The 57,468-nt window shown below is 62.7% G+C and carries 50 protein-coding genes, 1 tRNA gene and 4 pseudogenes (2 of these 55 only partly in view); 35 read left to right on the forward strand and 20 right to left on the reverse strand.

The features are described from left to right. The 5 genes in view from tssE to tssA are tightly spaced (at most 26 nt apart) and all read right to left on the reverse strand, a layout consistent with a single transcriptional unit that may run on beyond the window. Nucleotides 1–290: the beginning of a type VI secretion system baseplate subunit TssE gene (gene tssE, locus ACHMW7_RS17575; protein ID WP_395446879.1), read on the reverse strand. The gene continues 472 nt to the left of window position 1, outside the view; 290 of the gene's 762 nt are visible here — the first part of the coding sequence; its start codon is at nt 288–290; its stop codon lies off the left edge, out of view. Beyond that, on the reverse strand, nt 277–741 hold the full coding sequence (locus ACHMW7_RS17580) for a type VI secretion system tube protein Hcp (protein WP_395446880.1): 465 nt from the start codon (nt 739–741) through the stop codon (nt 277–279). The genes tssE and ACHMW7_RS17580 overlap by 14 nt, the downstream gene beginning before the upstream one ends. Before the next feature lie 26 nt (nt 742–767). Then, on the reverse strand, nt 768–2,270 hold the full coding sequence (gene tssC / locus ACHMW7_RS17585) for a type VI secretion system contractile sheath large subunit (RefSeq protein ID WP_395446881.1): 1,503 nt from the start codon (nt 2,268–2,270) through the stop codon (nt 768–770). A 4-nt stretch (nt 2,271–2,274) separates the two neighbouring features. Continuing rightward, the gene (gene tssB / locus ACHMW7_RS17590; protein WP_395446882.1) at nt 2,275–2,814 is read right to left on the reverse strand and encodes a type VI secretion system contractile sheath small subunit; all 540 of its coding nucleotides are present in this window, start codon (nt 2,812–2,814) and stop codon (nt 2,275–2,277) included. A 6-nt stretch (nt 2,815–2,820) separates the two neighbouring features. After that, on the reverse strand, nt 2,821–3,987 hold the full coding sequence (tssA, locus tag ACHMW7_RS17595) for a type VI secretion system protein TssA (RefSeq protein ID WP_395446883.1): 1,167 nt from the start codon (nt 3,985–3,987) through the stop codon (nt 2,821–2,823). Nucleotides 3,988–4,242: 255 nt separating this feature from the next. Between tssA and tssH the strand changes: the two genes are divergently transcribed. Beyond that, on the forward strand, nt 4,243–7,035 hold the full coding sequence (gene tssH, locus ACHMW7_RS17600) for a type VI secretion system ATPase TssH (RefSeq protein WP_395451351.1): 2,793 nt from the start codon (nt 4,243–4,245) through the stop codon (nt 7,033–7,035). A gap of 7 nt (nt 7,036–7,042) precedes the next feature. On the opposite strand, the gene ACHMW7_RS17605 is transcribed toward tssH, so the two are convergent. Both ACHMW7_RS17605 and ACHMW7_RS17610 read right to left on the reverse strand, forming a co-directional pair. Continuing rightward, a complete protein-coding gene (locus ACHMW7_RS17605) occupies nt 7,043–7,330 on the reverse strand; it encodes a hypothetical protein (protein WP_395446884.1) in 288 nt (95 codons plus the stop codon). Between the two features lie 14 nt (nt 7,331–7,344). Continuing rightward, on the reverse strand, nt 7,345–10,128 hold the full coding sequence (locus tag ACHMW7_RS17610; RefSeq protein WP_395446885.1) for a caspase family protein: 2,784 nt from the start codon (nt 10,126–10,128) through the stop codon (nt 7,345–7,347). A 266-nt stretch (nt 10,129–10,394) separates the two neighbouring features. Here ACHMW7_RS17610 and ACHMW7_RS17615 point away from each other — a divergent pair, with 266 nt between their 5' ends. Next, nucleotides 10,395–12,419, forward strand: coding sequence for a protein kinase (locus tag ACHMW7_RS17615; protein WP_395446886.1), 2,025 nt, complete (start codon nt 10,395–10,397; stop codon nt 12,417–12,419). A 16-nt stretch (nt 12,420–12,435) separates the two neighbouring features. Here ACHMW7_RS17615 and ACHMW7_RS17620 read toward each other — a convergent pair whose 3' ends face one another. Next, the gene (locus tag ACHMW7_RS17620) at nt 12,436–13,098 is read right to left on the reverse strand and encodes a DUF2161 domain-containing phosphodiesterase (protein WP_395446887.1); all 663 of its coding nucleotides are present in this window, start codon (nt 13,096–13,098) and stop codon (nt 12,436–12,438) included. Nucleotides 13,099–13,264: 166 nt separating this feature from the next. Between ACHMW7_RS17620 and ACHMW7_RS17625 the strand changes: the two genes are divergently transcribed. From ACHMW7_RS17625 to ACHMW7_RS17650, 6 genes and pseudogenes are all read left to right on the forward strand, one after another. Continuing rightward, nucleotides 13,265–13,501, forward strand: coding sequence for a hypothetical protein (locus ACHMW7_RS17625; protein WP_395446888.1), 237 nt, complete (start codon nt 13,265–13,267; stop codon nt 13,499–13,501). A gap of 6 nt (nt 13,502–13,507) precedes the next feature. Beyond that, nucleotides 13,508–15,961, forward strand: a complete 2,454-nt coding sequence (gene ligD, locus ACHMW7_RS17630) for a DNA ligase D (RefSeq protein ID WP_395446889.1) — start codon at nt 13,508–13,510, stop codon at nt 15,959–15,961. 30 nt (nt 15,962–15,991) lie between these two features. After that, nucleotides 15,992–16,865: pseudogene (locus ACHMW7_RS17635) on the forward strand (Ku protein). Further along, a complete protein-coding gene (locus ACHMW7_RS17640; RefSeq protein ID WP_395446890.1) occupies nt 16,862–17,944 on the forward strand; it encodes a tetratricopeptide repeat protein in 1,083 nt (360 codons plus the stop codon). Before ACHMW7_RS17635 ends, ACHMW7_RS17640 begins: the two are co-directional and overlap by 4 nt. 1 nt (nt 17,945) lies before the next feature. Next, nucleotides 17,946–18,581 carry an alpha/beta family hydrolase gene (locus ACHMW7_RS17645; protein WP_395446891.1) on the forward strand — a complete coding sequence of 212 codons (636 nt, stop codon included), beginning with the start codon at nt 17,946–17,948 and terminating at the stop codon, nt 18,579–18,581. A gap of 15 nt (nt 18,582–18,596) precedes the next feature. Next, entirely contained in the window at nt 18,597–19,367 is a 771-nt protein-coding gene (locus ACHMW7_RS17650) for an exodeoxyribonuclease III (RefSeq protein ID WP_395446892.1), read from the forward strand. Between the two features lie 76 nt (nt 19,368–19,443). Here ACHMW7_RS17650 and ACHMW7_RS17655 read toward each other — a convergent pair whose 3' ends face one another. From ACHMW7_RS17655 to ACHMW7_RS17680, 6 genes are all read right to left on the reverse strand, one after another. Next, nucleotides 19,444–19,722: a DUF2218 domain-containing protein gene (locus tag ACHMW7_RS17655; protein ID WP_395446893.1), complete on the reverse strand. Its 279-nt coding sequence runs from the start codon at nt 19,720–19,722 to the stop codon at nt 19,444–19,446. 238 nt (nt 19,723–19,960) lie between these two features. After that, on the reverse strand, nt 19,961–20,848 hold the full coding sequence (locus tag ACHMW7_RS17660) for a GGDEF domain-containing protein (RefSeq protein ID WP_395446894.1): 888 nt from the start codon (nt 20,846–20,848) through the stop codon (nt 19,961–19,963). Nucleotides 20,849–21,288: 440 nt separating this feature from the next. Further along, complete coding sequence (locus tag ACHMW7_RS17665; RefSeq protein WP_395446895.1) at nt 21,289–21,495, reverse strand: hypothetical protein; 207 nt, start codon at nt 21,493–21,495, stop codon at nt 21,289–21,291. Nucleotides 21,496–21,562: 67 nt separating this feature from the next. Then, entirely contained in the window at nt 21,563–22,858 is a 1,296-nt protein-coding gene (locus ACHMW7_RS17670) for an O-antigen ligase family protein (protein ID WP_395446896.1), read from the reverse strand. A gap of 14 nt (nt 22,859–22,872) precedes the next feature. Next, nucleotides 22,873–24,126: a polysaccharide biosynthesis/export family protein gene (locus ACHMW7_RS17675; RefSeq protein WP_395446897.1), complete on the reverse strand. Its 1,254-nt coding sequence runs from the start codon at nt 24,124–24,126 to the stop codon at nt 22,873–22,875. 92 nt (nt 24,127–24,218) lie between these two features. Next, a complete protein-coding gene (locus ACHMW7_RS17680; RefSeq protein ID WP_395446898.1) occupies nt 24,219–24,893 on the reverse strand; it encodes a sugar transferase in 675 nt (224 codons plus the stop codon). A 613-nt stretch (nt 24,894–25,506) separates the two neighbouring features. Here ACHMW7_RS17680 and ACHMW7_RS17685 point away from each other — a divergent pair. The 8 genes from ACHMW7_RS17685 to ACHMW7_RS17720 all read left to right on the forward strand — a co-directional run bounded on the left by ACHMW7_RS17685 (nt 25,507) and on the right by ACHMW7_RS17720 (nt 33,625). Beyond that, nucleotides 25,507–25,776 carry an exopolysaccharide production repressor exox gene (locus ACHMW7_RS17685; RefSeq protein WP_395446899.1) on the forward strand — a complete coding sequence of 90 codons (270 nt, stop codon included), beginning with the start codon at nt 25,507–25,509 and terminating at the stop codon, nt 25,774–25,776. 302 nt (nt 25,777–26,078) lie between these two features. Next, the gene (locus ACHMW7_RS17690) at nt 26,079–27,089 is read left to right on the forward strand and encodes a glycosyltransferase family 2 protein (RefSeq protein WP_395446900.1); all 1,011 of its coding nucleotides are present in this window, start codon (nt 26,079–26,081) and stop codon (nt 27,087–27,089) included. Nucleotides 27,090–27,094: 5 nt separating this feature from the next. Continuing rightward, on the forward strand, nt 27,095–27,496 hold the full coding sequence (locus ACHMW7_RS17695; RefSeq protein WP_395446901.1) for a hypothetical protein: 402 nt from the start codon (nt 27,095–27,097) through the stop codon (nt 27,494–27,496). A gap of 121 nt (nt 27,497–27,617) precedes the next feature. After that, nucleotides 27,618–28,439, forward strand: a complete 822-nt coding sequence (locus tag ACHMW7_RS17700) for a glycoside hydrolase family 16 protein (RefSeq protein WP_395446902.1) — start codon at nt 27,618–27,620, stop codon at nt 28,437–28,439. Nucleotides 28,440–28,503: 64 nt separating this feature from the next. Beyond that, nucleotides 28,504–29,871 carry a UDP-glucose dehydrogenase family protein gene (locus ACHMW7_RS17705; protein ID WP_395446903.1) on the forward strand — a complete coding sequence of 456 codons (1,368 nt, stop codon included), beginning with the start codon at nt 28,504–28,506 and terminating at the stop codon, nt 29,869–29,871. Beyond that, complete coding sequence (locus ACHMW7_RS17710; protein WP_395446904.1) at nt 29,868–30,947, forward strand: glycosyltransferase; 1,080 nt, start codon at nt 29,868–29,870, stop codon at nt 30,945–30,947. The genes ACHMW7_RS17705 and ACHMW7_RS17710 overlap by 4 nt, the downstream gene beginning before the upstream one ends. Before the next feature lie 39 nt (nt 30,948–30,986). After that, nucleotides 30,987–32,168: a glycosyltransferase gene (locus ACHMW7_RS17715; RefSeq protein WP_395446905.1), complete on the forward strand. Its 1,182-nt coding sequence runs from the start codon at nt 30,987–30,989 to the stop codon at nt 32,166–32,168. After that, the gene (locus ACHMW7_RS17720) at nt 32,165–33,625 is read left to right on the forward strand and encodes a lipopolysaccharide biosynthesis protein (RefSeq protein ID WP_395446906.1); all 1,461 of its coding nucleotides are present in this window, start codon (nt 32,165–32,167) and stop codon (nt 33,623–33,625) included. The genes ACHMW7_RS17715 and ACHMW7_RS17720 overlap by 4 nt, the downstream gene beginning before the upstream one ends. Here the strand turns inward: ACHMW7_RS17720 and ACHMW7_RS17725 are convergent. Continuing rightward, entirely contained in the window at nt 33,527–34,927 is a 1,401-nt protein-coding gene (locus ACHMW7_RS17725; RefSeq protein ID WP_395446907.1) for a polysaccharide pyruvyl transferase family protein, read from the reverse strand. The two genes, ACHMW7_RS17720 and ACHMW7_RS17725, sit on opposite strands and share 99 nt — an antisense overlap. A 166-nt stretch (nt 34,928–35,093) precedes the next feature. Here ACHMW7_RS17725 and ACHMW7_RS17730 point away from each other — a divergent pair, with 166 nt between their 5' ends. From ACHMW7_RS17730 to ACHMW7_RS17760, 7 genes and pseudogenes are all read left to right on the forward strand, one after another. Continuing rightward, nucleotides 35,094–36,251, forward strand: a complete 1,158-nt coding sequence (locus ACHMW7_RS17730; RefSeq protein ID WP_395446908.1) for a glycosyl transferase family 1 — start codon at nt 35,094–35,096, stop codon at nt 36,249–36,251. A 26-nt stretch (nt 36,252–36,277) separates the two neighbouring features. Continuing rightward, nucleotides 36,278–37,264, forward strand: a complete 987-nt coding sequence (locus ACHMW7_RS17735; RefSeq protein ID WP_395446909.1) for a glycosyltransferase family 2 protein — start codon at nt 36,278–36,280, stop codon at nt 37,262–37,264. Beyond that, nucleotides 37,261–38,190, forward strand: a complete 930-nt coding sequence (locus ACHMW7_RS17740) for a glycosyltransferase (protein WP_395446910.1) — start codon at nt 37,261–37,263, stop codon at nt 38,188–38,190. Before ACHMW7_RS17735 ends, ACHMW7_RS17740 begins: the two co-directional genes overlap by 4 nt. Then, nucleotides 38,180–39,130 carry a glycosyltransferase family 2 protein gene (locus ACHMW7_RS17745; protein WP_395446911.1) on the forward strand — a complete coding sequence of 317 codons (951 nt, stop codon included), beginning with the start codon at nt 38,180–38,182 and terminating at the stop codon, nt 39,128–39,130. Before ACHMW7_RS17740 ends, ACHMW7_RS17745 begins: the two co-directional genes overlap by 11 nt. A 64-nt stretch (nt 39,131–39,194) precedes the next feature. After that, nucleotides 39,195–40,088, forward strand: coding sequence for a UTP--glucose-1-phosphate uridylyltransferase (locus ACHMW7_RS17750; protein ID WP_395451352.1), 894 nt, complete (start codon nt 39,195–39,197; stop codon nt 40,086–40,088). A 262-nt stretch (nt 40,089–40,350) separates the two neighbouring features. After that, a pseudogene (locus ACHMW7_RS17755) lies at nt 40,351–41,646 on the forward strand (chain-length determining protein); the annotation flags it as partial. A gap of 268 nt (nt 41,647–41,914) precedes the next feature. Further along, nucleotides 41,915–42,646, forward strand: a complete 732-nt coding sequence (locus tag ACHMW7_RS17760; RefSeq protein WP_395446912.1) for a polysaccharide biosynthesis tyrosine autokinase — start codon at nt 41,915–41,917, stop codon at nt 42,644–42,646. A gap of 3 nt (nt 42,647–42,649) precedes the next feature. Here the strand turns inward: ACHMW7_RS17760 and ACHMW7_RS17765 are convergent, their stop codons facing one another. The 4 genes and pseudogenes from ACHMW7_RS17765 to ACHMW7_RS17780 form a co-directional block, all read right to left on the reverse strand. Further along, nucleotides 42,650–42,850, reverse strand: a complete 201-nt coding sequence (locus ACHMW7_RS17765) for a hypothetical protein (protein ID WP_395446913.1) — start codon at nt 42,848–42,850, stop codon at nt 42,650–42,652. A gap of 25 nt (nt 42,851–42,875) precedes the next feature. After that, nucleotides 42,876–43,418 (reverse strand): annotated as a pseudogene (locus ACHMW7_RS17770) (metallophosphoesterase); the annotation flags it as partial. A 129-nt stretch (nt 43,419–43,547) separates the two neighbouring features. Beyond that, entirely contained in the window at nt 43,548–44,276 is a 729-nt protein-coding gene (locus tag ACHMW7_RS17775) for a hypothetical protein (protein WP_395446914.1), read from the reverse strand. A gap of 104 nt (nt 44,277–44,380) precedes the next feature. After that, nucleotides 44,381–44,470 (reverse strand) — tRNA-Ser (locus ACHMW7_RS17780). A gap of 374 nt (nt 44,471–44,844) precedes the next feature. On the opposite strand from ACHMW7_RS17780, the gene ACHMW7_RS17785 reads away from it, so the two are divergent. From ACHMW7_RS17785 to ACHMW7_RS17840, 12 genes and pseudogenes are all read left to right on the forward strand, one after another. After that, nucleotides 44,845–45,108, forward strand: a complete 264-nt coding sequence (locus ACHMW7_RS17785; protein WP_395446915.1) for a hypothetical protein — start codon at nt 44,845–44,847, stop codon at nt 45,106–45,108. Between the two features lie 48 nt (nt 45,109–45,156). Continuing rightward, nucleotides 45,157–45,954 carry a hypothetical protein gene (locus ACHMW7_RS17790; RefSeq protein WP_395446916.1) on the forward strand — a complete coding sequence of 266 codons (798 nt, stop codon included), beginning with the start codon at nt 45,157–45,159 and terminating at the stop codon, nt 45,952–45,954. A 153-nt stretch (nt 45,955–46,107) separates the two neighbouring features. After that, a complete protein-coding gene (locus ACHMW7_RS17795; RefSeq protein ID WP_395446917.1) occupies nt 46,108–46,785 on the forward strand; it encodes a winged helix-turn-helix domain-containing protein in 678 nt (225 codons plus the stop codon). Then, entirely contained in the window at nt 46,772–48,148 is a 1,377-nt protein-coding gene (locus ACHMW7_RS17800; RefSeq protein ID WP_395446918.1) for a sensor histidine kinase, read from the forward strand. The genes ACHMW7_RS17795 and ACHMW7_RS17800 overlap by 14 nt, the downstream gene beginning before the upstream one ends. Before the next feature lie 320 nt (nt 48,149–48,468). Continuing rightward, nucleotides 48,469–49,768: pseudogene (locus ACHMW7_RS17805) on the forward strand (septal ring lytic transglycosylase RlpA family protein). 151 nt (nt 49,769–49,919) lie between these two features. After that, complete coding sequence (locus ACHMW7_RS17810) at nt 49,920–51,053, forward strand: D-alanyl-D-alanine carboxypeptidase family protein (protein ID WP_395451353.1); 1,134 nt, start codon at nt 49,920–49,922, stop codon at nt 51,051–51,053. A 115-nt stretch (nt 51,054–51,168) separates the two neighbouring features. Next, nucleotides 51,169–51,840 carry a dTMP kinase gene (tmk, locus tag ACHMW7_RS17815; RefSeq protein WP_395451354.1) on the forward strand — a complete coding sequence of 224 codons (672 nt, stop codon included), beginning with the start codon at nt 51,169–51,171 and terminating at the stop codon, nt 51,838–51,840. Then, on the forward strand, nt 51,837–52,892 hold the full coding sequence (locus ACHMW7_RS17820) for a DNA polymerase III subunit delta' (RefSeq protein ID WP_395451355.1): 1,056 nt from the start codon (nt 51,837–51,839) through the stop codon (nt 52,890–52,892). The genes tmk and ACHMW7_RS17820 overlap by 4 nt, the downstream gene beginning before the upstream one ends. A gap of 86 nt (nt 52,893–52,978) precedes the next feature. Then, nucleotides 52,979–54,520, forward strand: a complete 1,542-nt coding sequence (metG, locus tag ACHMW7_RS17825; RefSeq protein WP_395446919.1) for a methionine--tRNA ligase — start codon at nt 52,979–52,981, stop codon at nt 54,518–54,520. A gap of 11 nt (nt 54,521–54,531) precedes the next feature. Continuing rightward, nucleotides 54,532–55,314 (forward strand): TatD family hydrolase, encoded by a 783-nt coding sequence (locus ACHMW7_RS17830; protein WP_395446920.1) that lies wholly within the window; start codon nt 54,532–54,534, stop codon nt 55,312–55,314. A gap of 4 nt (nt 55,315–55,318) precedes the next feature. Continuing rightward, a complete protein-coding gene (locus ACHMW7_RS17835) occupies nt 55,319–56,134 on the forward strand; it encodes an MBL fold metallo-hydrolase (RefSeq protein WP_395446921.1) in 816 nt (271 codons plus the stop codon). Between the two features lie 252 nt (nt 56,135–56,386). Next, nucleotides 56,387–57,007 (forward strand): class I SAM-dependent methyltransferase, encoded by a 621-nt coding sequence (locus ACHMW7_RS17840; RefSeq protein WP_395446922.1) that lies wholly within the window; start codon nt 56,387–56,389, stop codon nt 57,005–57,007. A gap of 54 nt (nt 57,008–57,061) precedes the next feature. Here ACHMW7_RS17840 and ACHMW7_RS17845 read toward each other — a convergent pair whose 3' ends face one another. Then, nucleotides 57,062–57,468, reverse strand: partial view of a DUF6691 family protein gene (locus ACHMW7_RS17845; RefSeq protein WP_395446923.1) — the 3' portion only. The gene runs 22 nt beyond the window's last position; the window shows 407 of its 429 coding nt (coding positions 23–429); its start codon lies off the right edge, out of view; its stop codon occupies nt 57,062–57,064.

The raw sequence follows: 57,468 nt of genomic DNA on the forward strand, positions 1-57,468 counted from the left end.
CTGTTTTGAAAGCTCAGCCTGTGCAGGCGCCGCTTTTGTTCCGGCGTCAGATCGAGGTCGGAATCGATAATTCTGGCGGCACCATTGAGAAAGCCGTCGAGACGCTCTGTCCCCAGTTCCTCCTCCAAGAGGTGCCGAAGCCCGTCGATCTCGGAATTCAATCCCGGCAAGTCGTTGACGAGGCGGTCCCATAGGGAAGGCTGAACCGCCTCGCGTTTCGCCCGCGGACTACCGGTGGCCGCTGCGATTTCGGCGCCGTGACGCCGGACATGCCCGTCACTTGCCGACATGGACATCCATTTCAACTTCGTGCTTGTCGTCGTAGTTGAACTTGATGGTCTTGTAGGCAAACGAGACCTTGTCTTCGATGACGTCGGGCTCGTCCGGACTCGGATGCATATGGTAGGACACAACCGATGCATCGGTGAGGGTCACGACGAGATAGTCGCTGGTCTCGCCCTCGATCGTGCGCCGACAGGAGAACTTCACCTCGCCCATCAGCGTGTTGTCGAACAACGCCTTTTGCAGATAGGGCGAAGCCATGTCGTAGTGCTTGGTGAACTCAATCATGCCCAGCGAGACGCGACCACGCCGCGACAGCGAGTTGGGATCGTGCGGCGCGATCATGCTGTAATCGACGCCATATATCTCAATCTCCTCGTCGTGGCCGTCGCGGACGCTCGGTCCGGGAATGTCGGGGACTTTCAGAAAACCGTCGATCTTGGTTCTGGTCTCAGGCATTTCGCTCTCCGTTGCTCATGGGCAAATCAGGACTTGACCGAAGGCAGCTCCGACACGAGCCGAAGCGAGGCGTTTATTCCCTCCAGTTGGTAGTGCGGACGCAGATAAAAGCGCGCGTTGTAGTAGCCGGGACGGCCCTCGACGCTGTCGACCTGGACTTCCGCCGCCGCGAGCGGACGCTTGGCGCGGGCCTTGTCGTCGGCGAAGGCCGGGTTGGCGAGCACGTAGCGGTTGATCCACTCGGTCAGCCAGACCTGCATGTCGGAGCGTTCCTTGAACGAGCCGACCTTGTCGCGGGCGATCGCCTTGAGATAATGGGCAAAGCGCGAGACCGGGAACAGGTAAGGCAGATTGGCGCTGAGGCGTTCGTTGGACTGCGCGTCGGGATCGACCAGCCTGCCGGCCCGGGTCTCGTCGTCCTGCAGTGAATGAGCGCCGATGAAGGCCGCGAGATCGGTGTTCTTGCGGTGCAGGATCGGCATCAGGCCGAGTTTGGCCAGTTCCGCCTCGCGCCGGTCGTCGATGGCGACTTCAGTCGGGCATTTCATCGCCACCGAGCCGTCATCGGTGGGGAAGCTGTGCACCGGAAGGTTGATCACCGTGCCGCCATTCTCGACGCCGCGGATCTGTGTGCCCCAGCCGAACAGCTTGTGGCTGCGGTTGATGTTGACGCCCATCGGGAAGGCGGCATTCATCCAGATGTATTTGTGGTGGTCGCCCTGGACCTCCTCCTCAAAGGCGAAGCCCTTCACCGGAACGGTATCAGCGCCATAGGGCAGCCGTGCCAGCACGCGCGGCATGGCGAGGCCGATATAGCGCGCGTCCTCACTCTCACGCAGCGACTGCCACGAGGCGTAGGCAGGGTTGGAGACGATCTGCTGCAGGTCCTGCGGGTTGGGCAATTCCTGCCAGCTGTCCATGCGGAACAGGCGTGGTGAAGCGGCAGCGATGAACGGCGTATGCGCCGAGGCGCAGACGCCCGATATGTTGCGCAAGAGGCCGACGTCGCGGGGGTGGTTGGAGAACTCGTAGGCGCCGATCAGGCAACCGAACGGCTCACCGCCGAACATCGAATATTCGTCCGTATAGACCTTCTTGAAGACCGGGCTCTGGTCCCACATCTGGCCTTCATAGTCCTCAAGCGTGTCGGCCAGTTGCTCCTTGGAGATGTTCATCACCCGGATCTTCAGCTTCTGGTCGGTCTCGGTGTTGTTGACGAGGTACCAGAGGCCACGCCAGGTACCTTCCATCTCACGCACTTCCGGCGCGTGCAGGATCTCGTTGAGCTGAACCGTCAGCATCTTGTCGATGCCCGAGATCAGCGACTTGATCGACTTGATCGCATTCGACGAGATGGTGGTGGTGTCGGAGCGGGATTGAGCGGCAAGCGCGAGATTGCGAACGAGCTGCTGCAGTTTCTCGCTGTCGTCCTTCTTGACCTTGAAATCCTTCTCCAGAAGATCGCTGAACTCGCCGAGATCGATGGCTTCCGCCTCGGCGACGGTTGGGCTTTTTTGCTGTTCAGCCATGGCGCTATTCCTCGACCTTGTCGCTGTCGGAGAGCGCCTGGCTGGCGATCTGGCCGAGCAGTGGCTCGTTGTTCAGCAATTGTGCGATGCGCTTTTCCGCGTCGGCCCGCCCGTCCATGAAACCGAGCAACTCCTCGAGCTGGCGGCGCATCTTGAGGATTTCGGCCAGCTGTGGCACCTGCTCGGCGATCTTGTCGGGAGCGAAATCGCCCATCTTGGAGAAGGTGAGATCGATAGGTAGCTCTTCCTCACGTTCCGCACCCTCGGCCTGGGGCAAGGTGTTTTTCACCCGTGCCTTCACGCGTGGCCCAAGCGCTTCCATGAAACGCGGGAACCTGTTGGCGTCGGTCTCGACGAAGGTGCGGTCGAGCACCGTCTTTTGCGCTTCCTTGGTCTGCGATGCGCCGGCGAGATCCGCCATCACGCCCATCACGAAAGGCAGTTCGATCGTCGTCGGGCTGCCGTAGGTCTCGACGTCATAGGCGATCTGCACGCGCGGGGCGCGATTTCGCTCGATGACCTTTGCTTTGCTTTCCGCTGGCATGCTTGGCTACCTTTCATCCTTCTGAGGCGTCTTCTTGCTGTCTGGAACGCCGGCCAGCAGCCGGAATTCCTTCAGCCCGGAGGGTGCGAGATCTTCCATCAGTTCAACGAAATCCATGTGCACCATGCGGCGCACACGGCGGGCGAGATGCGGGATCGGGCTCGACGGCTCGGTCCGGTCGTAGAAGGCGACGACGAGGTCGAGGCATTTGACGACGTCGTCGCGCGAAGACAGGCGGTCGGGGAGGGCCATGGTCGGTCCCGCATGGTTGGCCACCGGTTCGGGCGCGTGGCCGTTGGGCTGTGCCGCTGCCGGTGTAGCCTGGGTCAGCTCGGGCGTTGCCGGGTCCTTGACAGCAGTGCGCGCGGTCGATCCGCGTTCAAGTGTCGTCAGCATGCGGTCGAGAAACTTCTTCAGGTCCGGCACTGCCGGCCCGGCACTTTCGAGGCGTTTGTTGAGCGCCGTGTCGACGGCGCTGAGGGCCTTGTTCGCGGCGCGGGCGTCGGCAACCAGCTGCTCCATGGCAGGGCCAGCCTGATCGGCGTGCGCGGCACAAGCGCTGCGCAGCTTGGCCAGAAGCTGCTCGTGGGCGGACGAAAGGGCCGCCCGCTCGGCGGTGTTCAGCCCCTGGGCCGCTTCCTGCAGCATGACACGATCATCGAGTGCGCCCTGTTCGAGCTCGCGGCCGGTGATCGGGCCAAAGCCGCGCGGTGCGAAGAACGCCATCTGGCGGAGATTGGCGAGCAGTCCGTCCTGGCCGTTCTGCAAATCGAGCAACGCATTGATTCGGCGCAGAGCTGCCTCGCGCGGCGCGGCATTGGGCCGAAGTGCCGGGTGCATGGTTTCCCAGTGCTCATCGAAAGTCCGCGCAATCAGCGTCAGGCCCTCGGCCAGTCCGGCGAGCCCTTGCGCGTTGGCCTGGGCGCGGGTGACAAGCGTGATCAGGCGAAGATCGCGGCCATGGGCGCGCAGTTCTTCGGCCTTATCGATGACGGTCGCCCAATCGACGGGAATGCTGACTTGCGATGAGGGTCTGTTGCGCTCGTCGTGGACGACATCGACTTGCGGCTCGATGAGGCGCTCAAGCTCGTGAAAGCGCGGATCGTTGCGCAAATCTTCCCCCGACGGGTTTTCACCGTTCAAAGGGTTAAGCCAAAGAGCAAGATCAACCACGCACCCCCCCACGCCATACTCAGGTCGGAAGTAGCCGGTATTCCACTCGACTTTGGTTTTAGCACAATTCATGCGGCGCTCAAAGTTGCACGAGGGCTGTCATAAGCGTTGGTGACCGAGCCGGCGCGAATTGTTCCGGTCGCGGTTCTTCGGCGAAGGCAAAGTCGACGCCCGGCTTTGTAAAGTCGCGGTTTGTGTGGCAAGTTAAGGGGAACGCAGTCCGGCCATTGGAGACACTCCGTGGAACAAAAGGGCATGCAGCCGCGCAGGTCGTCTCAGGGCTTCAAGCGCAAGGAACTGGTCGGCAAGCTCAACCCTACCTGCTTGCGCGCCTTCAAGGCGGCGGCCGACGCGGCAAAGCTGCGTGGTAACCCTTACGTCGAACTCGTTCATTTCATTGAACAACTTGTGCTTTCCGATCGCTCGGACGTGCAGATGATCCTGGCCGATGCCGGGGCCGATGCCGCCCGTGTCGCCGGCGACATGACACGCGCTGTCGACAAGCTGCCTTATGGCGCAACGTCGATCGAGGAGTTCTCCGACCACATCTTCCATGCCATCCAGGAAGCCTGGAACCTGGCGACGCTGGAATTTGGCAGCGAAGAGGTGCACAGCGCCCACGTCATTCTCGCCTGCCTGAAGACGCCGGTGCTGGAAGGGCTGGTGTCGAAGATCAGCACCGAATTCGACAAGATCGACGCCGATGGAGTGATTTCGCGTTTCGCCGATGTGGTCGAGGGGTCGCTGGAAGGGTCTGTGACCGGGGTGACGGCACCCTCTGCCGACGCCCCGCGACGTCCGTCGCCGGGCGGAGAGTCGGCGCTGGCGAAATATGCCACCGACCTGACCCAGCGGGCGCGCGACGGCAAGATCGACGCCGTCGTTGGCCGCGACCCGGAGATACGCCAGATCGTCGACATATTGATGCGGCGGCGGCAGAACAATCCGATCCTGACCGGCGAGGCCGGCGTCGGCAAGACGGCGGTCGTCGAGGGTTTTGCGCTGCGCATCGCCGAGGGCGACGTGCCGCCGATGCTGCAAGGGGTCAGCCTGCGCATGCTCGATGTCGGGCTGATGCAGGCCGGCGCCAGCGTCAAGGGCGAGTTCGAGAAGCGGCTGAAAGCCGTCATCGACGAGGTGCAATCTTCCGAAACGCCGGTGATCCTGTTCATCGACGAGGCGCACACGCTGATCGGCGCCGGCGGTGCGGCAGGCACGGGAGATGCTGCCAACCTGCTCAAACCGGCGCTGGCGCGTGGTGAGCTACGCACCATCGCCGCCACCACCTGGGCGGAATACAAGCAGCATATCGAAAAGGACCCGGCGCTGACCCGGCGCTTCCAGGTGGTGAAGATCGACGAGCCCGACGAGGCCGCCGCCATCCTGATGCTGCGCGGCGTCGCCGGCGTACTGGAAAAGCACCATGAGGTGCAGATCCTCGACGAGGCCATCGAAACAGCCGTCAAGCTGTCGCATCGCTACATTCCCGCACGGCAGCTGCCGGACAAGGCTGTCAGCCTGCTCGACACGGCCTGCGCGCGCGTCGCGATCTCGCAACATTCCCGACCGGGCGAGGTCGAAGACCTGATGCGGCGCAGACAGGCGCTGGAGGTCGAGCAAGGCATCATCGGCCGCGAGGCGGCGATCGGCATCGATGTCGAGGAGCGCAAGGCGCGCGTCGAGGCTGGCCTGGTCGACACTGACGCGGCTTTGGCCGCCGCGCAGACGCGCTGGGACCGGGAAAAAGAAGTCGTCGCCGAGATCCTCGAACTGCGCGCCAAACTTCGCGGGCAGGGTGTGGCGCTCGATCCTGATGTCGCGGAGGCGCAGGCAGTGGGCGAGGCAACCGAGGAGCCGATAGCTGCCAATGACGACGCCGCCAAAGAAGACGTTGCCAATGACGGCGCGGCACAAGTTGAACCAGCCGAAGCTGCCGAACAGCCGGAGCTGGCCGCCGATCCAGCTGCCGACCTGAGCCGGCTCAAGGAATTGATGGCTGTGCTGGCCGAAGCGCAGGGCGAAACGCCGCTGATCCTGCTATCGGTCGACCGCAACGCGGTGGCGGCGGTGGTGCAGGACTGGACCGGCATCCCGACCGGGCGGATGCTGACCAGCCAGACCGAAAAGGCCTTGCGGCTGGCGCAAACGCTGGCCGAACGCGTCGTCGGTCAGGACCACGCCATGGAGATGATCGCCAAGCGGGTGCAGACCAGCCGTGCCGGGCTCGGCGCACCGGAGAAGCCGGTCGGCGTGTTCCTGCTCTGTGGCCCGTCGGGCGTCGGCAAGACCGAAACCGCGCTGGCGCTCGCCGAAACGCTGTATGGCGGCGAGCAGAACCTGATTTCGATCAACATGTCGGAGTTCCAGGAGGCGCACACGGTTTCGACTTTGAAGGGCGCACCTCCAGGCTATGTCGGCTACGGCAAGGGCGGCATCCTGACCGAGGCGGTCAGGCGCAGGCCCTATTCGGTGATCCTGCTCGACGAGGTCGAGAAGGCGCATCCCGACGTGCACGAGATTTTCTTCCAGGTCTTCGACAAGGGCATGATGGACGACAGCGAGGGCCGGCGGATCGACTTCAAGAACACGCTGATCCTGCTGACCTCGAATGTCGGCTCCGAAGTCATCATGACCAAGACCAAGGGCGGTGAACTGCGCGAGAAGATCGAAAACCTGGACGCGGCGTTGCGCGCGCCGCTGCTCAAGGTGTTCCCGGCCGCCTTCATCGGCCGCGTCGTGACGATCCCGTATTATCCGCTGTCGGGCGAGATGATCGAGGCGATCACCCGGCATCAGTTCGGCAAGATCGCGCGCCGGCTGCAGATCAGCCACGGCGCGGAACTGGTGATCGGTGATGGCGTGATGGAAATGATCAAGGCGCGCTGCACCGAGATCGAGTCGGGCGGGCGGATGATCGACGCGATCCTGACCAACACGCTGCTGCCGGAATTGAGCCGCGGCGTGCTCAATCGTTCGCTCGACGGGGAAAAGCTGACGCGCGTGACAGTCGGCGCGTCAGGCGAGGGGTTCATCTACGAGTTTGGGTAGTTACCTCTTATCCACCCCAGTCGCCGGGATCACTGCCGCCACCACCGCCGCCGCCGCTTTCGCTGCGCTCATTGCTGGTCGGAGTCGCCGGAACGATCGGCTTCTTGACGACCTTTGGCTGGACCGGAGCCGCGACCGCGACCTTTTTCACTGGCGCCGCTTTCTTCACCTGCACTGGTTGCACTGGTTGCACGGGTTGCACCGCAGCCTGTTCCTCGACCTTCATCATCGAGCCGCAACCGCCGAGCGGCAGCAGCACGGTCGCCATAAGAAGACTGATGGTATGCGATCGCATGTAACGTCTCCCCTTCATGAGCCCAGCATGTCCAGACGTGGTCGTGACTCGATCCATTCCTTGCGCAGGAGGGCCATCAGCAACTCCCGGGAGTCGCGAGGCGCCTTCGTTCCCAACACCGTCGCTGCCGCTTCATGCGTGCGAGCACCTAGTTTGCCGTCAATTTCGCCGACATTCTGGCCTGCCCGCTGGAGCGCCAACTGGACCTCCTTGCCGACATCCGCATTGGCCATCTTGGCCAATTCGGATCCAGCTTTGTCGGAAACTTCTTTTGAATTGTGCGATGCAGAGAGGGCAAGCAGGCGTATTGCCTCGCCACTGTCTCGCTGGAATGTCGGGTTGTCCTTGAGCACGTTGGCGGCAAAGTAGCCACCCCAAGCGTCGCCGCGTTCGGCGCTTTCCCGATACCAGCTCAACAATGTGTTGGCATCAGCCGTTCCATTTTGCTCTGCCATTTGACCAAGCAACCGGCCGGCGTAAGGATGTCCTTTGATTCTTGCCGCTTCGAAAAGTTTGGCCGCACGAGCTTGATCTTTTTCTACCCCAGCACCGTCACGATACAGCACTGCGAGGTTCACCATTCCGTAGACATCCTGGCGGTCTGCCGAATTCTGGAAATGGCGTAGCGCTCTTGAATAGTCCTTCTTAACGTGCCGACCAAGAAAGTACTCGGTGCCGAGAAAGTTCATTGCATAGGTATGTCCAGATTCCGCTGACTGCTCTACCAGTGACATTCCGCGCACAACATCGGCCTTAATCTCCGTTCCGTTGATGAGTGCCTTGCCCATGGAAAGTTGCGAATAGGGATCGCCACGCTTGGCGCCGGCTTCAAAGAGCGGGATGGCCTTGGCCGGGTCGCGCTCTACCGCCGCGCCGAACTGATAAAGCCGGCCAAGCAGGTAGCTGGCGCGGACATGGCCGGCGTCGCTGGCAGCGTTGAGTTCGCTCAGTGCTTCCTTGAAATTGCCCTCGGCATAGAGCGCGCGGGCATATTGATACTTGAACCGGGCGACGTCTGGATGCTGGTCGACCGCTGCCTTGCAGGCGGTCAGCGCCTTGGGCACGTCGATGTCGTTGGGCAGCTTGCCATTGGCCACGGCCTGGACATCGAGCGGCTCGGCGGCAAGCGTGTCGCATTCATTGACCGACACGGCGACGTTGATGGTGATCGGCGCCGGCGCGGCTGTCTTGGCGGCCGGGACCAGCACGACAGTGCGCACCGGCTCCCTGGCAGGCTGCTTGTCGGCGGGCAGCGGGATCGGCTTGACCTCCATGCTGTCGGTGCTGGTGTCGACCTTGCCGGCGCTGCCGCTGGTGTTCATCGCCACCGTCTCGGCCACCGGTTGTTCATCGTCTTCGGCACTCACCACCTTGAGCGACGGGCGGATGCGCAGCTTGGTGATGTCCTCGGCCTTGATCAGGTCGCCTTCGGAAACGATCTGGCCGTCGACAGCGACCTGGGTTGCGGGATCGCGCTTTTCCAGGCGGAGCCAGCCGGTCGGCGCACTGGTCGAGCGCACGACCTCTTCGGGCATGGCAGCGAAGCCGGTGCCGATGTCGGAGGCCATGGCGACAAGGATCGGCTTTGCCTGTTCGGGTTGCGCCGGCTTCGGCTCGTCGCCTTGCTGAATGTTCAGCGCCGGCTTGACCTGTGCCTCGGCGACGGCCTGGGCATCGACGACGACGCGGACGATGCCGCTGGCGCTGCGGCCGCTGTCGGTGGTGACAGTGTAGCGCACCTCATCCCTGGCCATGTCGCCGGAAGCCGGCTTGAACATGACGTCCTCGATCTTGTCGGCCGAAATCTTGCTGTCCAGGGACAATTGCTGATCGCCGAGCCAGAGCGAACCCTGGTCGGGCAGCTTGGTGAAACTGACCGTCAGTTCCGCATTGCCGCTGGTGATCGGCGGCGAGATGTGCAGGGCCACCTGCTTGGTCGCAGGCGGAACACGGACCTCTCGCATATCCTCAATAATCAATAGGTTCTGCCGGGTTACGAAGAAGAAGGATGAGGTAAGGCTCGAGGCGTCCCAAGGTGTCTGGCGGCCTTCGGTGCGCTTGATGACCTCGGCGCGGATGTCGCTGAGCAGCTTCCTGACCTCGACATTGGGTCTGAGCGCGTATTCGGCGAAGGTACCGGTGAAAGGGCTGAGGCCGTTGTTGCCGTCGAGCGCCACGCGGTCGGGTGCGGTGGAGTAGACGATCAGCGTGCCATCTTCGGGAGCGACCGAGGCGAGGCCCTTCTTGCCTTCGACCGCGACCTTGGCCTGGCCGACATAATAGGCGTTGTTGGCGAAGGGATTGTCGCGGCAGGCATCCAGTATGGCGATCTGCAGCGACGATGTTTCGCGCATGTATTCGAGCAGGCTCGACATGTTGTAGGCCTGAACCTCGAGATCGTAGGATGTCGCCAAGGTGGCATCGACAGGCAGCATGAAATTGTGGCCGCCGACCTGCACGGCATGGCCGCTGTAATAGAACAGCGCGACGTCGCCATCGTTGAGCGTCCTGAGGAAGCCAAGGATGGTTTCCTCGAGGCCCTGCTTGGTCAGGTCCTTGCCGAGCGTGACCTCGAAATTGGCCCGCTCCAGCACCTCGCGGATGCGGTCGGCGTCATTGGTGGCATTGGGAAGCTTGGCCAGATGCTCGTAGGCCGAATTGCCGATGACCAGGGCGGCGCGGCGACCGGAAACGCCATCGGCCGCCAAAGCGGCACTCATAGCGAGCAACAGGATGAGGCCGCAAGCGACCAAAGCGCCGGTCAGACGCGCGATAATGCCAGCATTGCGAGCAGGCAAGCAGCCTTCACATACCATGAACTGCCCCTTTCAGGATCGCAGTCTTTACAGGCTTGGCACGGCTTGCAGTCTTAAACCGCAAGCATCCTCCTTGAGTGGATTGGTGTCAACGCCGATCAAACAGCCTATACGCCCGGCAGTGGGCACGACATGGCTCGAGCAAAAGAGCCCATCGCGAAAATCCGTGTTATTGTCGGGCCGAGTGATCAATACCTGAGGTGTGAAGCAATGGCCGGACGGCGCTCACCCATGGATGGAACCAGGTCATGACGCCGGAGGACAAGACACGCATCGCGCCCGATACCGGTGTCCGCCAGGGCGTGCAGCTCAATGGCATCTACGAAATCGACGAGCACATCGCCACCGGCGGCATGGGCGAAGTTTATCGTGGCCACAACATCCAGACCGGCGATCCAGTGGCGATCAAGGTGGTGTTGCGCGAGTTCGCGCGCGACCAGGGCATTCTGGCGCTGTTCCGCAAGGAGGCCTCGATCCTCAATCACCTCTCCAACGACGCCATCGTGCGTTATCACGTCTTCACCATCGACCCGACGATCGGCCGGCCCTATCTCGCCATGGAGTTCGTCGACGGCCAGTCGCTGGGCGAACGCATCCGCAGCGGCCCGCTCGACACACGCGAAGCGCGCAAGATGCTGGCCCGGGTGGCCTCCGGCCTGTCGGTGGCGCATGAGGCCGGTGTCATCCACCGCGACCTGTCGCCTGACAATATCGTCTTGCCGGGCGGCAAGGTTGAAAAGACCAAGATCATCGATTTCGGCATCGCGCGGTCGGCCAATGTCGGTGGCGGCACGCTGCTCGGCGGCAGCTTCGCCGGCAAATACAGCTTTGTTTCGCCCGAGCAACTCGGCCTGTTTGGCGGCGATGTCACCGAGCAATCCGACATCTACAGCCTCGGCCTGGTGCTCGCGGCGGCGTTGCGCGGCAAGCAGCTCGACATGGGCGGATCGCCGGTCGAGGTGATCGAAAAGCGCCGGACCGTGCCCGACCTTTCGGGCATCGACCCGGACCTTTTGCCGCTGCTGCAATCGATGCTCCAGCCCGATCCCAGGGACCGCCCGGAAAGTGCCGCGGCGATCGTCGAATGGCTGCGCGAGACGAGCGGCGCCACCGCACCGCCTGTCACGTTGCCCGGTGTGCCCCAGCACGACCAGGAGCAACGCAGGCCGTCCGAGCTTGCCTGGCGGCCGCCAGGATCTGCCGGGCAAAAACCGCCGCCACCGGAGGCGGTGCTGCCGCGCGACGCGCCATGGCGCAATGCCGGTGCGCCAGGCAAGCCGGTTGCCGACACGCGGCAGAAGACGGCACCCAAGGCAGCGCCTGTTGCCAACACGCCAAAATCCCGGCGTGGCGCAGTGGCCGGCACCTTGTTGCTGGTTGCGATGGCTGCCGCCGGTGGCGGGGCCTATTATTCGGGGCTGCTGGGCGGTGTGCTGCCGGGGGACATGCCGGTTGCTCCAGGCGAAGAAACCGGCGGCGGCAAGCTGACCCCGGCAAAGCCGGACATTGCCAAGCCGCTCCAGCTGCCGGAGCCAAAGGTGCCGCCTGCGACCGAAGCCAAGGCGCCGGCACCGACCGAGATCGTCAAGCCGAAACCACCCGCGCCGATCGAGGAAGTGGCCGTCCCACCTGCGCCGAAGGCTGCGGTCAGCGCGGCGGAGTGGTTCAAGACCTTCGACGGCGGGCCTTGCTTTTACGCATCGGTGGCCGACGCATCCGCCGCCAGCCCTGAGGTGGAGGGGCTGGCGACCTCGAAAGCGCCGTTCGACAAGCTTGCCCGCGACTTTGCCTCGGCCTTCGGCAGTGGACCGACAGTCAATCCCAGGATGATCGAGAGGGAGCAATGCCCGGTGGCCGACTTCCTTGAAGCGGTGCACCCGGACAAAGCCAAGGGCCCGGTGCTGGCATTGAGCAAGGACAATCTCAAGGTCGGGGATTCGCTCCAGGGCACGTTGAGCAAGACCGGCAGCCGCGACGTCAACCTGCTGCTGATTGGCAAGGACGGCGTGGTCTACAATTTCGCCAGCCTGCTGAAGAAATCCGGACCCGACCAGGCCAGCTTCAGCATGAAGCTTTTCCCGCTCAACGATCAGGAGGCCACGGCACCGGAACCGCATCTGATCGTCGCACTGGCGAGCGACAACGGCATCAAGTCAGCCGACATCAAGGATCCCGAACTGGCATCGGACCTGTTTCCGAAAATCCGAACGGAAATCGAGGCACAGCAGAACGCCGCCGGCGTCGCCTTCGGCTACTTCCTGTTCGACCGCTGATGCCGGGACAGACGCTTCAGCCCGCCGCTATTTGCGGCCAGCGTTGCAGTGCCTCGCGGCCCGTATCCGTCAGATCGTAGATGCCGCGATCGACGCGCATGAACCAGCCATAGACATTGTCGAGCAGGATTTTTGGCGCACGCGAAACCGCCTGGCTCAGGTCGCGTGGTCGTTTGGGGCCATCGGCCAATGCAACGGCACATTTCAGTGCGTCCTGGCGATAGGCGGTCATGATCGGCGCGCGCGAACCACCGCCAGCAACCGGATCGCCCTGCCTGCGGCGATGCTCGGCGACAAGCCGCGAGCGCCGCTTGGCATCGCGCCGGGGCGCGGGCGCCACCGGGCTGAGCAGCACCTCGACCCGTTCATCGTCGAAGACACCCAACAGGCCGAAGCCGAGCCGCCGGCACAAATTGCGAAACCGCTTGTCGCTCTCGCGGCCTTTGCCGCGCGGCGACATGCGGGCGGCGAGCCAGATCTCGTCGGCCGCCGCTGCACGGTCGACGCCTTGCAGGATCAGTTCGAGGTTGAACTGCAGCTTCAGCTCACAAACCACGACGATGGGTGGAGCATCAGCGCTCAGCGCCAGCAGGTCGCAGCCGCCGATCTCGCCCTTGACCTCGAAGCCAAGGCCTTCGAGGAAGCGCTTCACCGGGCTGTAGAGTGCCGTCTCGAGCAACAGGGTTTTTCCTTCAGGTGCCCGCGGGAGGCCGACGAATCATCTGCTTCATTGTGCCGATGCGCTCGCCATAGTCGAGCAATGGCAGGAGCCCAAGCAGGCCCGCATTGATCAACTGATGACTTTGAGAGATAGTTGGCATCAGTGGTTCAGGAGCCTTGGGCGTATGCGTACACCGGTTGCCAGCCAGATCAGGAAGCGCAGGGCCGTCTCCGACGCGCTCGGCCGGCACAAGGTTTTCGTCAGTTCCAGGCTGTTTCGCGGCGACGGGCAGACGGTTTCGCGGGTGCTGGTTTCGGGCCAGTATTACGACGTCAACGACACCTTGCTTGACCGGCTGATGGCTGGTGCCAGCCCGAAGGAGCTGGAACTGGAGCCCGCGCCGGAAGACGCGGCGCGTTAGGCCGGGATGGCAGCGGAAAAGCTTCGCACCTACCGGCAAAAGCGCGATTTCTCCAAGACGCGCGAGCCGCGCGGTAACGCACAGATCGGCGAGGGCAACCGCTTCGTCGTACACAAGCACCATGCCACCGCCGACCACTACGATCTCCGTCTCGAACTCGACGGCGTGCTGAAGAGCTGGGCGGTGCTGCGCGGGCCCTCGCTCAACCCGGCCGACAAGCGCCTTGCCGTCGAGACCGAGGATCACCCGCTCGACTATATCGACTTCGAGGGGCTGATCCCGGAAGGCGAGTATGGCGGCGGTCCGATGATCGTGTGGGACACGGGCGTGTGGGCACCGATGGACGATGCCGCGACGGCGCTGGAGAAGGGCGCCTTCAAGTTCCGGTTGTGGGGCGAAAAGCTCAAGGGCGGCTGGATGCTGGCGCGATTGAAGCCGAAGCCTGGCGAAGCCAAGCGCAACTGGCTGCTGTTCAAGGAACATGATCCGGCGGCCGACGAGACGACGGACGTTCTCCAAACACGCCCCGAAAGCGTGAAGAGCGGCCGGCTGATCGAGGAGCTGGTTGCCGTCTCGAAAATGCCGCCATCGAAGCCCGGCGACCTCAAGCCCGGTAAGCTTGCCGGCGCTACGCGGGCGCCGATGCCGGCACGGATCGAACCGCAGCTGGCCACCGCTGCTCCGAAGCCGCCAACCGGAGAGGGATGGCTGCACGAGATCAAGTTCGACGGCTACCGCACGATGGTCCATCTCGAAGCCGGGACGGCAAAGCTGATCACCCGCAGCGGCATCGACTGGACAAAACGCTACGGCAAGCTGGCGTCGGCCTTTCGTGACCTGCCATGCAGCGATGCCGTCATCGATGGCGAGATCGTCGTGCTCGACGACAACGGCCTTAGCCGGTTTGCCGCGCTGCAGGAAGCGCTCGCCAGCGGGCATGTCGAGCTTTTGGTGTTCTACGCCTTCGACCTCGTCCATCTCAACGGCTGGGACTTGACGAAGGTCGCGCTCGACAAGCGCAAGGGCCTGCTGGAGCAACTGCTTGCCGGTCATGTCCACGCCCAGTCGGCACTACAGCTCAGCGGACACGTCGAGGGCGACGGCCAGGCACTGTACGACCAGGCAACCGAGATGGGGCTCGAAGGCGTGGTGTCGAAACGGGCCTCGGCGCATTACACCTCCGGGCGCTCGCACAGCTGGACCAAGACCAAGGCGCTGAAGAAGGACGATTTCTACATCGCCGGCTACACAACTTCGGAAGCAGCCGAGGGGCTGGCCGCCCTTGCACTCGGCGAATGGGTCGATGGCGAATTGCACTATCGCGGCAAGGTTGGAACCGGCTTCGACGCTGAGACGTTGGTGACGCTGCTGCACCGGCTGGAAGGTCTGCGCGAGGGTGCGGCAAAGCTCGATGGCGCGCCAAAGGAGGTCATCCCTGTGCGACCGGTGCTTAATGCCCGCATCCACTACGCCAATCGCACCAGCGACAATGCGCTGCGCCATGCGGTGTTCAAGGGTCTGCGCGAGGCCGAGCTGTCTGAAGCGCCGCAGGCTCCGCGCAAGCGGCTGATCACCGATACCGACCTCGCCAGCATTTCGATCACCAATCCGACACGCCGGGTGCTCGGCAAATCGGGGCCGACCAAGCTCGACGTTGCCGTCTATTATGCGGCCGTCGGCGATTTCATGCTGCCGCATATCATGGGGCGGCCGGTGTCGCTGTTTCGCTGCCCGAGCGGAAGGCCGCAGGACTGCTTCTTCCAGCGCCACGCCTTTTCGGGCATGCCGGCGACGATCGCGTCCTTCGCGACCAAGAACTCGGACGACGAGACCAAGACCTATATTTCGGTGGAGGACGCCAAGGGTTACCTGGCGCTGGCGCAGTTCGGTGTCGTCGAGTTCCATGTCTGGGGAGCCCAGCGCAAGCGTCTCGACAAGCCTGACCGTATGGTCTTCGACCTCGACCCGGGAGAGGGCATCGGCTGGCGCGAGGTCGTCGAAGCGGCTGTCCATGTCCGCGACGAGCTCGAGAGGATGGGGCTTGTACCTTTCGTGAAGACGTCAGGTGGCAGTGGTATCCACGTGGTCGTGCCGACGACGGGCAAGCTCGGCTGGAAGCCATTCCATCAGGCAAGCAGCCAGATCTCGTCGCTCATTGCAGCCACCGCGCCTCAGACTTTCACCACCACAATGGGCAAGGACAACCGCAAGAAGCGCATCTTCATCGACTTTCACCGCAATGCGCGCAGTGCAACGGCGGCTGCACCGTACTCTCTACGGGCGCGCACAAACATGCCGGCTTCAACACCTCTTAACTGGACTGATCTCGAGTCCATCGACGCTCCGCAAGATTTGAATTATTCTTCGCTTCCCGGCCTTCTGGCCACGTCAGGCGATCCATGGGCCGAAATCAACGATCACGCCCGCGATCTGCCGGCTGCGGCCAGTACCAAGACTTAGTCTGTTTATGTATCTGCGTAGGAGACAAGCATGGCCCCCAGGGCAAGTTGGAAGGGATATCTGAAGCTCAGCCTCGTCAGCTGCCCGGTGCGGCTGTACCCGGCGACGAGTTCAAGCGAGCGCATCAGCTTCAATCAGTTGCACAAGGACACCCACAACCGGATCAACATGAAACCGGTCGATCCGGAGCTTGGGCTCGTCGAACGCTCGGACCTGGTCAAGGGCTACGAATACGAAGACAAGAAATACGTCATCATCGACGAGGCCGACCTTGAGGCGGTCAAGATCGAATCCAACCACACGATGAACATCGAGGCCTTTGTCGAGGAAGATTCGGTCGACGTCATTTATCAGGACGCGCCTTACTATCTGGCGCCTGATGGGGCGATGGCCGAGGAAACCTTTGCCGTGCTGCGCGAGGCGCTCAAACAATCCGGCAAGCTGGCGATTGCAAGGCTGGTGCTGTCGAGCCGCGAACGGGTGGTGACCATCGCGCGCGCGCGACAAGGGCATGTTCGTGTGCACGTTGCGCAACCCGAGCGAGGTGCGCGGCACATCGGAATATTTCGGCAATATCCCGGCAGGCACGCCGGATCCGGAAATGCTCGAACTGGCGATGGCGCTGATCAAGCAGAAGCTGACGACCTTCGATCCCAAGAACTACGAGGATCGCTACGAGATCGCCTTGATGCAGATGATCAAGGAGAAGCTGAAGGGCCACAAGCCGATCATCGCGGCTGCACCCGAACGCGGCAATGTCGTCAACCTGATGGACGCGTTGAAGGCCAGCCTCGGCCAGGCCAAGCCGCCTGCCAAGAGCAAGACCAAGACGGACGCGGCCGAAAAGCCGGCGGCCAAGCTGACGGCGGTTGCGGGCGGCAAGCAGGCCAAGGGCAAGAAGTGAACGAAGGCAGGATCTTTGGACTGATCGGGGCGCTGGCTGCGTTCCCGCGCCGTCTCGCCGTTCGCGAGGTGGCGCGGCAGGGCGGCGAGTTGCAGCACGGTGTGACGCGGCGCAGCACTGATGTCGTGTTCGGTCGCACCCTGCTCTACAAGCTGGACGAGGCCAAGCTGGAGGCGCGGTTCGACACCGCCAGGGCAACGAGTAGGCCGGTGCTCAGCGAAAACGGTTTCCTGCGCGCGCTCGGTTTGCTCGACGAGGTCGAAGGCGCTGCGATGACGCGGCAGTCGCTGCTCGATCAATCCAGGATGGCGCAGCGCGACTTCGATCTGCTGTCCCTGTTCGACGCGTTTGAAAGCAACGCCGAACCCTACGCCTTTCGCGACCTGATCCTGGCGAGGAAATATGCCGGACTGATCGAGGGCGGATCGAGCTGGAGCGCCATCGCCCGGTCGGTGCGGCGCTCGGGCGCAGTGGCGTCGCTGAGCGCGATGTCGTTGCATGGCGAAGGCAAGGACAGCGTCTATGCCCGTCTCGGGGCTGACCTGGCCGAACTTGACGGGCAAAGGCTTTTGCCGCTCGGGCGCACGGACGACGCCGAGCTGGAGGAGCTTTTCGCGCTCGCCGAGGATGCGGAGGAAGGCGAGCGCTACGCCGAAGCGGCAGCGCTGTACGCGCGCTGCCTGGCCATCGATCCGGGCGACAGCGTAGCGGCGTTCAACCGCGCCAACTGCCTGCGCTCGGCCGGCATGACGCAAGAAGCCATGCAAGGCTACATGCGGGCGATCAAGCTCGATCCGAAATTCGTCGAGGCGTGGTTCAATCTCGCTGGCCTGTTCGCCAGCCAGGGCAAGGCGCACACCGCGCGGCGGCATCTCGAAAAGGCGATCACGCTCGATCCCGGCTACGCCGACGCGATCTTCAATCTCGCCAACCTTGCCTATGAGGCGGGTGACCTTTCCGAGGCGCGGCGCTGGTGGTCGTCCTATCTCCGGCTCGATGCGACCTCGGAGTGGGCCAAGACCGCGGCCAAGGGCATCCAGTATGCCGACCTGCAATTGAAAGAACGGACGGCAAGCTGAGATGAATTTTCTCTTCGACGGCGCGGAAGACGCTCCTTGCACGATCCTGCTTGCCCATGGTGCCGGCGCGCCGATGGATTCGGCGTCGATGAATGCCGCGGCCACGGCGCTTGCCGGGGCCGGCTTCCGCGTCGCGCGGTTCGAGTTCGCCTATATGGCGGCTCGGCGCAACGAAGGGGCGCGCAAGCCGCCGCCACGGGCGGAGACGCTGAACCCGGAATACAAGGCGGCGATCGAGCAGCTTGCGGCCAAGGGGCCGCTGATCATCGGTGGCAAGTCGATGGGCGGGCGCGTCGCCAGCATGATCGCCGACGAGCTTTACGGCGCGGGCAAGATTGTCGGTCTGCTGTGCCTGGGTTATCCGTTTCATCCACCGGCAAAGCCGCAACAGTTGCGCACGAAACACCTCGTAGGGCTCAAGACGCCGGCCTTGATCGTGCAGGGGACGCGCGACGAGTTCGGCACGCGCGACGAGGTCTCGGGCTACACACTTTCGGACAGCATCGAGCTGTTGTGGCTGGAGGACGGCGATCACGACCTCAAGCCGCGCAAGACCATCTCGGGTTTCTCCGCTGCTGATCACCTCAAGACGATGGGCGATGCGGCAGCTGCCTTGGCGGCGCGGATCGGCAGATAGCCGGGCTCGAGCCGAATGAAGATCGCGACTTTCAACGTCAACAACATCAACCGCAGGCTGGAAAACCTGCTGGCGTGGCTGAGAGAGGCGAAACCCGATGTCGTGTGCCTGCAGGAGTTGAAGGCGAGCGACGGTCAATTTCCCAAAGCAGCGTTGACGGCAGCAGGTTACGGCGCAGTGTGGCGCGGCCAATCAACCTGGAACGGCGTGGCGATCCTGGCGCGCGATGCCGAACCAGTGGTGACGCAGTGGGCGCTGCCGGGCGATCCCGACGACAGCCAAAGCCGCTACATCGAGGCGGCGGTGAATGGCGTGCTGGTCGCCTCGCTTTATGCGCCGAACGGCAACCCGCAGCCGGGGCCGAAATTCGACTACAAGCTGGCCTGGCACGAAAGGCTGAACGCGCATGCGAAGAGCTTGATTGATGCCGAGGTGCCGGCAGTTCTTGCGGGTGACTACAACATCGCGCCCGAGCCGCACGACGTCTATGCGACCAGTTCCTACGACGATAACGCACTGGTGCAGCCGCAAAGCCGCGCCGCATTCCAGCAACTGCTCGACCAGGGCTGGACCGACGCCATCCGCAGGAAATTTCCTGCCGAGACGGTCTACACGTTCTGGGACTACCGGCGAAACCGCTGGCCACGCGATGCCGGCTTGCGGCTCGATCATCTGCTGCTCAGTCCGAAGATGGCCAAGCGCCTGACTGGCGCTGGCGTGGATCGCGACATACGTGGCCGCGACGATGCGAGCGACCACGCGCCGGTATGGATCAGCACGAAATAGCCGAGCTCTCAGCTATCCTGCGAGAAAATCCGCTGCCTTTGGGAGGCGCCAGCAACTGCGCTGGCCGGCCGAACGCTCAAACGGCGCGCCACTCGAACTTCAGCTCCTCGCGGAAGGCGAAACGCACGATATGATCCACCACGACCTGTTCCATGCGCGGCAGGTCCTCAGCTTCGACATCGACAGTCAGGGAGTGGTCACCGGCGCGCAGATCGACCAGTCGTCCTTCGCCAAGATCGATGCGGCCCTCGGTTGGTGAGAACTCGACTTTGAACTTATGGCCCCAGTGCTTGCAAAGCTGCTGCAGGTAACGGCTGGCATGTTCGGTTTCGACGACTGCTGTTGATTTCGGCATGATGTCCTCGGATTGATTGTCGCCCTGTGGATCGACAAAGCAGAACTAGTCTCGCGATTCCGTCAAAAATGCGGGAGCCATGGCGATGTTTGCCTGGAGAGGGGCGTTCCCAGAACCGCCCGTCGAGCTCTTCAGTCGGTGTACGACGCGAAATCCGGCCGGACAACCTTGCACTCAAATCCGGTGCGACTGACTGAGAGCAAGCGTCGGCCTCAGGGCAGATCTTTCAAGTCCGAGGTCAATGGAGCGAGGGATGAAACGGCGGGGAGCCGTGCCGAAGCTGGGTGTACTCGATGCGATTGCGGCCGTTCTCCTTGGCCGTCTGCATCTGGTGATCGGCGGCAACGAGGAGATCGTCGGCCGAGGCCTCTGTCTCGAACAGCACGGCGCCGACGCTGACCGTCAGTGGCCAGTTCGACCCGCCGGTTACCGGTTCAAAGCTTGCTTCGGAGACGGCATATCGAATTCGCTCGGCCACTCTCTCGGCATTCGCTTTTGTTGCGCCGGGCAGGTAGACAGCGAATTCGTCGCCGCCAATGCGCCCGACCAGATCGCCGCTTCGTACCGAGGCGCGGATTATCCCGGCAATGACGCTGAGTGCCTGGTTCCCGGCGCCATATCCGACGTGCTCGTTGAGCCGTCGCAAATGGTCGATGTCGATCACCAAGAGAGCGCCTTTTCGCCGCCCGGTCCCCATGCCTGTGGCGAAGACATCGATTGCCGCCGTAAACAGCGGGCCGGTGAGACATGATGTGAGGCTGTCGTGGGCCAACTCCTGGGCGTATTTCTGCTTGAGCGAGGCATTTTCAATCAGTTTCAAGCCGAGCAAGACAAGCAGCGGTGCGACAAATATGATCGAAACAACGAGAGTGCCGAGCGCGTCGCGCCAGAACATTCCGGCGTCCGCTTTATTGAAGATCGGAAATTGCACGCCGAGTGAAATGAGTACGAAGGCAAAAGTACCGGCCAGCGTCAGAAGCGCAACCTGAACCCATTTGCGATTTGTTATTGCACTAAGCTTGCTTAACATTCGCCCCCGCAGCCGAGAGTCTGCCTGAAGAATCCGATCACCTCCGGCATATCTGAGCGAGGTGCGCGGAGACAGGCGTTGCGACTGCGCGCCCACAGTTACGAAGTGCTATGGTTAAGGAATTGTTAATCAAGCTGGCGCGTCAGCGATCACCGGATCGTACATGGGTCAGGTTAGCCCGGGGGGCAGGGTGGCCGGCGCTTCGCTCAGCGTATTGGCGGGCGTTGCGGCGAACTCACCATCGGCAACTCTTCGGGAAGGGGCGCACCGAGCAGCAAGCGCATGGATCAATGCGTAGTCGTCGGCCGCACGGTTCCATCTGGACACGGTTAGCGTGCTCTACGCTCCCATCATCCAGATCACCGCGCTCGATGTCCCAAACACCACGGCAAGATAAAACCAGTCTGTCCAATCCATCGATGACTCCCGAGGCCGAAGGACGACGTGCAGGGGCCGCCGCATGAACGTGTCCACTGCGCATCGCGCTTCCAGGCCGTAGCTACGACAAGGTCGGCTCCTAACGTCAGCCGACACCATCATTGCAAAAGATGCAGCACCAAGGTGAAGGCGGCCGCATTGGTGTTCAGCATTGTTGCTGCAACCGCCAGGATCACCGCCGCAACGAGATACAACTCCGCCTGCTGTTCGCCCTTCTCGGGTCGCTGTGGTTGCAATGGCGTCGGCATGGTGTCGGCTCCAGCGATATCAGCTGAATCAATTCCCGAGACGACGGACAGTTCCATGATGTTGCTCGGGAATTGGCCGAGGGCTGGTGCTGGTCTCCGCGCAGCCTGAAGCTGACTGGCATCATTATCGCTGGATGCCTTGAACAGAGGCGTTCGACGGTATGGCAGGGGCATGCAGGCGCCAGTCCGATGCTGAACCGGACCTTTGTTGTACTACCGGTTCCTTGGCGCGTGCCCAGCAATAATAGAGCAGGAACGAGCCGATGACATAGGGTTGGAGGATGTCGACCTCGAAGAACGAGCGGATGACCAGCAGCGCGAGCAGGCCGGTCTGCAACAAAGCTTCGGTCCAGTCACCCTCGGACAACAAGCGCACGATGCAGAGCCGGAGAATGGCGAGCAGCGGCAACACGATCATGGTGGCGCCGACATAGCCTGTTTCGACCAGCGCCTCGATGTAGGTGTTGTGGAAATGGAAGCCAGTGCGCGAGGTGATGTAGAACTCGTTCCACAGCCGCTCGGCCTCGGAAAAACCCTGCACCCAGTAGGCGGCATAGCCGACACCGAGCAGCGGTGTGTTGGCTGCGGCATCGATTCCCTGCTGCCAGAGATAGGTGCGGCCGGTCAGCGTCGAATCCTTGCCGAAGGCGCCGAGCACCATGTCGACCGCGCCGACATTGAGCGCGGCCAGCACCGCCGTGCCGGCAAGGACGATGCCGGCGGCAAAGAAGATCCTGCGATGGCTCGGCGAGAACGCTTCCAGCCCGGCGATGGCAACGACCATGGCGATGGCCGCGGGTGTGGCGAGCATCGAGGTTGCCGATTGCGACAGCACCAGCGATGCAGCCGAAAGAGCGACGACGCCAAGGGCAAGGAGCCGGGCGATGCGGCCGCGGGTCAGGAACAGCGCGAAATAGCAGCCGAAGAGCACGCCCAGCGAGGCGTAGAAGCCGAGCTGGTTCTTGGAGCCGAAGGCGCCGACGAAGCTGTAGGTGCCGTCGAGCGCGTCGTAGACATAGCCACCCTGCAGCATCGAATAGCCGAGGATGACGGCGATGCCCGCGATGGCGCCGATGGACAGTGTGCGCGCATCGATCACCCGCGCGGCGATGACGGCGCAGACGACATGCGACAGATATTGCAGGGCCGCCCGCGCGGTGACGTCAGGTGCGTCGGACCAGAAGAAGGACAGGCATGCCAGCAGCGCGAAGGCCAGAAGCTGCGGCGACTGGGCGAGGCGACCGAGCGTGAAGCGGTAGTCGACCAGCACCAGCGGCAGCCACACCGCGTAGTACATCAGGATCGAGATCTGGCCGATGCGGAAGGAATAGGCGAAGACGAAGAACGAGACGGCGACCGCGAAGGCGCCATACAGCGTATTGCGGCCTGGATCGACCAGCGACGATTTCCTGATCCGCATCGCGCCTGACCCGCCTACTGGACCAGCGGGCCGCCTGACCGCACGACCTTGATCACGTCGCCGGGCAGGATGGGCGCATCTTCGGTGGCGGCAATTTCCTTGCTCTTGCCATCGCCACCCTTGCGGACGAGGACATAAGAAGTCGCCTGCTCGGCGCCGACCGCGGCTGGCGCGGTGCCACCGGCTTCGGCGATCAGGCCCTTTTGCATGCCAAGCTTGAGCGTCACCGCATTGAGCTCGCCGACGGTCTTCTGACGCTCGACCGCCAGTTCGGATTCGGCGTCGTTCCTGAGGTCGATCGCTTCCTGCTCGGCCTTGCTGATGTCCTGCTTGGCCCGCAGCATGGCCGTCTCGAGATCGAGGATCTTGCCTTCCATCTCGGCGATGGCGCGCTCGGCCGACAGCACCCGCGTGTTCACGACGAGACCCTTCTGGGCCAGCGTATCGATGCCGCTGAGCTCCTTCCTGGCGAGCTCGACCTGGCGGTTTTGCGTTTCGGACTTCTGGCCGAGCGACACGATCTCGCGCTCGAGCAGGCCCTTGAGGTTGTCGAGCGCCTGCAGCCTGAGCGTGAGCTTTTTCTGGCGCGAGACCATGATGGCGGTTTCGTTGGCAACCATGCCAGCGACCGCCGGCACAGAGGCGATCTCCTTGGGCGCCGCGAACTCGGTCTTGCCGGCGAGCTCGGCATCGATCCGCACCTGAGCCACCATCAAGCGGAGCTGCTCGTCGGAAAGCACGGCATGGCTGCCTTCGGCAGTGATCAGGTCGCGTTCGGTGCGGGCACCGTCGGCGCCGCGGCGCATGCCGCCGGCGATGCTGATCGCCTTGAGCACGGTGAGGTCAGGCGCATAGGCATACTGGCCGGGGCTCTGGATGTCGCCCGAGATGTAGAACGGGCGGAACTGCGCGACCTCGACCGAAGCCTCGGGACGGTCGGACAGGCCGAACTTGTCCTGCAGCGTCTTGCCGATCGTTTCGGCGATCTCGGCCGTGGTCTTGCCTGTCGCGGGCGTCTCGCCAACGAAAGGCAGCGACAGCTTGCCGGAGGGGCCGACGGTGTAGTCGCCGCTTACCGACGACCAGTCGCGAAAGGCGCCCTCGACCGTTTGCCATTCGACGACGCGGATGGTCAGCTTGTCCTGGGTGCCGAGCTTGTAATCGTCGGCGAAAACCGTCGATGCCGAAAAGGTGAGGGTAAGACAAAGCGCGACGCTCGCACCGAGCAGGCGTCTTGCATGGCGATGGAAGCCAGGGTGTAGGTTCAACGTTGTCGTCCGTTCCTTTGCCGCGGTCTGGTTGGACGCCGCGGGCACGAGAGGCAGCGCGCTAGCTGGGCGCTGCCTCGATTGCGGCTGGCTCAGTAGCTGCCGCGCGACATGCAGACGGCCGGAACCGTCTTCAGAATGATGCGGATGTCTTCGGCGAGCGACCAGTTCTCGACATAGTGGCGATCGAACGCCACCCGGCTGTCATAGGAGACGTCGTTGCGTCCGCTGACCTGCCACAGCCCGGTGAGGCCGGGCCGCGACTTGAGGTAGAACACAACCGCCTTGCCATAATATTCGAGTTCGTCGCGGACCACCGGACGCGGGCCGACGATGCTCATGTCGCCCAACAGGATGTTGACGATCTGCGGTAGCTCGTCGAGGCTGAGCTTGCGCAGCACGGAGCCGACACGGGTGACACGCGGGTCATCCTTGAGCTTGCGTGTCGCTTCCCATTCAGTCCTGGCTTCCGGGTCGTCGCGAAAGTGGGCGGCGAGAGCCGCATCGCCGTCCGGAACCATCGTGCGGAACTTCAGGCACTTGAAGATGCGGCCGCCGCGGCCGATGCGACGATGGCCATAGAAGACCGAACCGCCATCGGAGACCTTCACCAGAAGCGCGATGAGCAGGAACAACGGGCTCAGCGCGATAATCCCGAGACCTGCACCGACGATGTCGAATCCACGCTTGGCCACGCCACCGAGCGGAGGAAGGTCGGCGGCCACGTGTGGAAACTCCAAGCTGCTCGACTTGGCTAGATCCCTCATGCTGCAACTCCAATTGGTCGATAAATCGCCCCAGAATCGCCCCGTGTCAGGATATGGCTGCCATGTTGCGCCGCAACACACGTTTTTTTGACGCGTGAAATATTTGCGCCAGTAGTTGTCCAAGAACCGTTCATGCCATGCACAAAAAGAGCCCAATGCGACAGTTTTGTGTCCAATAGATTAACGGGTAGGCAGAATCGGCCACGTCACACAAGCGGCAATGCCTTAGATTGTATCTTCGACGTTCTGCTATTGAGCGTGCAATGTGCGTCGCAAGATACGAACATATTACTCGAATAGCCGGCCTTCGCCAGAATGTTCTGAAATAACGCCATCAATGCGAAAAATGGTTTCGACTTGGGGCATGGTTTGGTGGTGCAATGCAACATTCATCTTCGGCATCTAGACTCGCCTTCCAAGAGGCTCCGCTTGCTGACAGTTGGGCGGGCCAATATAGTGCAATGACGTTCTTTGGGCCGATCGGCTGGGGCCGCGCCGGCATCAAAACAAAACAAAGGAACGGACGTGGGCGGAAGCTTTCAGGGCAAGGGGAGTTGCAAGCAACATGGCGACGAAATCAGTGCCGATGCCTCCGGCCTGACGATCAGCTGACATGACTTTACCCAAGTTCGTATTCGGCATGGCGATGGTCATCGCGGTCGTGGCGTTGTGGTCCTATCTGGATGCTGCCGGCTGGGGCACGATCTTGCTGCGCGTGCTGATCTGCGCCGTCGTTCTTCAGGTCGGATACTTCCTTGTCGTGCTGGCAATGGTACTACGCGCCGCACCAAAGCCAGCCGAAACCGGCAAGGCGAAGACCGCGGCTGAGGGCACTGCCGCCGTTCCAGCCGACGATCTTACGCCGAAAGGCAGCGCGCACTAGGCCTGGAAACCACGGCCGCGGACCGCATGCCCGGGCAGAATCGCCATCGTCTCCCTGTCTGTCAAAATCCACTAGGGATGTCTCCTCGCGTGAGCTCGCGTCGCCGTCGCCACCATTTGTCTGGGCGCACGGCGTGATCAATGCAACGCGGCTGTACTCCTTGGAAAGCCGCGTGCTGACACCCTCGACGGCAAAGCATTCAGACGCCAAGCGTGAATTGCCGTAACAAAAGTTGGGGTTCCCTTGTTAGCAGGTGCAATATAGCTCTTGCGTCGGCGGGCTATGGCGGAAAGGCAACCGACGTGAGCGGAACCGACGTCTGTGTCATCATCGCTGCGCGCAACGCAGCCGAAACGATCGCGACGGCCATCACCTCCGCTCTGCTGGAGCCGGAGGTGGCCGAAGTCATGGTCGTGGACGATGCCTCGACCGATGCCACCGAAGCGGTGGCGCGTGCCGCCGACGATGGCAGCGGCAGGCTGCTGGTGCTGCGGCTGGACGTCAATCGCGGCCCGTCCTTCGCTCGCAACATGGCGATACGCCAATCGCGAGCAGCGCTGATCAGCATCCTTGACGCCGACGATTTCTTCCTGCCGGGACGGTTCGCGAAGCTCGTGGGCTGCGATGGCTGGGACCTTGTCGCCGACAACATTGTCTTTGTCGAACACGCCTCGGTGCGCGACGTGCTTTCGGGCAGCATCGCGCAATTCGACGATGATCCGACCGAGCTTGATCTTGCCAGTTTCGTTGCCGGCAACATTTCCCGGCGCGGTACGAGGCGCGGCGAGCTGGGATTCCTCAAGCCGGTGATGCGGCGCGCCATGCTTGCGGAGCACGGTCTTCATTATGACGAACAGCTGCGGCTCGGCGAAGACTATGCGCTCTATGCCCGGGCCCTGGCTTCGGGCGCGCGCTTCAAGCTGATCCGTTCCTGCGGCTACTGTGCGGTGGTCCGGCCCAATTCGCTGAGCGGCCAGCATCGCACCGAAGACCTCAAGCGCCTGGCCGATGCCGATCTCGACCTGCTGGCGCTTCCGGGGCTGGCGGCAGAACAGCGGCGTGTGTTGCGCCGCCATGAGCGGCATGTGCGCGACAAGTATCGCCTGCGGCATTTCCTCGATCTCAAGGCTGCCAAAGGGCCTTCCGGCGCGATGGCCTTTGCCTTCTCCTCGACGGCGAACCTCGCGGCCGTGGCCAAAGGAGTGGCTTTCGACAAGCTCGAGCCGTTGCGCCGTCGACGTCCCTCGGCGATGGAGGCTGGTGCTGCGAGCGCCCGTTACCTGATGGCCGGCTCAGCCGCGAAGACGAGGTAGGCCTCATGGCATCGATCTTCGCTTTCCGAACCCGCAGTCTCGACCGCGACCGGCAGACCGACGAGACGCGTTTTGGGCAGCTGTCGCGAGCGCTCGACGAACTGGCCGCCGGTATCGAGACGGAACGAACCGGCATCAGGAGCCGCTACGAGGCGGTCTCCGCCAATGCCGCCTTTCTTGTCGAGGCCATCGACAACTCCGCCGTTTCCGCACAGCGAGCGGGTGAGATGGACCAGCTGACGGAATCGCTGAAGGCCTGCCTGCGCCGGATCGAGGTGCTGGGACGGCAAAAGGACTTTGTCTCCGGGCTTCGTCATTCGCTGGACACGTTTGTCGATGAAGGTCGCAAGACCGACGAGGAATCATCGGCACGTTTGGCGCGAGGGGAGGCCCAGCGCCAGTTTTAGGCCCGATGCGACGGGGCCAGACTTTCGGGAGGATGGGAGGATTTTTGGCCGGCTGGGGCATCTCCGGCCGGTGTGGCAATGCGGTTTCCGGGCGGGAGGCGCGAAGACACAAGGATGACCTATGAACGCGAACGTCAAGGATTACAGTCCGAGCCAACCCCTCGGCCGTGCCGCTGCGTTGGGGGTGTCGGTCGTTCTCGCCGGCCTGCTCGGCACGTCACCCGGTGCGGTTGCGCAGGATGCCACCGGCAAGTCCTTCGTCGAGACATTCGACAAGCTGAGTGGGTCGCGCTGGTTCATCTCGGACGGCTGGGACAATGGCAAGCACCAGAACTGCACCTGGTCGAAGGACCAGGTCAAGGTCGCCGATGGCAAGCTGGTGCTGAGTTTCGAGAAGAAGCCATTGAAAAACCGCGACTATTCCTGCGGCGAAGTGCAGACCAAGGAGCGTTTCGGCTACGGAACCTACGAGGCGCGGATGAAGACCGGTACCGGCTCGGGCCTGAACGCCGCCTTCTTCACCTATATCGGCCCGGTCCACAAAAAGCCGCATGACGAAATCGACTTCGAGGTTTTGACCAAGGATCCCTCGAAGGTGCAGGTCAACGCCTATGTCGGCGGCAAATCCAACGACGAGAAACTCGTCGACGTGCCTGGCGGCGCCGGCAAGGGCTTCAACGACTATGCCTTCGTCTGGGAGAAGGAACGGCTGCGCTGGTACGTCAACGGCCAGCTCGTGCATGAGGTGACCGAGCCATCGCAGCTGCCCAGCAATCCGCAGAAGATCTTTTTCAGCCTGTGGGGCAGCGGTACGCTCAGCGAATGGATGGGGCGGTTTGTCGAACCCACTGAAGCCGTGACCATGGCGGTCGACAGGGTGGCTTACACGGCACCCGGCGAGCCCTGCCAGTTCGAGGGCTCGGTGGCGTGCGCGCTGCAATGACCGCCTGCCTCCAGCGCGCGGTTCGTCCGCGCTTCAACGTCATCAAGATACAGGAACGGACCAGATGAATCTGACAGTCTTTGGCATTGGCTATGTTGGTTTGGTGCAGGCTGCGGTGTTGGCCGAGGTTGGGCATGACGTTGTCTGCGTCGATGTCGACGCGGCCAAGGTCGAGCGCCTGAACCAGGGTTTCATCCCGATCTTCGAGCCCGGGCTCGAGGCCCTGGTGCGCGACAACCACGCCGCAGGGCGCATCGTCTTCACCACCGATGCGGCGCTCGCGGTCAGGCATGGCGAGATCCAGATGATCGCGGTCGGCACGCCGCAAGGCGAGGACGGCTCGGCCGACCTCAAATACGTGCTGTCGGTGGCCGATGCCATCGGCCGCGAGATGGCAGCACCCAAGATCGTGGTGACCAAGTCGACAGTGCCGGTCGGGACCGCCGACAAGGTGCGCGAAACCATGCTGGCGGCGCTGAAGGCCAGAGGCCGCGAGGCGCTTGCCTTCGACGTCGTCTCCAACCCGGAGTTTTTGAAGGAAGGCTCGGCCGTCGCCGACTGCATGAAGCCCGACCGCATCATCATCGGCACCGACAGCGAGGCCGCCGAGGCGGTGATGCGCGAGCTCTATGCGCCGTTCAACCGCAACCACGAAAAGATGATCGTGATGGACGTGCGCTCGGCCGAGTTCACCAAATATGCCGCCAACTGCATGCTGGCGACCAAGATCAGCTTCATGAACGAAATGGCCAACCTCGCCGAGCTTTTGGGCGCCGATATCGAGGAGGTGCGCAAGGGCATCGGCTCGGACCCGCGCATCGGCTACCACTTCATCTATCCGGGCCTGGGTTATGGCGGCTCGTGTTTCCCCAAGGATGTGCGCGCCTTGATCCGCACCGCCGGCGATGTCGGCTTCGAGCCGGTGCTTTTGCACTCGGTCGAGGCGCGCAACAACGCCCAGAAAGCGGTGCTGTTCGACAAGCTGAAGGCACATTTCAACGGCGACCTCGCCGGCAAGACCTTTGCTTTGTGGGGACTGGCCTTCAAGCCCAACACCGACGACATGCGCGAGGCGCCAGCCCGTGTGCTGATGGAAGCGCTGTGGGCCGCCGGTGCCAAGGTCCAGGCCTACGATCCCGAGGCGATGAACGAGGCGCAGCAGATCTTTGGCCAGCGCGACGATCTGATGCTGTGCGGCACCAAGGAGGCGGCACTGCGCGGGGCGGATGCACTGCTGATTGCCACCGAATGGAAGAATTTCCGGGCGCCGTCCTTCGAGCTGATCAGGGAGCAACTGACCACGCCGGTCATCTTCGATGGCCGCAACCTCTACGACCCCGCAGTCGTCGCTCGCCACGGCATCAAATACGTCTCCATCGGCCGCAAGCCGGCCGGGCAGGGCGGCCGTGCAAAAAGGGAGTTGGCCGCATGAGGGTTCTTTTTGCCGGCGGCAACGGCTACACGCCTGAATTCAGCGGCGGGGTGCAGTCGAGCACGCATCATCTTGTCGAGCAGCTCAGGGCGCATGGTCACGACGCTTCGGTACTCGCCGCGCTGTTTGGCGACGGCATGTTTGGCTTCAAGGCACGCGCCAAGATGAAGCTGCTCAGGCAGCGGGCCGCAATCGACACGTTTCCGGGTTATCCCGTCGTCCGCGCCTGGTTCCCGTGGGAGGCAGCCGGCTTTGCCGTGCAGAAGCTGAAACCCGACGTCGCGGTGGTGCAGTGCCACAAATCCGTGCCCATCGGAAAGGCGCTGGAAGCCCAGGGCGTGCCGCTTGTCGTCTATCTCAGGAATGTCGAATTCCATGAACTGGGCGGCGATCTGAGCGAGTTGAAATCGGCGCTGTACATCGCCAATTCGGAGTTCACCGCGCGCACCTATGGCCAGCGTTTCGGCATCGAGTCGACGGTCATTCCGCCGACGATCAACCCGGCGCACTACGCCACGCCAACGACAGGCGATTTCGTGACGCTGATCAACCCTTACGAGGAAAAGGGCTTTGAACTTGCGGTCCGGATTGCAGGGCGATGCCCCGAAATACCCTTCCTGTTCGTCGAAAGCTGGAAGCTGGCCGACGACCACCGCGCCCGCATCGAAGAGATCATCGCGCCGCTCGGCAATGTCAGGCTCGAAAGCCGGACCAACGACATGAAGACGGTTTATGGTCGCACCAAGATCCTGCTTGCGCCAAGCAAATGGGAAGAGGCCTGGGGCCGTGTCGCCTCCGAGGCGCATTGCAGCGGCATTCCTGTGATCGGGTCGCGACGTGGCGGATTGCCCGAGGCGATCGGCAGTGGCGGCGTGGTGCTGGATTATGACGCACCGCTTGATCTGTGGGTGCAGACAGTGCGGCGCTTGTGGGACGACAGGGTTGAATACAACCGCATGTCTGCTGCGGTACGCGTGTTTTCCGAGCGCCCGCAGCTTGAACCCGATGCCCAGTTCGCCACCTTCATGGGCGTACTCGACCGGGCGGCGGCGCGCGCCCTGCACAAGGCGGCCTGACCTGGCGGCAGTCCGTCCGAACTCCCGGAGAGCGGCTAGATGAAAGTCTGTTTTGTCGTCGACAAGTTTCCCTCGCTCTCCGAGACCTTCGTGCTCGACCAGATCGAGGGGTGCCTCGAGCGCGGCATCGAGGTCGGCGTCGTCTGCAACGAGACGACGTTCGGCAAGGAACGCAATATTGACGATCCACGCTGGCGCAACCTGCCCGGCGGCGTCGAGCAATGGTGGGGCGCGCTCGGGCCGCTGCGTCCTTCGCTGCGCCGATGGTCAGGCAAGCTGTGGGACAAGGCGTCGACGGCGATCGACATCGCCTTTGCCAGCAAGCTCGAGAAGTATGACGTCATCGTCGCGCATTTCGGCAACAACGGCCTGCGCGTGGCCAGAGCAATGAAGCAGCGGCGGATCGCAGCCCCCCTGGTGACGATCTTCCACGGCCACGATGTCGGTGCGCCGATGCATGACGGGACGCTGTCGCGCTACGAGGTGGTGTTCCAGCAAGGCGCGCTGCAGCTACCGGTCAATGGCTTCTTCCGCGATGCGTTGATCGAGGCCGGGGCTGGGGCCGACACGGTCGCTGTTCATCACATGGGGGTCAACACCGAGGCGATCGGTTTTCGCGGCGCCAAGCATGGCAACGATCCGCTGGCGCTGATTTCGGTCTGCCGGCTCACCGAGAAGAAGGGCATCGAGTTCGCGCTGCGCGCGCTGGCCGGCATGCAGGCGGCGCGACCTGAGATTGGTTGGACCTATACGGTGATCGGCGGCGGCGAACTGCTCGACGCGATGAAGCAGCTGGCAGTGGAGCTTGGCATTTCAGCACGCGTCGCATTCCTCGGTCCGCGCCCGCATGCCGAGGTCAAGCAGCGGCTGGGCGAGGCGCATGTCTTCCTGCTGCCGAGCGTCAGGGCGGGAGATGGCGACCTCGAAGGCATTCCGGTCGCGTTGATGGAAGCAATGGCCGCTGGCCTGACTGTCGTCAGCACCTACCATTCCGGCATTCCCGAGCTGGTCGAGGACGGCAAGACCGGGCTGCTGGCACCTGAGAGAGACGTTATGGCGCTGGCGCAAAAGCTGGTCTGGATCGCCGACAATCCCGCCGCCTGCGCAAGCCTCGCCATCGCTGCGCGCCGCAAGGTCGAAGAAGACTTCGATTCGGTACGGCTCAACGACGCATTCGCCGACACGCTTTATCGCCTCGCCGCAACCAAGGTTGCGGCATGAGCGCCGAAACCCAGCAATTGGGGCGTATCGCGCTCAGGGGCGGGGCGCTGACAGCGGCAGCTCAGGCGATCAAGATCGGCATCCAGTTCGTCTCGGTGGTGATCCTGGCGCGAATGCTGGCGCCGGAAGATTTCGGCCTTGTCGCGTCGGTCGGGCCGATCATTGCTTTTGTCGGGTTGTTCCAGAATCTCGGCCTCCAGCAGGCCGTCATCCAGCGTGCCGAGATCAGTCAACCTCAGCTCAACCAGGTGTTCTGGATCAGCGCGCTGGCCGGGCTGATCTGCACGATCGTAATCGCCGCGCTTTCGCCGGCGGTTTCGGCCTTTTACGGCGATACCAGGATGACTGGCATCACGCTTGCCGCCGCCATGCCGCTGTTGCTCGGCAGCCTTGCGGCGCTGCCGCTGGCGCTGATGAACCGCAACCTGCAGTTCGGCCAACTGGCGATCAATGACGTGCTGACTGCCCTTGCCGGTCTTGGAGCGGCGATTGCGGCCGCCTATGCCGGGCTCGGCTACTGGGCACTGGTGATCGGGCCGGCGGCTGGTGCCGTGGCGACGCTGCTCGGCGCCTGGCTCGCGACACGCTGGAAGCCGGGCAGGCCGAGCGTCAAGGTCGAGCGCGAGATCCTGTCCTTCGGCGCCAATCTGACCGGCTTCAACCTGGTCAATTTCTTCTCACGCAATCTCGACAACATCCTGATCGGCAAGTTCTCCGGACCGATCGAGCTTGGCTATTACGACCGTGCCTACAAGCTGCTGCTGTTTCCGCTGCAGAACATCAACCAGCCGCTCTCACGCCTGATGGTGCCACTGCTCAGCCGAATCCAGGACGACAAGCCGCGTTTCCGCGAGCTTTACCTGCGCACCAACTGGCTGCTTGCCTTCATCACCGTGCCAGGCATTGCGGCACTGACCATCGCCGCCGAGCCGGTCGTCGCCATCCTGTTTGGCGAGCGCTGGCTGGCGGTGGCGCCAATCTTCGCCTGGCTCGGCATCGCCGGGTTGATGCAGCCGGTGTCGAGCACGACAGGCTGGATCTTTATCTGCCAGGGCAAGACGAGCACGATGTTTCGCTGGGGCGTCTATTCGGCACTGACCACGGCGCTGTCATTCGCCGTCGGGTTGAAATGGGGTGCTGTCGGGGTCGCGGCGGCCTATGCCATCAGCGGCTATGTGCTCAGGCTGCCGGTGCTGGCGGTGATGCTCGGGCGCACTGGACCGGTCTCGGCATTCGACTTCCTGCTGGTCCAGGGGCTGTTGATCGTCGCGGCAGCCGTCGCGTGGCTCGGCTATGGCTATTTGCCCGTATCGCTCACCGGGCAGTCCAACATCGCGGCAGCCGCGACGGCAGCAGCCCTAAGCTACGCGGTGGCGCTTGCCTTCATGGTCGCCATGCCGCAGTCCCGCCGCGCCCTTGTTGAAGCCGGGAAGACCATCGCCCGCAACATCCGCTGACGCGTCTGCGAGCAACGGCCTGATCAGATCAGCCGCCGACATCGCCGAGGCATGTTCTTCGAGCACGGCGGCAAGGGTCGTTGCCCTCAGCCGGTCGAGATTGCCGGTAAAGGCTACGAGCTTCTGGCCGGCTTCGTCAGGAGTCACCGTATCGATGTCGAGCAGCAGGTCGGCGAGGCCGACGCGCTTGGCTAGTTCGCGCGTCTTGAACTCGTAGGCGATGGGCAGCACCGGCACACCGACGCACAACGACATGATCATCATGTGCATGCGGGTGGCTATGACGAAGTCGAAGCCCTTGACCAGTTCCATCAGCTGTTCGGGCGTGTGGAACCCGGCATCGACGTCGACATGGGCGGCAACATCGGCATCAAGTTCGGCGACAATCGCCTTCGCCGTCTTCGAATCGTCATGCGCGTATTCCGGCACACCCTGGCAGGTCGAAACGAAAGTCACCTGCTTGCCGTGGTCGCGCACAAGTGCTGTGGCGATGTCGCGGATCGATGCCATGTAGCGGCGCATGCCGCCGGCGCCGTCATTGACGTAGTTCCAGTGCCGCACCGAAATGCCGACACGACCTGTCGGCTGAGGCGGCGTGCCTGATGAAAGCAGCGTTTCGATACGCGCCTTGTTGGCAAGCGCAAACACCGAATCGGCGACGACATGGCACTTCCCGGGATTGTCGACGAGGTCGGCGAGGTGGTCACGCGAGCGTTCGTCGCGCAGCAGGATCAGCGGGCTGCGGTCGAACACCGGCTTCAGTTCTCGGCGGTTGTAGTCCTTGTCGAACGGCCCCAGCGACTGGGTGAAGAAGACCGGATCCTTGCCGAAGACGGCGTCGATGCGGAACTGGTTGAGGCGGCGTTCGAGATTGTAGTTCTCGACCAGGTAGGTGCCGCCGGTGGTGACGACGAGGTCGGCCTGCCGGTACATGTCGAGGCTGCGGCGGTCCTCGGCGCAGAACATCGTCTCGTCCAGCGCCTGGCTCTTGCCGTAGTGGCGCAGCGCGCTCAGTGCGAGGCGGTTGTAGATCGGCTTGGCCAGGTTCTTCAGCCGGTTGTCGTCATAAGGATATTTGAAGATCGATTCGGCCAACAACTTGCGAATCTCGATGTCGGGGTAGGCTTGCCTGCCATAAAGCAGTGACGCCACTTCGGGCTGGCTGTCGAAGACCTGGAAGCGCAACTCGCCTGAATAGGCGGCCTTGAGGATGTGCCTGATCGCCAGCAGGATCGCCGCATCGCCGGTGTTCAGGCAGACGGTGTTTTCGACAATGACTGTCTTCATCGGGACTGTCTTCATCAGCGTTGGCCTCCTCGGATTGGTCGTGGCGGGAAATTAAGTACAGGCTAACCCGGCCATTTTGCGGCGCAACAATATTTGAGGTCCGATCAGTCAATAATTGTTGCGATGCAGCAATGACTGCACTAGCCTCGTCGTCGGTGGGCCAAACTGCGAGCGTGAATTCATGCTGCATGTTCTGTACCTGGTGCACGATGTTTCCGACCCGGCAGTTCGTCGACGGATCATCATGCTCAAGGCCGGTGGCGCGCGCGTTACGCTCGCTGGTTTCCGCCGGACGCAGGAACTCGAAAACGTCGACGGCGTAACGCCGATCGACCTTGGTCATACGCGTGACGGTCGCTTTGCGCAGCGGCTGGGCGCCGTTGCCATGGCGGCGACGCGCATTGCCGCATTGCTGAAAGCGGTCGACGCGCCCGACGTGATCCTGGCCCGCAATCTTGAAATGCTGGCGCTTGCGCAGCGGGCCCGCAGCGCGTTCTCATCCTCCGCGCCGATCGTCTACGAGTGCCTCGACATCCATCGGCTGGTGCTGCGTGAGGATATTCTGGGCAAGGGCCTGCGCGGTGCCGAGCGGCTGCTCGGACGCAATGTCGGCCTGCTGCTGACCAGCTCGCCGGCCTTCGTCACGCATTATTTCCAAAGGTTCGGCCAGATCGACGCGCCCATCGAGCTGCTCGAAAACAAGCTGCTGGAACTGGAGCCGCGAACCGAATCGGCGCCATCGTCGGTTCCACCGCTACCCTGGAAGATCGGCTGGTTCGGCGCGCTGCGCTGCCGCAAGTCGCTCGAACTGCTGGCTGGTTTCACGCGTGGCATGGATGGCCGCTTCGAGCTTGTGATGCGCGGGCGTCCGGCACTTTCGGAGTTCCCGGATTTCCATGGTTTGGTCGAATCCGAGCCCCATTTGGCGTTTAGAGGTCCCTATCGAAACCCCGAGGATATGGCCGACATCTATTCGCAGCTGCATTTCTCATGGGCGATCGATTTCTTCGAGGAAGGGCAGAACTCGACATGGCTCTTGCCCAACCGGCTCTACGAAGGCTGCCGTTTCGGTACGGTGCCGATCGCCATGGCCGGCACCGAAACGGCCAGCTTCCTCGAACGCCAGCAGATCGGGCTGGTGCTGTCCGAGCCGTCGACTGCGGCGCTGACGGAAAAGCTCTCGGGCATGACGGCTGAACGCTACGCGGCCTTGCGCGGAGACGTGCTGGCCCGCGACCCGGCGACCTGGATCTGCGACCGCTCCGATTGCCAGGCGCTGGTGGCGAGGCTCGAACGCGTCGCAGCCGAGAACGGCACCGCTCGCGCTATCGCCGCGTAACTTCCAACGGATTCCAGACAAGCAGCATGACCGAGACCTTCTCCAGCATCATCGTCATTCCGTGCCTCAACGAGGAGCGCCATATCGGCGGTCTTCTGGCCCAGCTTCGTCCGGCTGCGCGACGGCTCGGGGCTCGCATCGTCGTTGCCGACGGCGGCAGCCGCGATGACACGCGCGCCATCGTCGCCCGCGTTGCGGCACAGGACGACAAAGTCGTGCTGATCGACAATCCCGCGCGCATCCAGAGTGCTGCCGTCAACCGGGCGGTCGAGCTTTACGGCGACGGCGCCGACTACCTCATCCGCATCGACGCCCATGGCGGCTATCCGGATGACTATTGCGACGGGCTGCTCGAAGAGGCGCTGGCGACCGGCGCAGATTCCGTGGTGGTTTCGATGCTGACGGAGGGCAGCGGCACCGTCCAGCAGGCAGCGGCGGCGGCGCAGAACTCAAAACTGGGCACCGGCGGGTCGAAGCATCGCCATGGCTCAGCCGGCGAGTGGGTCGACCATGGTCATCACGCCTTGATCCGCATTGCCGCGTTCCGCGACGTCGGAAGTTACGACGAGAGCTTCAGCCACAATGAGGACGCCGAACTCGACCATCGCCTGCGCCAGGCAGGTTATCGCATCTGGATGAGCGGGCGCACGCGGATGACCTATTTTCCGCGTGCTTCGCTTGGTGGCCTGTTTCGCCAGTATCTCGGCTATGGCAGGGGGCGGGCGAAGAACGTGCTGAAGCATCGCGTCATCCCCAAGCTCCGGCAGATGGCGCCACTGATGGTGGCGCCGGCGGGGTGCCTCGCTTTGCTGTCGTTCGTGCACTGGATATTCGCCGTGCCTTTCCTCGCCTGGGCGACGATCTGCCTTGGCTATGGCGTGGCCCTTGCCTTGCGTGCCGGCAGTCCCGGCCTGGCGCTCGCCGGCGTGTCGGCCATGGTCATGCATTTTGCCTGGTCACTTGGCTTCTGGCTGCAGTTGCTCAGCGGGCAGCCAGGCGGGCGCGCCGCATGACCGGAATGCCAAGCATCGACATCTGCGTCTGCACCTTCAGGCGCAAAGAACTTGCCGACACGCTGCACTCGCTGGTGGCGATGGATATGCCGGAGGGATATCGCATCGGCATCGTGGTCGCCGACAATGACGAGGTGCCCAGCGCCCGGGAGCTGGTCTCGGGTCTGGCGCGGGAACTGTCGCTGCCGGTCCGCTATGTCCATTGTCCGGCGCGCAACATCTCGCTCGCCCGCAATGCCTGCCTCGATGCCAGCACAGCCAATTTCGTCGCCTTCATCGACGATGACGAGAGGGCGACTGGCCCGTGGCTGAAACGGCTGGTCGAAACAGCGCAGGCGACCAGTGCCGACGTGGTGCTCGGGCCGGTCAAGGCGCGTTATGGGGCAGGGGCGCCGGGCTGGATGCAGGTCGGCGACTTCCATTCGACCTATCCGGTGTTCGTCCAGGGCGAGATCCGCACCGGCTATACCTGCAATGCCTTGCTGCGGATGACATCACTCAGCATCGCCGGCCGACGCTTCAGCCTGGAGCGCGGCCAGTCTGGCGGTGAGGACACCGAATTCTTCGATCAGGTCAACGGCGCCGGCGGCCGCATCGCCTATGCTCCAGATGCCTGGGTGGAAGAGCCGGTGCCCTCGGCCCGCGCCTCGTTCGGCTGGCTTACCAAGAGGCGATTTCGTGTCGGGCAGACGCATGGCCGTCTGCTCGCTTCGAAGCGGTCCGGCGTTGGCCGGGTGGGCGAACTGGCTCGTGCCTCAGCCAAGGCCGGCTACTGCTTTGCTGCGGCTGGGCTCACAGCGTTCCAGCCGGTCAGCCGCAACCGCAGCTTTTTGCGCGGCGTCATGCATTTAGGCGTGCTGAGCGGGTTGGTTGGTGCACGCGAACTGCGCCTCTACGGCAACGAAGGGGGCCAGGATGCAGCCTGACGTCAGCTTCGTCATCGCCGCCTACAACGCCGAGGCGACACTCGGCCGCGCCATCGACAGCGCGCTGGCGCAAACAGGCGTTACAGTCGAGGTGGTCGTCGTCGACGACTGTTCGTCCGACGCCACGGTTGAGCTTGCGCGCTCTTACACCGATGAGCACGTTCGGGTGCTGGCGCTGGAGACAAACCGCGGGCCTGGTGGAGCACGCAATGCTGGCCTCGACGCCGCGCGAGGCCGCTGGGTTGCCGTGCTCGATTCCGACGACGCCGTGCTGCCCGGCAGGTTGGTGACCATGATTGCCCGCGCCGAACAGAGCTCTGCCGAAATGGCCGTCGACAACCTCGCAGTGATTCGAGAGGACGGAACGCCGCCGGAGGTGATGTTTCCCGCAAGTTACCTCGAAGAACTGGCGAATCTCACACTGGCCGACTTCATCGGCGGCAATATCGTCTTCGAATCCACGTTCAATTTTGGTTACATGAAGCCGATCTTCCTCAGAAATTATCTCGAAGAACATCATCTTCGCTACGACGAGGAGTTGCGCATCGGGGAAGACTACATCCTGCTCGCCAGCGCTCTTGCCAAGGGTGGGCGCTGCACAGTCGAACCCGCTGCAGGCTATGCCTATCATGTCCGCAGCGGCTCGATCTCAAGGGTCCTGGAGCGTCACCACGTCGAGGCGATGCAGCGCGCCGATGCCGCCTTCGAAGCAGCCAATCGGCTCGATCCACAGACGCAAAAAGCGTTCACGCGACGTACCCGCAGCCTCAGGCAGGCTGCCACATTCCTGTCATTGGTGGAGCACATCAAGCAGCGGTCGCCGCTCAAGGCGATCAGAACCGCCCTGGGGGACCCGGCGGCGATTCGTCATTTGCGGATGCCGATAGCGGTCCGGTTGCACCGGGTTGCCCGGCAGTTCGCATACCGGTCCGGCAAATGATGCGACTGTCCGGAGCGGCCAAGACCAAGACGAGGAGACTGAAATGAGCGAGAGGATTGGCACGATGAAGAAAGTCAGGAAAGCGGTGATCCCTGTGGCGGGTCTCGGCACGCGGTTCCTTCCCGCTACCAAGTCGATGCCCAAGGAAATGCTGCCCGTGGTCGACAGGCCGGTTGTGCAATACGCCGTCGACGAGGCGCTGGAGGCCGGCATCGAGCACATCGTCTTCGTGACGGGGCGCAACAAGGCGGTCATCGAGGACTATTTCGATCTCCACCCGGAACTCGTCGGGACGCTCGAGCAGGCCGGCAAGGTTGAGCAGATCAAGTCGCTGGAGAGCCTGCTGCCGGTGCCGGGTACCACCAGCTTTACCCGCCAACAGGCGCCGCATGGACTGGGCCACGCCGTCTGGTGTGCCCGCGATATCATCGGTGACGAGCCCTTCGCGCTACTGCTGCCCGACATGGTGTCGTTCGGCAAGCGCGGCTGCCTGGCCGAAATCATGGAGCTGCACGCCGAGACAGGCGGAAACGTCATTGCTGTCGAGCAATGCGATCCAAGCGAAACCAACAAATACGGCATCGTCGGCAAGGGCGCCGATGTCGGCTCGGGTTTCGAGGTGACGGCGATGGTTGAAAAGCCGACGCCGGCCAATGCGCCGTCGAACTTCTACATCAACGGCCGCTACATCCTGCAGCCGGAGATCTTCAACCTGCTCGGCACCCAGAAGCGCGGCGCTGGCGGCGAGATCCAGCTGACCGATGCCATGGTTCGCCTGGCCGCAAGCCAGGCCTTTTTCGCCCGGCCGTTCAATGGCCGGATGTTCGACTGCGGCTCCAAGGAAGGTTTCATCCAGGCCAACGTCGCCTTTGCGCTGAAGCGGGCCGACATCCGCGACTCCGTGCTCGATGCCATCCGCGAGATGGTCGCCGAGCACGATCACGTCGCTGCGGCGTGATCGAACGGATTGCCGGTGAGGGCAGGCTAAGCCCTCGCCGGCGTTTCGGAAGTGCCCTTAATGACGTGCCTTGTGGGCACGACGCATGCGTGGCTGAAGTCGGCTTCGCGCCAGAATCCTTCGAGCAGCGGCAGACGCTGCTCAGGCAAGAACTGGAACGCAGATGAACTACGCCAGCTTTCCCTTCAACAACCGCATTCCAGCGCCTCGGGAGGACGCGCGGGAAGGTAGCAACTTCATCGACCTCGAACGCCTGCTGGCCATGGCCAAGCGCCAGACCAAGGTGGTGGGGATCGGCGCTGTTGTCGGCCTGCTGCTCGGGCTGATCTATCTTCAGACGACGCCGCCGACCTTCACCGCCAGCACAAGCGCGCTGATCGACGAAGGCATGAACAAGATGGTCGACGAGGTTTCGGCGACGCCTGTTAACATGCAGACCGATGCGGCGATCCTCAGCCAGATCGAGATCATCAAGTCGGCACGTCTGGCCGCTGTGGTCGTCGACAAGCAGAAGCTCGACCAGAACGCCAATTTCATGCAGCCGCCGAAGTCGCTTCTGTCAACCCTGGTCGGATATGCCCGCGGCTTCCTGCAGATATTCCGTTCCGCCCCTGACATCGCCGGCGGCGCAGAGCTCACCGAAGCGCAGCGCAAGGTCATGGCCGATGCGGCGCGCAAGGAGCAGGCGGTGGCGATGCTGCAGTCCAACATCATGGCCGAGCGCTCGGGCCGCAGCTATGTCATTTCCATGGGCTATCGCTCGCATGATCCGAAACTGGCGGCCGACATCACCAAGGCCTATGCCGACGCCTTTGTCGCCGACCAATTGGATGCGAGTTTCGATGCCACCGAAAAGGCCGCTGTCTGGCTCCAGGGCCGGCTCGAGGAGCTGCGAACAAGTTCGCAGAAGGCGTCGCTCGAGGTCGAGAAGTTCCGCGCCGAAAACGGCCTTCAGGCGGCGCGCGGCGAAACCATTGCCGAACAGCAGCTGTCCGATCTCAACGCGCAGCTGATCCTCGCCCAGGCGGACACGGCCAAGGCACGGGCGCGCTACGAACAGTACCGCATCATCATCGAGAGCGGCCCGGAAGCAGCGGTCGGCAATTCGACCCTGTCGGCGGAAGAAGCCGGCAACCCGCTGATTTCCGAACTGAAGAAGCGCTACTCCAGTGTCTCCAAGCGCGAGCAGGAGATTTCGGCAGGCTTCGGTCCCAACCACCCTCAGGCCGTTGCCTTGCGCAAGGAGCAGACGGATCTCTCCAACCAGATTTTCCGCGAATTGAGCCAGCTTTCCGAGACGTACCGCAACGGCTATGAGGTGGCGCAGTCGCGCGAGACAGCGCTGCGCAACAGCGTGTCTGAAGCGACGGGCCAGAATTCCAGCGCCAACCAGGCGCAGGTGCGGCTGCGCGAACTGCAGCAGCAGGCGACGGCGTTGAGCACGCTCTACCAGACGTTCTTGTCGCGCTACGAGGAGGCGTCGCAGCAGCGCTCCTTCCCCATCGCCAAGGTCAGGGTGATTTCGGAAGCGACGACGCCGCGCGGCCCGTCGAGCCCGCGAACCTCGATGGTGTTTGGCCTGGCGCTGGTGCTCGGTGTTGTCATGGGGGCGGCCTTCGGCGCGCTTAACGAATTCAACGAACGCTTCTTCCGCACCGCCGAAGACGTTCGCGAAAGACTTGGCGTCAAGTTCCTCGGCTACCTGCCGCTGCTCGGGTCGAGCGATGACAAGAAGGACGGGACAAAGACCGAAACGAGCAAGATGGGGCACGCCGCCACCACAGCCGCCAACGCGTGCCGCCGAGGCGGCGAAACGGCGGGCCAAGATGCGGATAGCTGTCGATGCGCCGGCCTCGATGTTCGCCGAAACGCTGCGCAGCACCAAGATCGCCAGCGACGTCGTGTTGCAGGATCTCGGCTGCAAGGTGATCGGCGTCATCTCCATGTTGCCGGGCGAGGGCAAGTCGACGGTTGCCGCCAATCTCGCCGGCCTGCTCGCCAGCAATGGTGCCAAGACGCTGCTGATCGACGCCGACCTGCGCAACCCCGGCCTCAGTCGCAGCCTCGGCATCGATGCCGAGCAAGGACTGGTCGAGGCGGTGGTCAGCGACAAGGGCTGGCAGGCGGTGGTCAAGGTCGACCGCCAGACCAAGATGGCGATCGTCCCAGCTGTCGTGCGCGGTCGCTTTTCACACACCAGCGAGCTGCTGTCGTCGGCCGGCATGCGGCGCTTCATCGAGGATGCGAAGGCAACGTTCGAATACATCATCGTCGACCTGCCGCCGCTCGGCCCGGTGGTCGACGCCAAGGCTTTCGCACCGCTCGCCGACGGATTCGTGCTGGTCGCCGAATGGGGGGCAACGCCACGTCCGCTCGTCCGTTCGGCGCTCAACGCCGAACCCCAGATCGCCAGCAAGATCCTTGGCTTGGTGCTGAACAAGGTCGATCTGAAGAAGCTGCCACGTTACGGCGCCTATGGCAGCTCGGAACAGTTTCTCGATCGATATTCGAGCTACTACGTCGACAAGAGCGAGGCCAAGGTAAAGGTCGCGACCTGAGGATCAGGAAAACAGCAGCCGGCCGCCCTTGCCAGCGATCCGTACCGCCGTCAGCCTGCCGGTCTTGAAGGCGCCGGTGTCGATGTCGAGCCTGCGACCATCGATGCGCGGAACGTCGGTCGGGGTGTGGCCGTGCACGACCCCAGCGATCAAGCCGCCGCGATGCTTCGAAGAATTCTTCCCTGATATAGAGCAGGTCGTCATCTTGCTGCTCGAGCAGCGGCACGCCGGGACGGATGCCGGCATGCACGAACACGAAACGGTCCGAATAGACCATGATCGGCAGGGCGCGCATGAATTCGATGTGCTCGTGCGGGAAGGTGGCGCGGATGTGGTCGTCGAGCCTGCTGCCGCTGCCGTAAAGTTCGCTGAGATGTTCGGTATCGATGCCGTAGGAAAACAGGGTGCTGCGGGCACCGGTGGCGAGCCAGCGTCCGAGCGACAGCTTGCCGTCGAGATAGTCGAGCGTCTGGGCCTCGTGGTTGCCGATGAGACAGATGCGCTCGAAGCCGGCTGGTGGCGACGCAATCAGGTGGTCGAGAACCTTGGCCGAATCCGGGCCCCGGTCGATGTAGTCGCCCAGCATGATGATCAGTTTGCGCCCGGGCAGCACTGCCGCATCGGCGATGATCTTCCGTTCGAGCGACGCCAGCTCCCGATAGCAGCCATGGACGTCGCCAACGGCATAGGCGACCGTGTTGGACAGGTCGATCTCGATGCGCCTGCGCCTTGCTGCCCGGCTCTGCGGACGGAAATTCGGAAAGCTGATCAGTCTGTCGCCTCAGGTTTGACGGGTTACGCCCCGGCGCCGGGCAAATCCATGCCTTTGATTGCTACAATGCGCGGCGCGCGTTTCCGTTTCCTGAACAACCAGCTAGCCTTGGCCTGTGGGCCTCGGGCTCTAGTTGTACATCCCGGTCCCACCCAGCAGCCGGCTTTGCGAACGCGGAAGAAAGTACCGGAAATTCTTATGCAATCGCCGCAGTTGATGGCGCAAGCGAGCCGAGAGCGGCGGGGAAATCTGGAATTGCGAGAGATGGCGCACCCACAACTCAGCGTCGCCTTTCCAGGCATCGCCACGCCATTCCGCGACATCGCCAACCGGCGAAAGCAACAATTCGAAACGTTTTCGCGGATTGGCGCGCTGGACATGTGCACGGAATTCGTCAGCGACTTCATCGGGGACCGGCAGCCCCAGAATGAAAAAAGTCGTCAGGCTGTCGGCGATCATGTTCCGCGATACCAGGCACCAGCCGTCATGGGCTTTTCTGGCGGCAGGGAAGAGGAGGTCGAGTTGCGCTTCGGTGACATCTATCGGAAACTCATGGGGATGCTCTGTTCCGTAGCGCAGGTTCATGACTTTCCCTGCGATGACGGCGAGATCAGCTCTTTCGAACATCCCGTGAAAGTCTCGGCGCAGGTACTCCACCAGAGTTCCACTTGGCGTGACTTGCCAATCGAACACACCGCGACGGGTGATGCGATCGCCGAAGTTCTGCTTCATGTGCTGCTTGGCGCGGCAATTGGGGCCAAGGCTCACCACCTGCTGAAAAACCCGTTGGTTCAAGATAGTAGCCCCCGCAATGCCCCGGCGACCCGGGGCACTTTCGACCGAAAGGTTCACCGCCATGCCGGAAGGCTCCAAATGCTGCAGGGCCGCTTCATGATGTCTATCAACAAGGCCGAGGCGTTCCGCAGCCTGTTTGCAGGCTCTAACATGGCGGAGGCGGGATCTGGCGGAGGGAGTGGGATTCGAACCCACGGTGAACTCGCGCCCACGCCGGTTTTCAAGACCGGTGCCTTAAACCGCTCGGCCATCCCTCCAAACCATTGCACCTGTTGTGCTATTTGCTTGTTCCGACTTAATCGGATCAACAGGCGCGCAGGGCTTGCAACCATCTGGTCACGAAAGCCGCGTTTACAGCCTTCCATGGCGTCCCGTCAACGTCGCTCTGTACATCTTTCCCGCTCAAACGACATGAGAAACGTCGCCGCCGGGGAACAGGTCGAGATTTCCCTGCCTCGACGACCGCGGCCATGATTTGGCAACAGGTTTCTTACGAAACCGTATGCCCTCAGACAGGACCAGTAGACTTCAGCATCCTAGACATCTCAGAGCCAGCGCCGACCGCAAACAGCTGTCTGGCTTGAAGATGTCAAACAGCCGGACCCTTCCGGCTTCCAACGGGATGATGGATATGACGAAAACCATTGCTATCGCCGTGCTCGCCCTGTTGCCGGCACTGGCACCATTTTCTTCTGTCGCCCAGGCCGCCGATCAAGTGCCTTGCGAACAGATGCTGAGCAACGTCAATGCCGCGATGAAGGCGACGAAAGCCGGCGATGCGGACAAGGCCAAAGCGGCCGACCTCAAGGGCAAGGGCCTCGAACGCTGCAAGGCCGACGACGACGCCGGCGCTGACGCGTTTTTCGAACAAGCGCTGAAGGTACTCGGCAATTAGCGAAACGCACTTCAGCTTCCAAGTGTCCCTGTAACGAGGAACAACGTCATGACGACGCTGACCAACCGTGCGCAGATGCAAAACAAGGTCCCCGCGGTCACGTTCGACTTCTGGCTGATCAAGCTCCTTGCGGTCACCGTGGGTGAAACCGCCGCCGATTACATGAACCTCGATCTCGACCTGGGATTGGCGACGACGTCATGGATGCTGAGCGGCCTTCTGATCGTGGCGCTCGCCTTGCAGTTCGCCCGGGTCAAATACGTTCCCTGGATCTACTGGGTGAGCGTGGTGCTGATCAGCGTCGTGGGTACGCTGGTGACCGACAATCTTGTCGATAATTTCGGTGTCAGTCTGCAAACGACGACGCTGGTTTTCAGTGTCGTTTTGGCAGGCACCTTCGCGCTCTGGTACACCTCGGAGAAGACCCTGTCGATCCATACGATCACCACGACCAGGCGCGAGACCTTCTACTGGCTCGCGGTCCTGTTCACCTTTGCGCTCGGGACTGCGGCCGGCGATCTGACGGCCGAGGGGCTGGGGCTCGGCTACCTGCAGACAGGCGTCATCTTCGCCTCGATCATCGCTGCGATCGCATTCGCCTACTATGCGTTCAACCTGAACGGCATCCTCGCCTTCTGGCTGGTCTACATCCTGACCAGACCACTTGGTGCTTCGTTCGGTGACCTGTTTGCCCAGCCGGCAGAACATGGCGGCCTCGCTTTCGGCACGACAGTGACCAGCTTTATCTTCCTCGTCGGCATCGCAGCGCTGGTCCTGTTCATGACTTTGACCCAGGCAAGCAGGAACGCTATCGGTGCCGCCTCGCATGGAAGCGCACCCGAATGACGGGCATTGCGTCGTGCACACGTTGAGCAGGTTTCTGGTACCTGTCGGATCGCCGGCCGCACCACCTTCCACGGAATGACCACGAAGTGGTATTACAGAACGCAATGGCCGCCCATGGGGCGACGGTCAAGCGACGTGGAGCGGGCAAACAGCATGCGCATACTTGTCGTTGAAGACGACAGGAAGACCGCCGACTATACAGCGAGGGGGTTTTCCGAAGCCGGACATGTCTGCGACGTCATTATGGACGGCCAGGACGCGCTGTTCCAAGCGATGCGGAACGCCTACGACGTGCTGGTCATGGACCGGATGATCCCTAACCTCGACGGCCTTTCCGTGGTCAAGGCACTGCGCGCTGCGAATGTGAAGACGCCAGTGCTGTTCCTCACATCGGTCGGCGGCGTCGACGACCGTGTCGAAGGCCTCGAAGCCGGAGGCGACGACTATCTGGTCAAACCGTTTGCGTTTTCGGAACTGCTGGCGCGGGTCAACGCGCTTTCGCGCCGGCCACCAGTGCAGGATCAAAAGACAATACTGACTGTCGCCGATCTCGAACTCGACGTGATCAAGCGTCGGGTGGCGCGGCGAGGGCAGCCGATCGATCTGCAGCCGCGCGAGTTCAAGCTGCTCGAGATCCTGATGCGCAACGAAGGCCGGGTGCTTACCCGCACGATGCTGCTCGAACGCGTCTGGGACCTGCATTTCGACCCCAAGACCAGTGTCGTCGAAACCCATATGAGCCGGCTTCGCGCCAAGATCGACCGCCCCTTCGACGCGCCGCTGCTGCATACGGTGCGCAATACGGGCTACACCTTGCATGCTGCGCTCTAGCCTGTTCCGCAGCACGCCTTTCCGTCTGGCGCTGGGGTTCGGCACGCTGTTTGTCAGCGCCTTCCTGGCCATGGGCTTGATTGCCTACCAACTGATGAGGGCCGAGCTTTCGCAAGGGCTCGACAACTCGGCGCGTGAAATCTGGGAGGTCGTTGCCGCCACCAACGCCGACGGCGATCTCGAGGACATCGTCGGGGCGGTCGACAACTACGCGCGTCTCAGCAACGGCGAAGACCGGATCTTCGTCCTGCTCGACCCCGCCGGAAAGCGTCTTGCCGGCAATTTCACCAAACCTCCTGTCAAAAGCGGGCTTTCTATGCTGTCGGCCGAAGAGGCAGGACTGAGCGGCGAGGGCAACTATCGCGTCATCTCGGGAAAGGTCGGTGACAACTGGCTGTCGGTCGGGCTCAGCCTCGCCGAGACCGACCGGCTGGCGTCGATCGCGCTGAAGAGCATGGGCTGGGCCCTTGCCTTGGTTACGGTGACGGCCTTTGCGCTCAGCGCGTTCCTGGCCACCCGCATCCGCAGGCGTCTCGACAGCATCGCCGACACCATGGACGACGTCTCCGATGGCAAGCTCGGTTCGCGCATTCCGCTTATCGGCAATGGCGACGACATCGATTCGGTATCGAGGCAGATCAACACCGCGCTCGAGCGCCTAGGCGCACTTGTCGATGGCATGAGGCAGGTCAGCACCGACATTGCCCATGACCTCAAGACGCCGCTCAATCGCCTGCAAATGGTGCTCGAAACGGCAGCTGAGAAGATCGAGCGCGGCGAGCCGGCCTCAGCCGACGTGGCCGAGGCGCGCGCCGAAGGCCATCGGATCAACGAGACGTTCGAAGCCTTGTTGCGCATTGCCCAGATCGAGGCCGGCGCCCGCAAGGCACGTTTCGCCGAGGTCGACCTTGCCGCTGTGGTATCGTCGATCGGCGAGATCTATGTCGATGTGGCCGAGGACGACGGCAAGACGCTGACGGTCGCGGCCGCCGCCGGCATTGATGACCGGGTCACCGGCGACCGGGAGTTGCTGACCCAGATGTTCGCCAATCTCGTCGAAAACGCCATCAGACACTGCCCAGAAGGCACCCGCATCAACGTTTCGCTGGCACGAAGCGGCGGGCGCATCATCGCAGAGGTCAGCGACAATGGACCAGGCATTCCTCCCAATGAGCGACACAACGTCTTCCGCAGGCTTTACCGGCTCGACAAGAGTCGAACCACTTCCGGCACCGGTCTCGGGCTCAGCCTGACGCGCGCGATAGCCGACCTGCACGGCGCTACCATCGCGCTCGAAGACAACAATCCCGGCGTGAAGGTGGTGGCCAGTTTCCCTGCTGTCGGCAACACAATTGGCAAATGATGCCGCTCAGGCGTCGAGGTGCGTTATGTCCTTGTTATGGATTTTGCCATACCGAACTGAAAACAATAGCTTTCTTACGCAACCCCGCCGCGGTTGTTCCGCCATGGCGAAACCTGGTTCTGCTCAAGTCGTCTGAGGGCTGACGCCGTAATTGCGCCACAATCTCGCCCGTTTCGGACCACAGTCGATTAATAGGCTGGCAAGCATTACCTGCGCACATAGAGAACTGGGGATACGTGCGCGAGCTAACTCCACTTAGGCGTGACGGCACTGCGATCATTTGGCGGTGCCGGAGTAGACTGGCAGGGGACTTCACGACAATGCAGAACTCGACGCGGACGCGTTTTAGGCGCGCAGCCACCGTCAGCATTCTCGCTGCGACCGCAGTTTTCATTGCCGGCTGCGCATCCCAGAAGCCAACCTCCGTCGCCAGCAAGAAGCGCTCCAAGGAATATTTCGCCGAGTCCGAATATGGCGTGAAGGCGAGCCCGCGCGTAACGACAGCGATGTCGAACCTGCCGCGTGGCGGTGGCCGCGACCAGACCGGCAAACCCTACAAGGTGCGCGGCAAGTGGTACTATCCCAAGGAAGACAAGAACTACGCCGCGATGGGCCCGGCCTCGTGGTATGGCGACGCCTTCCATGGCCGGCTGACCGCCAATGGCGAAATCTACGACATGACGCATCTGACGGCGGCGCACCCGACGATGCCGCTGCCGAGCTACGCCCGCGTTACCAACACCAAGAACGGCAGTTCGGTGATCGTGCGCATCAACGATCGTGGACCGTATTCGAACGACCGCGTCATTGACCTGTCCAAGCGCGCCGCCGAGATGCTCGACTATGCCCACAGCGGCACGGCCAATGTGAAGGTCGAGTACTGTCGGCCGCGCACCGCTCGATGGCCGCGACGACCAGTACCTTCTCGCATCCTATCGTCCAGGCAAGGGCATGGGTGATCCGACCAATGATGGCCTGCCATCAGGCGTGATGATTGCCATGAACGGCCCGACGCCGAGCGTCGGCGTGGGGCAGGCGGCCGCCTTCCCGGGTACCATGACAAACGCGGCACCTGCCGTTGTCCAGCAGGCCAGTGCTCCGGCCAACACACTTACGGCACAGGCCGTCCAGTTCGAGCAGCCGGTCGTGGCAGTGCAAGGGCAGGGCATCATCGACGTCGTGCTGCCGGATTTCGGCCCGATCGCGCCTGAGCGTCCCGATGGCATGGTGCCGGTTCCACAGACCCGTGTTGCGCTTGCCACAATGGGCTATGCCAGCGAAAGCGAGAGCGCTGCGACCAGGGCCTTCAGCGCCCTGGCCGGAAAATCGATGACCGCGAACGACATCGTCGATTCCTGGAAGCACCTCAATCCGGGGCCGCGTGCCCAGCCAGAGCTGGACGCCTACGTCGCTGCAGGCACCTTTGAGGATGGCGAAGAAGCCCAGCGCGTCGCCAAGGCGTTGTCCGCCTACGGCCGCACCCTGGTCGAGCAGTCCGATTTCGAAGGCAAGACCTGGTATTCGGTCGACCTCTATCCCGATGGCAAGACGTCGCTCGACGCCATGCTGAAGGCAGCCTGGTCGCACGGCGCCCCTGACGCTTTCGCCGTGCACGACTGACTGGACTTTCGATATGTGACTTGTGGCTATCTGCCCGGCCACGGTTGATCCCATCGATCGAAGACTGATAGGTTCAAGACGCTCGACCGGAACGGGGCCGAACGGGGCAGTATCTCTCATGATGTTCAGATTATCCGCGCCGCTCACCTTGATGATCGGCCTTTTTGCAGCGCTTGCCTTCGCCGGGCAGGCCCAGGCCCAACTGTTCGAAACAAAGGCCACACAGGCCTACATGATCGACGCCGAAACTGGCACTGTGCTGTTTTCGAAAGAGCCGGACAAAGCGATGGCGCCGGCATCGCTGGCCAAGCTGATGACCATGGAAGTTGTGTTCAACGCCATCAAGTCCGGCCGCTACAAGCTCGACGACACGTTTGCGGTGAGCGAAAACGCCTGGCGCACCGGCGGTGCCGCATCGCGCGCCTCGACGATGTTTGCCGCCGTCAAATCGCAGATCCGCATCGAGGACCTGATCCAGGGCGTGACCGTGCAGCTTGCCAATGACGGCTGCATCGTGCTTGCCGAAGGCATGGCCGGCTCGGAAGCCAATTTCGCGCTGCAGATGACCGAACGCGCCCGCGAGATCGGTCTCGAGAAATCGACATTCGTCAATTCGACTGGTCTGCCGGCCCCAGGCCAGACGACCACCGTGCGCGAGCTCGCCGAGCTTGGCCTGCACATCTGGCGCACCTATCCCGAGTTCTATCGCTACTACAGCTTGCCGGAGTTCAACTGGAACAAGATCCTGCAGCGCAACCGCAATCCGCTTGTTACCATGGACATTGGCGCCGACGGCATGGCCGCCGGCTTCACCGAAGGTGAGGGCTTTGCCATCGTCGGTTCGGTCAACCGCGAAGGCAGGCGGCTGTTTGCTGCCATGGCTGGCCTTGCCAGCGACCGCGAGCGCTCGGAAGAAGCACGCAAGCTGCTCGACTGGGGTATGCGCTCCTTCGAGAAGACGGAGATTTTTGCCGCCAACGAGACGGTCGGCGAAGCGCAGGTATTTGGCGGCACCAAATCGCATGTCCCACTGGTGGCCCAAAAACCGGTTTCGATCTTCCTGCCGATCACCAATCGCGAGCGGCTCGTTGCCCGCATCGTCTACGACGGCCCGATAGCCGCACCAGTGGCCCAAGGGACGCCAATCGGTTCGCTCAAGGTCTGGATCGGCGATACGCTGAGCCAGGAGACGCCGCTCTATGCCGCCGAGCCGGTCGAGGTCGGTTCGCTGCAGAGCCGTGCGCTCGATGCGGTCAAGGAGCTTGCGGTCGGCTGGCTCAGATAGTTCAGGTGGACCTTTGCCAATCTCGACTATAGAGCTTCGACACCTACATAAAGATATGCCGTGAGGCCGTTCGTACGGCATGAACTTGCGATGCAGCGGACAGAAAGGCATTGGATTGGCGCGCGGCTTCTTCATCACATTCGAAGGCGGCGAGGGCGCAGGCAAGTCGACACAGATCGAGCGCCTGGCCTCCAAGCTGCGCGACAAGCGCTACGACATTGTCGTGACGCGTGAGCCTGGCGGCTCGCCCGGTGCCGAAGCGGTGCGGCATGTGCTGCTGTCGGGTGCGGCAGAGCCTTTCGGGCCGGAGATGGAGGCGCTGCTGTTTGCCGCCGCGCGTTCCGACCATGTCGAGCAGGTGATCAGGCCGGCGGTCGAACGCGGTGCCATCGTGCTGTGTGACCGCTTCCTCGATTCGTCGCGTGTCTATCAGGGCGTAACAGGCAATCTCGATCCCGATTTCATGGCAGCAGTCGAACGCGTCGCGATCAATGGCATGATGCCGGACATGACGCTGATCCTCGATCTCGACCCGACCGAGGGCCTGCGCCGTGCCACCGCGCGGCGTGGCCAGGATGTCGCCGACCGCTTCGAAAAGGAGACCGTCGATATCCACCAGCGCCGGCGCGAGGCCTATCTGGCGATCGCCGAGAACGAACCTGACCGATGCGTCCTGATCGATGCATCGAAGGATCAGGAAGAGGTCGAGCATTCCATCACCGACGCCGTATTCGCAGCCCTTGAAGCACGCGCCACGACGGGCAGCCGGACGAGGGCCGACGCCTGATGTTCGAACGCCTCGCCCCTGAACAGCACGACACTCTCGACGGCGTACCGGAACCGGCCGAAAACCCGCGCCTGTTCGGTCACGAGCAGGCGATCGCGATGCTGACCGCCGCCTACCGCTCGGGCAAGCTGCCGCACGCGCTGATCCTCGCTGGTCCGGTCGGCATCGGCAAGGCAACGCTTGCCTTTCATCTCGCTCACCATTTGCTGCGATATCCCGACCATCGAACCGCGCCGGAAGAACTGGCCAATCCAGACCCGCGCTCGGGCCTGTTCCGACAGGTCGCCACCGGCGCGCATCCTTCGGTGCTGCACCTGACGCGGCCGCAAAACGACAAGACCAAGGGTTTCAAATCGGTCGTCACCGTCGACGAGATCAGAAAAGTGTCGCGTTTCCTGTCGATGACCTCGCATGATGGCGCCTACCGCGTCGTCATCGTCGACCCGGCCGACGACATGAACACCAACGCCGCCAACGCGCTGCTCAAAAACCTCGAAGAGCCGCCGGCGCGCACGCTGTTCATCCTGATCGTGCATGCGCCCGGCAGCCTGTTGCCGACCATCCGTTCGCGCTGCCAAACCATTCGGTTGACGCCATTGGATGACCAAAGCCTGCTGTCAGCACTCGCCGGCTCGGAGCCACCACCGCCGGATCAGCCGGAGGCGCGTGCGGCGCTTGTGCGACGGGCAGGGGGCAGCGCCCGCGTTGCGATCCTGCTTACCCAATATGGCGGGCTGGAGATCGCAGAAGCGCTCGACAAGATCGTCCAGTCGGGCCGCAATGACATTGGTGCGGCGCATCGGCTTGCCGATGCGGTGGCGGGCAGGGACAACGCCATCCAGTTCGACGTCTTCAATCGCCGCGCACTCGATCTGCTGTCCGACACGGCGACGGAGGCGGCCTACAACTCCGACCTTTCGCGCGCCAAGCTATTGTCCGATGCTTGGCATGACGCGCAAAACGCGATATCCGAGACCGACACCTACAATCTCGACAAGAAGCAGCACGTCCTGGCCATGATCGACCGCTTGAATGCCGCATTGCGAATGTGACGCTCGTCCGAGCCGGATGGCTATCGCCATGCCGATGCGTTATCTGACCGCGACCCTTTCAATCCGACATTCATGACGGCCCATCCATGTCCCGCGAAAAATTCTATATCACGACCGCGATCTCTTATCCGAACGGCAAGCCGCATATCGGCCATGCCTACGAGCTGATCGCCACCGACGCGCTCGCCCGTTTCCAGCGCCATGACGGCAAGGACGTGTTCTTCCTGACCGGCACCGACGAGCATGGCATCAAGATGTTGCAGACGGCCAATCGGGAAGGCATCTCGGCACGTGAACTCGCCGACCGTAATTCGAATGAATTCAAGAAGATGGCAACTCTTCTGAATGCGTCGAACGATGATTTCATCCGCACCACCGAAGAGCGCCACTACGCTGCCTCCCAGGCGATCTGGCAGGCGATGGCGGCGAAGGGCGACATCTACAAGAGCAGCTATGCAGGCTGGTATTCGGTGCGCGACGAAGCCTATTACGGCGAAGAAGAGACCGAAGTCCGCCCCGACAATGTGCGTTACGGCCCGCAGGGCACGCCGGTCGAATGGGTCGAGGAAGAGAGCTATTTCTTCCGTCTCTCAGCCTATCAGGACAAGCTGCTGGCGCTCTACGACAGCCAGCCCGATTTTATCGGACCCAACGAGCGCCGCAACGAGGTGGCGAGCTTCGTCCGTTCCGGCCTGAAGGACCTGTCGATCTCGCGCACGACCTTCGACTGGGGCGTGCCGGTGCCGGGCGACGAAAAGCATGTGATGTATGTCTGGGTCGATGCGCTGACCAACTACATCACCGCGCTTGGCTATCCCGACACCAGTGCCGAGAAGTGGGCTTACTGGCCTGCGGTGCACATCATCGGCAAGGATATCGTGCGCTTCCACGCCGTCTACTGGCCGGCTTTCCTGATGTCAGCTGGCATCGAACTGCCTAAGCGCGTGTTCGGCCACGGCTTCCTGTTCAACCGCGGCGAGAAGATGTCGAAGTCGCTCGGCAACGTCGTCGACCCGTTCACGATGGTCGAACATTACGGCCTCGACCAGGTGCGTTATTTCCTGCTGCGCGAGGTGCCGTTCGGCCAGGATGGCAGCTACAGCCACGAGGCGATCGTCAATCGCACCAATGCCGACCTCGCCAACGATCTCGGCAATCTGGCGCAGCGCTCGCTGTCGATGATCGCCAAGAACTGCAACGGCGTCGTTCCGCAGCGCGGCGAACTGGCCGATGCCGACAAGGCGATCCTCGATCAGGCGACGGCTGCACTGGTGACCGCGCGCAAGACCATGGCGGAGCAGGGCATCCACCACGCCCTTGCGGCGATCTTTGCCGTGGTTGCCGAGGCCAACCGCTATTTCGCGGCGCAGGAGCCGTGGGCGCTGAAGAAGTCCGATCCGGCGCGCATGGAAACCGTGCTGTGGACCACCGCCGAGGTGATCCGCCGCGTCGGCATCATGTGCCAGCCGTTCATCCCGGGCTCTGCGGCAAAGCTGCTCGATCTGCTCGCCGTGACCGACCGGGACTTTGTTCATGTCGATGAAGCGCATGGCCTGGTTTCGGGCGCGGCTCTGCCGACACCGCAACCGGTATTCCCGCGCTATGTCGAGCAGGCGGCGGAAAGCTGAGGCCTTCAGGAATGCTGGTCGACAGTCATTGCCATCTCGACTTTCCTGACTTCGCCGAGGAGCGCGGGGATATCATCGCGCGCGCCAAGGCCGCCGGGGTCGAACGTATGGTCACCATCTCGACGCGCGTGAAGCGCTTCGAACAAGTGCTTGCGATCGCCGAAGAATATGACGAAGTCTATTGCTCGGTCGGCACCCATCCGCACAATGCTGCCGAAGAACTCGACGTGACCACGGCCGATCTCGTCAAACTGGCAGCGCGTCCCAAGGTGGTGGCGATCGGTGAGGCGGGGCTCGACTATTTCTACGACAAGGCGCCGCGCGATGCACAGGCCCGGGGCCTGCGAGTCCACATCGCGGCAGCCCGCGAGACCGGCTTGCCGCTGGTCATCCACGCCCGCAATGCCGATGACGACATGGCTGATATCCTCAGGGAAGAAACAGGGAAGGGCGCCTTCCCCTTCATCCTGCACTGCTTTTCCTCCGGCGCCGAGCTTGCCCGCATTGGCGTCGAGCTCGGCGGCTACGTGTCGTTCTCCGGCATTGTGACGTTCAAGAACTCGGCCGAGCTGCGCGAGATCGCCAAGGACGTACCGCGCGACCGGCTGCTGGTCGAAACCGATGCACCTTACCTTGCGCCGCCGCCGCATCGTGGCAAGCGCAACGAACCGGCTTTTGTGTCGCACACGGCTGCGGTTCTGGCCGAGACGATCGGCGTCAGCGCTGCTGAAATCGCCGAGATCACCACGGACAATTTCTTCCGGCTGTTCACCAAGATGCCTAGGCCTGCCTGACGCCATGGCCGATGTGCTGCGCCTCACCATTCTGGGCTGCGGCTCTTCGCCGGGCACACCGCGCATCACCGGCGACTGGGGTGCGTGCGATCCAACCAATCCGAAGAACCGGCGCACCCGCGCGGCAGCGATGGTCGAGCGCGTTTCGGCGTCCGGCACAACGCGTGTCATCATCGACACCGGGCCGGATTTCCGTACCCAGATGCTGGCGGCAGGCGTCAGCCACATCGACGCCGTCGTCTACACGCATCCGCATGCGGACCATATCCACGGTATAGATGATCTCAGGGGCTATGTGCTCGAGCGCGGCAGCCTGATCGATATCCATGCCGACCAGTTCACGCTGGAGCGGCTGAAGCAGGCATTCGGCTATTGCATCGAAACGCCGCCGGGAAGCGCGTATCCGCCTATCGTGCGGCCTCACATCATCGACCACGATCAGCCGTTTGTCATAACAGGAGAGGGGGGCGCCCTCACCTTTTTGCCGCTGCCACAGATTCATGGTGACATCATTTCGCTCGGCTTTCGCATTGGGCCGATCGCCTATTGCTCCGATGTCAGCGACTTCCCGGAGGCCACGGCAGCACTGATGACAGGCCTGGAGCTGCTGGTCGTCGATGCGCTGCAGCACAAGCCTCATGTCAGCCACCTGTCGCTGTCGGAAGCGCTGCAATGGATCGACAGGCTGCAGCCAAACAAGGCAGTGCTGACGCATATGCATGTGCCGCTGGACTATGACGCCGTTGTGGCTGCGACGCCGGCACATGTCGAACCGGCACATGATGGCATGATCATAGAAATGCCTTGTCCGTCAGATTGATACGCTGACTGCTTGATGCAGTCAGGGGTCAATGTCTGCCTGGCGACGTTGCGAACAGCGCAGGCAGATGAACCGGGCAAGCTTGCAGGCTTGCTCGATGGAGTGGAAGAACGGCAGGCAAACTGCGCTCCAGTATAGCGCACTTGTTCCATAATCTATCTTATGCGACTTTCAGATACCTATGCGTCCGAGCGTCAGACGTGCCCCTCTTTGAAGCCTGATCGGCCTTAGCCGGATCCTTGGAGCTTTGCTGTGAGCAACGACCGCGCGTCCCATTGGGAAACCATCTATCGCACCAAGACGGAAGATCAGGTCAGTTGGTTCCAGCAGACGCCGGAACCGTCGCTGACGCTGCTTACGCTGGCCGATGCCACGCCAACTGCGACCATCGTCGATATCGGCGCTGGCGCTTCGCATCTCGTCGATGCGCTGATCGGCCAGGGCTATGGCGATGTGACCGTACTTGATATTTCGCAGGCTGCGCTCGACAGCGATCGTGCGCGTCTCGGCCCGGACGCGAATCGCGTCAGATGGATCTGCAGCGACGTGACCGCCTGGCAGCCAAACCGCGGTTACGACATCTGGCATGATCGCGCTGCATTCCACTTCCTCACCAATGCCGCCGATCAGGCAGCTTACGCCACTGTCTTGACGCGCGCGTTGAAGCCTGGCGGCCACGCGATCATCGGGACATTCGCGCCTGACGGTCCCGAGAAATGCAGTGGCCTGCCAATCGTCAGGCACGATGCCGACAGCATCGGCAAGCTGCTGGGCGGCGGCTTCGCGCTGATCGACACGCGCCGACACGAACACAAGACGCCGTGGGACAGCGTACAGCGTTTCCAGTTCAGCACGTTCCGCAAGTTGGGCTGACAGGCACCCTGCCCGGCATATTAGCCACCATGCGGATATCTCAGGCCGACGAGGTCAGGCAGCCGCGGCGACCCGCCTGACGGTGCTCGTCCTGGCCAGCCACATGCCGACAAACATCATCGGTAGGAAGGCATAGGTGCCGGTCGCAGCGAGCGCCGTTGCCGTCAGCGCCGGACCTGGGCAAAAGCCGCCCAGTCCCCAGCCGATGCCGAAAATGGCGGGACCGATCAGGATCCGACTGTCGACTGCGTTGCTGCTTGGCAGATGGAACGACGCAGCTGCGACCGGTTTTTCGCGTTTGAATACAAGGCGGTAGCCGAAGAAGGCAGTGATGACTGCACCGCCCATGACGAAAGCCAGGGACGGATCCCAGCTACCGAACAGGTCGAGAAAATTCAGCACCTTGGCCGGGTCGGACATACCGGAAACGACAAGGCCGGTGCCGAACAGCAGGCCAAGCA

It is taken from the genome of Aminobacter sp. UC22_36, assembly GCF_044056035.1.
Classification (GTDB): Bacteria; Pseudomonadota; Alphaproteobacteria; order Rhizobiales; family Rhizobiaceae; genus Aminobacter.

Coding starts and splice junctions, on each gene's coding strand:
- ACHMW7_RS17580 (WP_395446880.1), bottom strand. CDS start 741: ATGCCTGAGACCAGAACCAAGATCGACGGTTTTCTGAAAGTCCCCGAC.
- tssC (WP_395446881.1), bottom strand. CDS start 2,270: ATGGCTGAACAGCAAAAAAGCCCAACCGTCGCCGAGGCGGAAGCCATC.
- tssB (WP_395446882.1), bottom strand. CDS start 2,814: ATGCCAGCGGAAAGCAAAGCAAAGGTCATCGAGCGAAATCGCGCCCCG.
- tssH (WP_395451351.1), top strand. CDS start 4,243: ATGCAGCCGCGCAGGTCGTCTCAGGGCTTCAAGCGCAAGGAACTGGTC.
- ACHMW7_RS17605 (WP_395446884.1), bottom strand. CDS start 7,330: ATGCGATCGCATACCATCAGTCTTCTTATGGCGACCGTGCTGCTGCCG.
- ACHMW7_RS17615 (WP_395446886.1), top strand. CDS start 10,395: ATGACGCCGGAGGACAAGACACGCATCGCGCCCGATACCGGTGTCCGC.
- ACHMW7_RS17625 (WP_395446888.1), top strand. CDS start 13,265: ATGCGTACACCGGTTGCCAGCCAGATCAGGAAGCGCAGGGCCGTCTCC.
- ligD (WP_395446889.1), top strand. CDS start 13,508: ATGGCAGCGGAAAAGCTTCGCACCTACCGGCAAAAGCGCGATTTCTCC.
- ACHMW7_RS17645 (WP_395446891.1), top strand. CDS start 17,946: ATGAATTTTCTCTTCGACGGCGCGGAAGACGCTCCTTGCACGATCCTG.
- ACHMW7_RS17650 (WP_395446892.1), top strand. CDS start 18,597: ATGAAGATCGCGACTTTCAACGTCAACAACATCAACCGCAGGCTGGAA.
- ACHMW7_RS17655 (WP_395446893.1), bottom strand. CDS start 19,722: ATGCCGAAATCAACAGCAGTCGTCGAAACCGAACATGCCAGCCGTTAC.
- ACHMW7_RS17665 (WP_395446895.1), bottom strand. CDS start 21,495: ATGGAACTGTCCGTCGTCTCGGGAATTGATTCAGCTGATATCGCTGGA.
- ACHMW7_RS17670 (WP_395446896.1), bottom strand. CDS start 22,858: ATGCGGATCAGGAAATCGTCGCTGGTCGATCCAGGCCGCAATACGCTG.
- ACHMW7_RS17680 (WP_395446898.1), bottom strand. CDS start 24,893: ATGAGGGATCTAGCCAAGTCGAGCAGCTTGGAGTTTCCACACGTGGCC.
- ACHMW7_RS17685 (WP_395446899.1), top strand. CDS start 25,507: ATGACTTTACCCAAGTTCGTATTCGGCATGGCGATGGTCATCGCGGTC.
- ACHMW7_RS17695 (WP_395446901.1), top strand. CDS start 27,095: ATGGCATCGATCTTCGCTTTCCGAACCCGCAGTCTCGACCGCGACCGG.
- ACHMW7_RS17700 (WP_395446902.1), top strand. CDS start 27,618: ATGAACGCGAACGTCAAGGATTACAGTCCGAGCCAACCCCTCGGCCGT.
- ACHMW7_RS17705 (WP_395446903.1), top strand. CDS start 28,504: ATGAATCTGACAGTCTTTGGCATTGGCTATGTTGGTTTGGTGCAGGCT.
- ACHMW7_RS17710 (WP_395446904.1), top strand. CDS start 29,868: ATGAGGGTTCTTTTTGCCGGCGGCAACGGCTACACGCCTGAATTCAGC.
- ACHMW7_RS17715 (WP_395446905.1), top strand. CDS start 30,987: ATGAAAGTCTGTTTTGTCGTCGACAAGTTTCCCTCGCTCTCCGAGACC.
- ACHMW7_RS17720 (WP_395446906.1), top strand. CDS start 32,165: ATGAGCGCCGAAACCCAGCAATTGGGGCGTATCGCGCTCAGGGGCGGG.
- ACHMW7_RS17725 (WP_395446907.1), bottom strand. CDS start 34,927: ATGAAGACAGTCCCGATGAAGACAGTCATTGTCGAAAACACCGTCTGC.
- ACHMW7_RS17730 (WP_395446908.1), top strand. CDS start 35,094: ATGCTGCATGTTCTGTACCTGGTGCACGATGTTTCCGACCCGGCAGTT.
- ACHMW7_RS17735 (WP_395446909.1), top strand. CDS start 36,278: ATGACCGAGACCTTCTCCAGCATCATCGTCATTCCGTGCCTCAACGAG.
- ACHMW7_RS17740 (WP_395446910.1), top strand. CDS start 37,261: ATGACCGGAATGCCAAGCATCGACATCTGCGTCTGCACCTTCAGGCGC.
- ACHMW7_RS17745 (WP_395446911.1), top strand. CDS start 38,180: ATGCAGCCTGACGTCAGCTTCGTCATCGCCGCCTACAACGCCGAGGCG.
- ACHMW7_RS17750 (WP_395451352.1), top strand. CDS start 39,195: ATGAAGAAAGTCAGGAAAGCGGTGATCCCTGTGGCGGGTCTCGGCACG.
- ACHMW7_RS17760 (WP_395446912.1), top strand. CDS start 41,915: ATGCGGATAGCTGTCGATGCGCCGGCCTCGATGTTCGCCGAAACGCTG.
- ACHMW7_RS17765 (WP_395446913.1), bottom strand. CDS start 42,850: ATGACGACCTGCTCTATATCAGGGAAGAATTCTTCGAAGCATCGCGGC.
- ACHMW7_RS17775 (WP_395446914.1), bottom strand. CDS start 44,276: ATGGCGGTGAACCTTTCGGTCGAAAGTGCCCCGGGTCGCCGGGGCATT.
- ACHMW7_RS17785 (WP_395446915.1), top strand. CDS start 44,845: ATGACGAAAACCATTGCTATCGCCGTGCTCGCCCTGTTGCCGGCACTG.
- ACHMW7_RS17790 (WP_395446916.1), top strand. CDS start 45,157: ATGACGACGCTGACCAACCGTGCGCAGATGCAAAACAAGGTCCCCGCG.
- ACHMW7_RS17795 (WP_395446917.1), top strand. CDS start 46,108: ATGCGCATACTTGTCGTTGAAGACGACAGGAAGACCGCCGACTATACA.
- ACHMW7_RS17800 (WP_395446918.1), top strand. CDS start 46,772: ATGCTGCGCTCTAGCCTGTTCCGCAGCACGCCTTTCCGTCTGGCGCTG.
- ACHMW7_RS17810 (WP_395451353.1), top strand. CDS start 49,920: ATGATCGGCCTTTTTGCAGCGCTTGCCTTCGCCGGGCAGGCCCAGGCC.
- metG (WP_395446919.1), top strand. CDS start 52,979: ATGTCCCGCGAAAAATTCTATATCACGACCGCGATCTCTTATCCGAAC.
- ACHMW7_RS17830 (WP_395446920.1), top strand. CDS start 54,532: ATGCTGGTCGACAGTCATTGCCATCTCGACTTTCCTGACTTCGCCGAG.
- ACHMW7_RS17835 (WP_395446921.1), top strand. CDS start 55,319: ATGGCCGATGTGCTGCGCCTCACCATTCTGGGCTGCGGCTCTTCGCCG.